At 60.0% G+C, this 55,831-nt stretch carries 56 protein-coding genes and 1 pseudogene (1 of these 57 cut by a window edge); 30 read left to right on the forward strand and 27 right to left on the reverse strand.

What is annotated here, in order from left to right; genetic code table 11:
• Positions 1 to 247: 247 nt before the first annotated feature.
• Positions 248 to 1,525: an SGNH/GDSL hydrolase family protein gene (locus AWB69_RS21015; protein ID WP_062088270.1), complete on the reverse strand. Its 1,278-nt coding sequence runs from the start codon at positions 1,523 to 1,525 to the stop codon at positions 248 to 250.
• Positions 1,526 to 1,915: 390 nt separating this feature from the next.
• Between AWB69_RS21015 and AWB69_RS21020 the strand changes: the two genes are divergently transcribed.
• The gene (locus AWB69_RS21020) at positions 1,916 to 3,118 is read left to right on the forward strand and encodes a methyltransferase (RefSeq protein WP_062088272.1); all 1,203 of its coding nucleotides are present in this window, start codon (positions 1,916 to 1,918) and stop codon (positions 3,116 to 3,118) included.
• Between the two features lie 38 nt (positions 3,119 to 3,156).
• On the opposite strand, the gene AWB69_RS21025 is transcribed toward AWB69_RS21020, so the two are convergent.
• Complete coding sequence (locus AWB69_RS21025; protein WP_062088274.1) at positions 3,157 to 4,413, reverse strand: TIGR03862 family flavoprotein; 1,257 nt, start codon at positions 4,411 to 4,413, stop codon at positions 3,157 to 3,159.
• Positions 4,414 to 4,552: 139 nt separating this feature from the next.
• On the opposite strand from AWB69_RS21025, the gene AWB69_RS21030 reads away from it, so the two are divergent.
• The gene (locus tag AWB69_RS21030; protein ID WP_075643962.1) at positions 4,553 to 5,293 is read left to right on the forward strand and encodes a dipeptidase; all 741 of its coding nucleotides are present in this window, start codon (positions 4,553 to 4,555) and stop codon (positions 5,291 to 5,293) included.
• Between the two features lie 43 nt (positions 5,294 to 5,336).
• On the opposite strand, the gene AWB69_RS21035 is transcribed toward AWB69_RS21030, so the two are convergent.
• Together AWB69_RS21035 and AWB69_RS21040 are read right to left on the reverse strand one after the other, a co-directional pair.
• A complete protein-coding gene (locus tag AWB69_RS21035) occupies positions 5,337 to 5,660 on the reverse strand; it encodes a type II toxin-antitoxin system RelE/ParE family toxin (RefSeq protein ID WP_062088276.1) in 324 nt (107 codons plus the stop codon).
• The gene (locus tag AWB69_RS21040) at positions 5,657 to 5,914 is read right to left on the reverse strand and encodes a CopG family ribbon-helix-helix protein (RefSeq protein ID WP_231937184.1); all 258 of its coding nucleotides are present in this window, start codon (positions 5,912 to 5,914) and stop codon (positions 5,657 to 5,659) included. Before AWB69_RS21040 ends, AWB69_RS21035 begins: the two co-directional genes overlap by 4 nt.
• A 189-nt stretch (positions 5,915 to 6,103) precedes the next feature.
• Between AWB69_RS21040 and paaA the strand changes: the two genes are divergently transcribed.
• The 8 genes from paaA to AWB69_RS21080 all read left to right on the forward strand — a co-directional run bounded on the left by paaA (position 6,104) and on the right by AWB69_RS21080 (position 12,355).
• The gene (paaA, locus tag AWB69_RS21045) at positions 6,104 to 7,102 is read left to right on the forward strand and encodes a 1,2-phenylacetyl-CoA epoxidase subunit PaaA (protein ID WP_062088280.1); all 999 of its coding nucleotides are present in this window, start codon (positions 6,104 to 6,106) and stop codon (positions 7,100 to 7,102) included.
• A gap of 15 nt (positions 7,103 to 7,117) precedes the next feature.
• Positions 7,118 to 7,402, forward strand: coding sequence for a 1,2-phenylacetyl-CoA epoxidase subunit PaaB (gene paaB, locus AWB69_RS21050; protein ID WP_062088282.1), 285 nt, complete (start codon positions 7,118 to 7,120; stop codon positions 7,400 to 7,402).
• Between the two features lie 17 nt (positions 7,403 to 7,419).
• On the forward strand, positions 7,420 to 8,220 hold the full coding sequence (gene paaC / locus AWB69_RS21055; protein WP_062088284.1) for a 1,2-phenylacetyl-CoA epoxidase subunit PaaC: 801 nt from the start codon (positions 7,420 to 7,422) through the stop codon (positions 8,218 to 8,220).
• Positions 8,221 to 8,225: 5 nt separating this feature from the next.
• Positions 8,226 to 8,756, forward strand: a complete 531-nt coding sequence (paaD, locus tag AWB69_RS21060) for a 1,2-phenylacetyl-CoA epoxidase subunit PaaD (RefSeq protein WP_062088437.1) — start codon at positions 8,226 to 8,228, stop codon at positions 8,754 to 8,756.
• An 8-nt stretch (positions 8,757 to 8,764) separates the two neighbouring features.
• Positions 8,765 to 9,853, forward strand: a complete 1,089-nt coding sequence (paaE, locus tag AWB69_RS21065; RefSeq protein WP_062088286.1) for a 1,2-phenylacetyl-CoA epoxidase subunit PaaE — start codon at positions 8,765 to 8,767, stop codon at positions 9,851 to 9,853.
• A 136-nt stretch (positions 9,854 to 9,989) separates the two neighbouring features.
• Entirely contained in the window at positions 9,990 to 10,805 is an 816-nt protein-coding gene (locus AWB69_RS21070) for a DUF1835 domain-containing protein (RefSeq protein WP_062088439.1), read from the forward strand.
• Between the two features lie 56 nt (positions 10,806 to 10,861).
• A complete protein-coding gene (locus tag AWB69_RS21075) occupies positions 10,862 to 11,467 on the forward strand; it encodes a TetR/AcrR family transcriptional regulator (protein WP_062088289.1) in 606 nt (201 codons plus the stop codon).
• A gap of 216 nt (positions 11,468 to 11,683) precedes the next feature.
• On the forward strand, positions 11,684 to 12,355 hold the full coding sequence (locus AWB69_RS21080; RefSeq protein ID WP_407923047.1) for a GNAT family N-acetyltransferase: 672 nt from the start codon (positions 11,684 to 11,686) through the stop codon (positions 12,353 to 12,355).
• Positions 12,356 to 12,447: 92 nt separating this feature from the next.
• Here the strand turns inward: AWB69_RS21080 and AWB69_RS21085 are convergent, their stop codons facing one another.
• Positions 12,448 to 12,951: an Lrp/AsnC family transcriptional regulator gene (locus AWB69_RS21085; protein WP_062088291.1), complete on the reverse strand. Its 504-nt coding sequence runs from the start codon at positions 12,949 to 12,951 to the stop codon at positions 12,448 to 12,450.
• Between the two features lie 146 nt (positions 12,952 to 13,097).
• Between AWB69_RS21085 and hppD the strand changes: the two genes are divergently transcribed.
• Positions 13,098 to 14,204: a 4-hydroxyphenylpyruvate dioxygenase gene (gene hppD, locus AWB69_RS21090; protein WP_062088293.1), complete on the forward strand. Its 1,107-nt coding sequence runs from the start codon at positions 13,098 to 13,100 to the stop codon at positions 14,202 to 14,204.
• 82 nt (positions 14,205 to 14,286) lie between these two features.
• Here hppD and AWB69_RS21095 read toward each other — a convergent pair whose 3' ends face one another.
• The gene (locus tag AWB69_RS21095) at positions 14,287 to 14,478 is read right to left on the reverse strand and encodes a hypothetical protein (protein WP_062088294.1); all 192 of its coding nucleotides are present in this window, start codon (positions 14,476 to 14,478) and stop codon (positions 14,287 to 14,289) included.
• A gap of 313 nt (positions 14,479 to 14,791) precedes the next feature.
• On the opposite strand from AWB69_RS21095, the gene AWB69_RS21100 reads away from it, so the two are divergent.
• Complete coding sequence (locus AWB69_RS21100) at positions 14,792 to 18,388, forward strand: indolepyruvate ferredoxin oxidoreductase family protein (protein ID WP_062088295.1); 3,597 nt, start codon at positions 14,792 to 14,794, stop codon at positions 18,386 to 18,388.
• 91 nt (positions 18,389 to 18,479) lie between these two features.
• Here AWB69_RS21100 and AWB69_RS21105 read toward each other — a convergent pair whose 3' ends face one another.
• The 3 genes from AWB69_RS21105 to AWB69_RS21115 all read right to left on the reverse strand — a co-directional run bounded on the left by AWB69_RS21105 (position 18,480) and on the right by AWB69_RS21115 (position 23,139).
• Entirely contained in the window at positions 18,480 to 18,896 is a 417-nt protein-coding gene (locus AWB69_RS21105) for a C40 family peptidase (protein WP_062088296.1), read from the reverse strand.
• A 793-nt stretch (positions 18,897 to 19,689) separates the two neighbouring features.
• Entirely contained in the window at positions 19,690 to 20,517 is an 828-nt protein-coding gene (locus AWB69_RS21110) for an ESPR-type extended signal peptide-containing protein (protein ID WP_062088297.1), read from the reverse strand.
• Between the two features lie 333 nt (positions 20,518 to 20,850).
• Complete coding sequence (locus tag AWB69_RS21115) at positions 20,851 to 23,139, reverse strand: NADP-dependent malic enzyme (protein WP_062088298.1); 2,289 nt, start codon at positions 23,137 to 23,139, stop codon at positions 20,851 to 20,853.
• A 520-nt stretch (positions 23,140 to 23,659) separates the two neighbouring features.
• Between AWB69_RS21115 and AWB69_RS21120 the strand changes: the two genes are divergently transcribed.
• A complete protein-coding gene (locus AWB69_RS21120; RefSeq protein ID WP_062088299.1) occupies positions 23,660 to 24,346 on the forward strand; it encodes an orotate phosphoribosyltransferase in 687 nt (228 codons plus the stop codon).
• Positions 24,347 to 24,433: 87 nt separating this feature from the next.
• Here AWB69_RS21120 and AWB69_RS21125 read toward each other — a convergent pair whose 3' ends face one another.
• The gene (locus AWB69_RS21125; protein ID WP_062088300.1) at positions 24,434 to 25,138 is read right to left on the reverse strand and encodes a response regulator; all 705 of its coding nucleotides are present in this window, start codon (positions 25,136 to 25,138) and stop codon (positions 24,434 to 24,436) included.
• A 397-nt stretch (positions 25,139 to 25,535) separates the two neighbouring features.
• On the opposite strand from AWB69_RS21125, the gene AWB69_RS21130 reads away from it, so the two are divergent.
• The 6 genes from AWB69_RS21130 (at position 25,536) to AWB69_RS21155 (ending at position 32,085) form a co-directional block, all read left to right on the forward strand.
• On the forward strand, positions 25,536 to 26,063 hold the full coding sequence (locus AWB69_RS21130) for a YbhB/YbcL family Raf kinase inhibitor-like protein (protein ID WP_156528922.1): 528 nt from the start codon (positions 25,536 to 25,538) through the stop codon (positions 26,061 to 26,063).
• Positions 26,064 to 26,230: 167 nt separating this feature from the next.
• The gene (locus tag AWB69_RS21135; RefSeq protein ID WP_062088446.1) at positions 26,231 to 26,797 is read left to right on the forward strand and encodes a flavodoxin family protein; all 567 of its coding nucleotides are present in this window, start codon (positions 26,231 to 26,233) and stop codon (positions 26,795 to 26,797) included.
• A gap of 150 nt (positions 26,798 to 26,947) precedes the next feature.
• Complete coding sequence (gene argC / locus AWB69_RS21140) at positions 26,948 to 27,901, forward strand: N-acetyl-gamma-glutamyl-phosphate reductase (RefSeq protein WP_062088448.1); 954 nt, start codon at positions 26,948 to 26,950, stop codon at positions 27,899 to 27,901.
• A 455-nt stretch (positions 27,902 to 28,356) separates the two neighbouring features.
• On the forward strand, positions 28,357 to 29,808 hold the full coding sequence (locus AWB69_RS21145) for a DUF2957 domain-containing protein (protein ID WP_062088302.1): 1,452 nt from the start codon (positions 28,357 to 28,359) through the stop codon (positions 29,806 to 29,808).
• An 88-nt stretch (positions 29,809 to 29,896) separates the two neighbouring features.
• Positions 29,897 to 31,144, forward strand: a complete 1,248-nt coding sequence (locus AWB69_RS21150) for a DUF2957 domain-containing protein (RefSeq protein WP_062088304.1) — start codon at positions 29,897 to 29,899, stop codon at positions 31,142 to 31,144.
• Between the two features lie 104 nt (positions 31,145 to 31,248).
• Positions 31,249 to 32,085 (forward strand): OmpW/AlkL family protein, encoded by an 837-nt coding sequence (locus AWB69_RS21155; protein WP_062088306.1) that lies wholly within the window; start codon positions 31,249 to 31,251, stop codon positions 32,083 to 32,085.
• A gap of 167 nt (positions 32,086 to 32,252) precedes the next feature.
• Here AWB69_RS21155 and AWB69_RS21160 read toward each other — a convergent pair whose 3' ends face one another.
• From AWB69_RS21160 to AWB69_RS21170, 3 genes are all read right to left on the reverse strand, one after another.
• The gene (locus tag AWB69_RS21160; RefSeq protein ID WP_062088307.1) at positions 32,253 to 32,618 is read right to left on the reverse strand and encodes a response regulator; all 366 of its coding nucleotides are present in this window, start codon (positions 32,616 to 32,618) and stop codon (positions 32,253 to 32,255) included.
• A gap of 10 nt (positions 32,619 to 32,628) precedes the next feature.
• Positions 32,629 to 33,090 (reverse strand): hypothetical protein, encoded by a 462-nt coding sequence (locus tag AWB69_RS21165; RefSeq protein ID WP_062088309.1) that lies wholly within the window; start codon positions 33,088 to 33,090, stop codon positions 32,629 to 32,631.
• A gap of 334 nt (positions 33,091 to 33,424) precedes the next feature.
• Complete coding sequence (locus AWB69_RS21170) at positions 33,425 to 34,624, reverse strand: NAD(P)-dependent oxidoreductase (protein WP_331712684.1); 1,200 nt, start codon at positions 34,622 to 34,624, stop codon at positions 33,425 to 33,427.
• Between AWB69_RS21170 and AWB69_RS21175 the strand changes: the two genes are divergently transcribed.
• Both AWB69_RS21175 and AWB69_RS21180 read left to right on the forward strand, forming a co-directional pair.
• A complete protein-coding gene (locus AWB69_RS21175) occupies positions 34,514 to 35,293 on the forward strand; it encodes a Mut7-C RNAse domain-containing protein (RefSeq protein ID WP_062088313.1) in 780 nt (259 codons plus the stop codon). The genes AWB69_RS21170 and AWB69_RS21175 overlap by 111 nt on opposite strands.
• 104 nt (positions 35,294 to 35,397) lie before the next feature.
• Positions 35,398 to 35,682 (forward strand): hypothetical protein, encoded by a 285-nt coding sequence (locus AWB69_RS21180; RefSeq protein ID WP_062088315.1) that lies wholly within the window; start codon positions 35,398 to 35,400, stop codon positions 35,680 to 35,682.
• A gap of 172 nt (positions 35,683 to 35,854) precedes the next feature.
• Here AWB69_RS21180 and AWB69_RS21185 read toward each other — a convergent pair whose 3' ends face one another.
• The 5 genes and pseudogenes from AWB69_RS21185 to AWB69_RS21200 form a co-directional block, all read right to left on the reverse strand.
• On the reverse strand, positions 35,855 to 36,166 hold the full coding sequence (locus AWB69_RS21185) for a cupin domain-containing protein (RefSeq protein WP_062088317.1): 312 nt from the start codon (positions 36,164 to 36,166) through the stop codon (positions 35,855 to 35,857).
• 26 nt (positions 36,167 to 36,192) lie between these two features.
• Positions 36,193 to 36,426, reverse strand: a pseudogene (locus AWB69_RS45940) (MFS transporter); the annotation flags it as partial.
• Between the two features lie 265 nt (positions 36,427 to 36,691).
• Positions 36,692 to 37,006 carry a high-potential iron-sulfur protein gene (locus tag AWB69_RS21190; protein ID WP_062088319.1) on the reverse strand — a complete coding sequence of 105 codons (315 nt, stop codon included), beginning with the start codon at positions 37,004 to 37,006 and terminating at the stop codon, positions 36,692 to 36,694.
• Positions 37,007 to 37,195: 189 nt separating this feature from the next.
• Positions 37,196 to 38,296, reverse strand: coding sequence for an NAD(P)/FAD-dependent oxidoreductase (locus AWB69_RS21195; RefSeq protein WP_062088321.1), 1,101 nt, complete (start codon positions 38,294 to 38,296; stop codon positions 37,196 to 37,198).
• Positions 38,297 to 38,506: 210 nt separating this feature from the next.
• On the reverse strand, positions 38,507 to 39,484 hold the full coding sequence (locus AWB69_RS21200; RefSeq protein ID WP_062088323.1) for an AAA family ATPase: 978 nt from the start codon (positions 39,482 to 39,484) through the stop codon (positions 38,507 to 38,509).
• A gap of 386 nt (positions 39,485 to 39,870) precedes the next feature.
• Here AWB69_RS21200 and AWB69_RS21205 point away from each other — a divergent pair, with 386 nt between their 5' ends.
• Together AWB69_RS21205 and AWB69_RS21210 are read left to right on the forward strand one after the other, a co-directional pair.
• Complete coding sequence (locus AWB69_RS21205; protein WP_062088325.1) at positions 39,871 to 40,374, forward strand: hypothetical protein; 504 nt, start codon at positions 39,871 to 39,873, stop codon at positions 40,372 to 40,374.
• A gap of 90 nt (positions 40,375 to 40,464) precedes the next feature.
• Positions 40,465 to 41,271, forward strand: a complete 807-nt coding sequence (locus AWB69_RS21210) for an endonuclease/exonuclease/phosphatase family protein (protein WP_062088327.1) — start codon at positions 40,465 to 40,467, stop codon at positions 41,269 to 41,271.
• Between the two features lie 21 nt (positions 41,272 to 41,292).
• Here the strand turns inward: AWB69_RS21210 and AWB69_RS21215 are convergent, their stop codons facing one another.
• The 3 genes from AWB69_RS21215 to AWB69_RS21225 all read right to left on the reverse strand — a co-directional run bounded on the left by AWB69_RS21215 (position 41,293) and on the right by AWB69_RS21225 (position 43,155).
• The gene (locus tag AWB69_RS21215) at positions 41,293 to 41,706 is read right to left on the reverse strand and encodes a response regulator (RefSeq protein WP_062088330.1); all 414 of its coding nucleotides are present in this window, start codon (positions 41,704 to 41,706) and stop codon (positions 41,293 to 41,295) included.
• 70 nt (positions 41,707 to 41,776) lie between these two features.
• A complete protein-coding gene (locus tag AWB69_RS21220) occupies positions 41,777 to 42,772 on the reverse strand; it encodes an aldose 1-epimerase (protein ID WP_062088450.1) in 996 nt (331 codons plus the stop codon).
• A gap of 74 nt (positions 42,773 to 42,846) precedes the next feature.
• A complete protein-coding gene (locus tag AWB69_RS21225; protein ID WP_062088333.1) occupies positions 42,847 to 43,155 on the reverse strand; it encodes a hypothetical protein in 309 nt (102 codons plus the stop codon).
• Between the two features lie 231 nt (positions 43,156 to 43,386).
• Between AWB69_RS21225 and AWB69_RS21230 the strand changes: the two genes are divergently transcribed.
• From AWB69_RS21230 to AWB69_RS21255, 6 genes are all read left to right on the forward strand, one after another.
• On the forward strand, positions 43,387 to 44,475 hold the full coding sequence (locus tag AWB69_RS21230) for a LacI family DNA-binding transcriptional regulator (RefSeq protein WP_231937185.1): 1,089 nt from the start codon (positions 43,387 to 43,389) through the stop codon (positions 44,473 to 44,475).
• A gap of 124 nt (positions 44,476 to 44,599) precedes the next feature.
• Complete coding sequence (locus AWB69_RS21235) at positions 44,600 to 45,613, forward strand: ABC transporter substrate-binding protein (RefSeq protein WP_062088335.1); 1,014 nt, start codon at positions 44,600 to 44,602, stop codon at positions 45,611 to 45,613.
• 148 nt (positions 45,614 to 45,761) lie between these two features.
• Positions 45,762 to 47,336, forward strand: coding sequence for a sugar ABC transporter ATP-binding protein (locus tag AWB69_RS21240; RefSeq protein ID WP_062088338.1), 1,575 nt, complete (start codon positions 45,762 to 45,764; stop codon positions 47,334 to 47,336).
• Positions 47,333 to 48,319, forward strand: coding sequence for an ABC transporter permease (locus AWB69_RS21245; RefSeq protein WP_062088340.1), 987 nt, complete (start codon positions 47,333 to 47,335; stop codon positions 48,317 to 48,319). Before AWB69_RS21240 ends, AWB69_RS21245 begins: the two co-directional genes overlap by 4 nt.
• A 12-nt stretch (positions 48,320 to 48,331) precedes the next feature.
• Complete coding sequence (locus tag AWB69_RS21250; RefSeq protein ID WP_062088343.1) at positions 48,332 to 49,288, forward strand: ABC transporter permease; 957 nt, start codon at positions 48,332 to 48,334, stop codon at positions 49,286 to 49,288.
• Between the two features lie 69 nt (positions 49,289 to 49,357).
• The gene (locus AWB69_RS21255; protein WP_062088346.1) at positions 49,358 to 49,963 is read left to right on the forward strand and encodes an alpha-ketoglutarate-dependent dioxygenase AlkB family protein; all 606 of its coding nucleotides are present in this window, start codon (positions 49,358 to 49,360) and stop codon (positions 49,961 to 49,963) included.
• A 9-nt stretch (positions 49,964 to 49,972) separates the two neighbouring features.
• Here AWB69_RS21255 and AWB69_RS21260 read toward each other — a convergent pair whose 3' ends face one another.
• A complete protein-coding gene (locus AWB69_RS21260; protein ID WP_062088348.1) occupies positions 49,973 to 50,365 on the reverse strand; it encodes a RidA family protein in 393 nt (130 codons plus the stop codon).
• 185 nt (positions 50,366 to 50,550) lie between these two features.
• On the opposite strand from AWB69_RS21260, the gene AWB69_RS21265 reads away from it, so the two are divergent.
• Complete coding sequence (locus tag AWB69_RS21265) at positions 50,551 to 51,783, forward strand: DUF2252 domain-containing protein (protein WP_062088351.1); 1,233 nt, start codon at positions 50,551 to 50,553, stop codon at positions 51,781 to 51,783.
• Between the two features lie 108 nt (positions 51,784 to 51,891).
• Here the strand turns inward: AWB69_RS21265 and AWB69_RS21270 are convergent, their stop codons facing one another.
• The 5 genes from AWB69_RS21270 to AWB69_RS21290 form a co-directional block, all read right to left on the reverse strand.
• On the reverse strand, positions 51,892 to 52,182 hold the full coding sequence (locus tag AWB69_RS21270; protein ID WP_062088353.1) for a hypothetical protein: 291 nt from the start codon (positions 52,180 to 52,182) through the stop codon (positions 51,892 to 51,894).
• 116 nt (positions 52,183 to 52,298) lie between these two features.
• Positions 52,299 to 53,936, reverse strand: a complete 1,638-nt coding sequence (ggt, locus tag AWB69_RS21275) for a gamma-glutamyltransferase (protein ID WP_062088355.1) — start codon at positions 53,934 to 53,936, stop codon at positions 52,299 to 52,301.
• Between the two features lie 37 nt (positions 53,937 to 53,973).
• Positions 53,974 to 54,840, reverse strand: coding sequence for an ABC transporter permease (locus tag AWB69_RS21280; RefSeq protein ID WP_062088357.1), 867 nt, complete (start codon positions 54,838 to 54,840; stop codon positions 53,974 to 53,976).
• Entirely contained in the window at positions 54,840 to 55,784 is a 945-nt protein-coding gene (locus AWB69_RS21285) for an ABC transporter permease (RefSeq protein WP_062088359.1), read from the reverse strand. The genes AWB69_RS21280 and AWB69_RS21285 overlap by 1 nt, the downstream gene beginning before the upstream one ends.
• 7 nt (positions 55,785 to 55,791) lie before the next feature.
• Positions 55,792 to 55,831, reverse strand: partial view of an ABC transporter substrate-binding protein gene (locus AWB69_RS21290; RefSeq protein ID WP_062088360.1) — the final stretch only. It continues 1,469 nt past the right edge of the window; only the last 40 of its 1,509 coding nucleotides appear in the window; its start codon lies beyond the right edge, outside the window; its stop codon occupies positions 55,792 to 55,794.

Here is a 55,831-nt window from a genome sequence, read left to right on the forward strand (position 1 = left end):
GCCAACCGCAGCATTCCAACCCTCAGAACCCTGCCGCTTTCGCGTCGCTGCATCTGCAGCACAGAAACGAGATTATGAAGAATCTTTTTCTCCTTGTCAACAAGTTTGTTAGCGTTTGCTTTCAAACTTACCGATTTTGGAGACCGCCTGTTTCTTTAGCGGTCCTCGTTGCGAAACGAGGAGACGAATAGTAGGCGATGGCGCCAACTAAGGCAAGGGCATCTTCAAACTATTTTCGGGGAAACCCTTAATGGCCCTTCGTCAGCCCCATTTCGTCGATGGGAACGGCTTCCGACATGGCCGCATAGCCCGCGTCGCTGGGATGGATATGGTCGCCGCTGTCATAACGCCGCTGGAGACGGTCGGGATGAGCCGGGTCCCGGAGCGCCCGGTCGAAGTCGATCACGCCATCGAATGCGCGGCTTGAACGGATCGAGTCATTCACTGCCGTCCTGATCGCCTCGCGTTCCGGCGGCAGCGAGGCCGGCGTCAAGGTTGCGCCGTAGATCCGGACACCCCGCTGGTGGGCCTGCGCAATCAGCCGTTGATATCCGCGCAACAGCAAATCGGCGGTGACAGGCGTATGGGGATCGTCGCAATCGAGACCGGCGTGCGGAGGCATCGCGGGGAAATTGATGTCGTTTATACCGATCAGGAGGATCACGGTGCGCACCCCTGGTTGGCGCAGCGCGTCGCGGTCGAACCGGCTCAGAAGCGCATCGCCGTAGCACGGCGACCCGCTCAGCAAGCGATTGCCGCTGATTCCCGCATTCACGACCGCAGTGCCGTCGAAGCCCTTTTGCGTCAGCCGACGCGCCAATGCGTCCGGCCAGCGACGGTTCGCGTTCGGCGTGGAGCGCATGCCGTCGGTGATGGAGTCCCCGATCGTCACAATCGCGCGGGCCGGCGCGGTATCGACGGAAACACTTGTCAGCCACACAAATTGCGTAAAGCGGGTGCGAAACGCGACGGCGTCGGTATCGGAGGAATGGTTGCCTGGCGCCGATACGTAATTCGTCTGGTTCGCCACCCTATGCCATCCGGTCATTCTTTGGCCTGCCCCCATATAAGTGCTGACGGCGAGCGGTTGGTGGGCAACAACGTCGAAGGCGATCGGGTCGCTGTCCAGCTGGCCGCCCGGCGCGACGGTCACGCCCGCCTTGCCGCCGAACGTCACGGCACGGCTCGTTCCTGTACGGGTCGCCGCCGCCGTGCCGGATACGGCGCGCGCCACTTGCACGCTCTCGATCACCAGCGGCGCAGTGCCATACACATTGCTGAAGCGCAGCCGAACGTGCTGGCCGTCGATGGTGGGATACACAATCTGCCGAACCGTCCGGCCGCCAATCTCAGGCGCGCGATACAGCGCCGGCAAATCCGCCCGCTGCGGAATCGCCTGTAACGCCGTCCCCCACGCGCTGACCCAGTGTTCGGCCGGCGCGTCGTCGGCGAGAGCGCTGGCGGATGGCAGCAGGAAAGCAAACAGTGTCGTGGCGGCAACGGCGGAAATGGCGCGAAGGTTCATCGGGGAACGGGGGGTTTTTTGGGGAAAAAACGATTGTGCCTGAATGGGCAAACCAGGCGCTTACAGTTCGGCGGATGATTCACGGCTACGTATGGACCGCTTGATCCGGGCTCGCGGCATGGCTAACGGGCACGCCGCCGGGGCGTTACCCGTGGACAAGGGTACGCACGATGCATCGTGATGGCATCGGATCAGCGCCTGCGTCCACTGTCCACCAACGGTAAATGTCCAAACGGACGTGCTTTCGGGGCGGTCGAAATCCCTCCGGCCCACTCCGAAGCGGATCCATCGGATGCCTTTTGTCGTCGAAAATCGGACCATTTTGTGAAAAGCCCTCAGAATGTCGGCATTCCGCCTCGCGGTTCTCACTTTGTCCGGTACTTATTCAGCATGCATTCCAAAACTTCTCCCAGCACCAGCGCCGCACCCTCCCAGATCCAATGGGAGGAAAAAGGCGAGAACCTTTCGGCGCTCTGGCACTCGGAAAGCGGCATCGCGCCGCCCAAGCGGGTCGTGATCGGCGATGACCAGATGACCGCCGATTCAGCGTATCGGCTGGCTTGTGAAGGCACGGCCATTCTCTGGCGCGGCGATTTTCAGAACGCACGCCAGTTGTTGCAGGCAGTTGCGCGACGCATCGAAACGCGGCCGAAAAAGTCCGCCAAAGCGAAAGCAAAGGAACGCAGCACCGCCCCCGATGCACCGCCGGCCGCGCCGCCCGCCCCCGCCGAGGCGTTCAACTTGCATCGGCTCGCCCAGTCGCAGCGGGCGCGCACGCTCGGCATGCTGCTCTTGCCGCTGGACGCGGAGTACGCCATTCCGCTGCGGCGCGCGCCCGTTGTGAAGGAGGCGTGTGAAGAGGCGTATGGCGCGGCCATCGGTGAGTCGGTTGTTTCGCTGCGGGAGGTGCTTGGGCTCGTCGGCGCACATGAGTGGCGCAAAAAGGGCGTCGACGTCGAGGCGCTCAGCGCGCGGATTCATCCTTACTACGGCGTGTTTTCACCGGTTCGCGGCGAGTACATCAAGCTGGTGGCGGATCAGCCGCTGCCATCGAAGGAACTGGCTTTCGATATTGGCACCGGAACGGGCGTGCTCGCCGCCTTGCTGGCCCAGCGCGGTGTGAAGCGCGTGATCGCGACGGAAATCGATCCCCGTGCGCTGGCCTGCGCACGCGAAAACATCGAATTATTGGGGTACGAGCAGCAAGTGAAGGTGCTCGACGCCGATCTGTTCCCCGAAGGCCGCGCGCCGTTGATCGTCTGCAATCCGCCGTGGCTGCCGGCCCGGCCCAGTTCGGCTATTGAACACGCAATCTACGACCCGGAAAGCCGCATGCTGCGCGGATTTCTCGATGGCCTCGCCGCGCATCTGACGCCGGGCGGCGAAGGCTGGCTGATTCTTTCCGATATAGCTGAACATCTTGGCTTGCGAACGCGCGCGGAATTCCAGGAGTGGGTCGACCGCGCCGGTCTGAAGACGGACGGCCGCATGGATATTCGTCCGCATCACCCCCGCGCCGCCGATAAAACCGATCCGCTCTATCACGCGCGTTCAGCCGAAGTCACGTCGTTGTGGCGGCTTGTGCCGGCTTGAGTTTCGCTTCGGCGCCGTCCGTCCAGGCCAGGCGAGCTTTACGCCTGCGTTAGATAAGCCAGCGCCGCTTCTCCCGCGACCAAACCGCTCGCGAAACACGCTGTGAGCAGGTAACCGCCGGTCGGCGCTTCCCAATCCAGCATCTCTCCCGCGCAGAAAACGCCGGGCAGCGCGTCGAGCATCAAGTGCGAATCGAGCGATTCGAAGGTCACACCTCCCGCACTGCTGATTACCTCGGCGATGGGCCTTGGGCGCGCCACGGTCAGTGGCAACGCCTTGATACGTTGAGCGAGGCGCGCGGTATCGACGAAATCTTCCCGGCTCAGCACCTCTCGCAGCAAACCCGCCTTTGCGCCCGTCAGGTGCAAGCGGCTTTGCAGATGGCTCGACATGGAACGCGCACCGCGCGGATGCGTCACTTCAACGTGAACCCGCTGCGGCGTCAGAGCCGGCAGGAGATCAAGGAAGAACGTGCCATCACCCCCGGCTAAACGATCGCGAATGCGGGCGGACATCGCGTAAATCAGGCTGCCTTCAATACCTGTTGATGTCAGCAAACATTCACCCGCGCGCCAGTCGATGTCACCGTCTTCACGCGGCAAGCCGATGGCCACCGCTTTCAGCGGCTCGCCCGCAAAACGGCTGCTGAAGTGCTCGCTCCAGTCAATATCGAAACCGCAGTTGGACGGCACGAAGGGCGACACGCCCACGTTGCGCGCTTCCAGGTACGGAATCCACGCGGCGTCCGAGCCAAGTCGCGGCCAACTCGCGCCACCTAGCGCGAGCACGACGGCATCGGCTTCGACCGCGCGCTCTCCTTCCGGCGAGGCAAATCGCAGAATCCGCAAAGCTTCGTCGTCCCAGCCAATCCACTTATGCCGCATATGCAACCGAACGCCCGAGCCGCGCAGGCGATGCAACCAGGCACGCAGCATGGGCGCGGCTTTCATATCGGTGGGAAACACGCGACCCGAACTGCCGACGAAGGTGTTCACGCCCAATCCGTGAACCCACGCGCGTAACGCGGTGGCATCGAAACGGCGCAGCAGCGGTTCGATATACGGCCGGCGCTCCGCATAACGCGAGAGGAATGGCTCGGTGGGCTCGGAATGCGTGAGATTCATGCCGCCCTTGCCGGCCATCAGGAATTTGCGGCCGACCGACGGCATGGCGTCGTAGAGATCCACTTCCGCGCCGCCCGCCGCCAGCGCTTCAGCAGCCATCAAGCCAGCAGGGCCGCCGCCGATAACGGCAACGCGTACGCGACGAGTTTCTGAGGAGGACGGGGACGGCATGCGGGAACACGATTGGAAGCGAAGCCGCATTGTCGCATTGGGCGTCGGCGAACCGTGAACGGCTCATGCCAGGCCCGACCTGAGTGGGCCACATCGCCCGCTGCATAATCTGGCGGCAACGCTCAACAGGGAGATGTCGATGCGAATCGAGTTCGGGCGAGTGCACGCGTTGATCGCACGGGAGCAATTGACTGTCATCACCAGCAGCGCTTCGCTGAAAGCAAATGAGAGTGCCGGGCCGAGCGCGATTATCGCGTCAGAAGGGGGCGATTTCCTGGAGGGCCAACTGGATCGGGTAAATGAGGCGTACACGCAGCACCAGTTACGACACTTGCAACTGGTGCACTACCGTATCAACGAACTCGGCGATATCCAGACCGAGCCACCGCAGCACGGAGGTTTGACGGATTTCGGCGCGCAGGTGGTCAGACGGTGCAATGACCTTGGGATCGTTGTCGATGTTGCGCACGGCACGTTCGATCTCGTTAAACGTGCGGCGCCGGTATCGTCGAAACCGTTGGTGTTGTCACACACGGCGCTATCCGCGCATCCCGGCGCCCGGAGCCGGCTGATCAGCCCCGATCACGCCCGCGCCGTCGTAGATACGGGTGGCGTGATCGGCATCTGGCCAAGCTCGGGGACGTTCCGCGATCTGCAGGGGATGGCCGAAGGCGTCAAGCGGATGGCCGATCTCGTTGGGGTCGACCATGTAGGCATGGGCACGGACATGCTGGGCTTTATTTCTCCGCCGGTTTTCACCCACTACGGCCAGTTGCCCGATTTCGCGAACCAGCTCCTTGCAGCGGGGTTCTCGAACGAAGAGACCGGGAAGATTCTTGCGGGAAATTACAGGCGAGTGTTCGAAGCGAGTGTTGGGTAGACGGTGGCGGGATGGGGAAACGGGTGTTTTCACCTGCCTTGATCTAGCGGTCCTGCCTTGTGTCCCACACTCGCAAGATCACGATCCTGTCGGGCTTCGCTGCGTACGCTGGAATAATTTCGTAATAGTGCTCGTAGGCCCCGCCCAGAACTACATTCTTATGAACCTCGCGCGCGGGCGGTCCATCGTAGCCGTCGAGCGCCTCTCCAATTCGATGTTCACCGGGTGTATCCAATTTTTTCGCAGTATCGAGCAGTGCTTTTATCACGCGCGTAGCCTTCTCCGCGTTCGCGAGCGACTTCAGAAAATCTCGGATTGCGCCAACATCAGACGCGGCTCGGTTCGTCAGTTCAACGCGGACACTCATGCCTTAGGTACCGGCCGCTCACTCAATGTGTCAAGGCTATCCAGCCACTGATCCATCGCTTCCATACTCACTGTGCGGCCACCATCCACGTCATCCAAACCCTCGCGGATGGCTTTGCGGCGATCTCGCTGCGACGCCAGATAAAGGGTCAGCGCCTTCTTCATGACCCATTGGCGGGGCCGTTCGAGTTCAGCAGCCAGTGCATCCACCTCCTCAGCCAAGCTGAGCGGTACCTGAGCGGTTAACGTCTTCATTGCGACCGGCATCGCACACCTCATTATTAAAAAATAATAGACATTACTATGAATTATTATTGTAGACGAAGACGCGTTTCTAGTCAGTCAATGGTCGCTGCGAATTGATATCTCAAAAAATAACTATTAACCGACCGGACGGTCGGCTTATAATTGCGGCACAGTGACTTCCTAGAGCGAGCGATCGTCATGTACACCCAATCCCTCGATATCCCCGGCAACGTGCAGTCCATCGATCCGGAGTCGACATCGCCGGAACTCAGCCGTTTTGACGCCGTGATGGCCGCCGACGGCAAGATCGAACCCCAGGACTGGATGCCCGAGGCGTATCGCAAGACCCTGATCCGTCAGATCTCGCAGCACGCGCATTCGGAAATTGTCGGCATGTTGCCCGAGGGCAACTGGATTTCCCGCGCGCCGAGCCTGAAGCGCAAAGCGATCCTGCTCGCGAAAGTGCAGGACGAAGGCGGCCACGGCCTCTATTTATATAGCGCGGCGGAAACCATGGGCGTGTCGCGCGATCAACTCGTCGATGCCCTGCACGCCGGTAAAGCCAAGTATTCGAGCATTTTCAATTACCCGACACCCACCTGGGCGGATGTCGGCGTGATCGGCTGGCTGGTGGACGGCGCTGCGATCATGAACCAGATCCCGCTCTGCCGCTGCACCTATGGCCCGTATGCGCGCGCCATGATCCGCATCTGCAAGGAAGAGTCGTTCCATCAACGGCAAGGTTTCGACGCGCTGCTCTCCATGATGAAGGGCACGGAAGCCCAGAAGGAAATGGTCCAGCAGGCAGTGGACCGCTGGTGGTGGCCGGTGTTGATGATGTTCGGCCCGAGCGACAAGGATTCCATCCACAGCGGGCAGTCGTTCAAATGGGGCATCAAGCGGATATCGAATGATGATTTGCGGCAGAAATTCGTCGATGCCACCGTCGAGCAAGCCAGGATTCTCGGCGTCACGCTACCCGATCCCGATCTCAAATGGAACGAAGAGCGGCAGGCGCACGACTACGGCGAGATCGACTGGGAAGAATTCTGGCGCGTCGTGAACGGCGACGGCCCTTGCAACAAGGAGCGCCTCGCCACGCGAGTCAAGGCACACGACGACGGCCTCTGGGTTCGCGAAGCCGCCCTCGCCTACGCCGCCAAACAAGCCGCGCGTGCGCGAAAGCAAGCTGCATAAACGAAGGAGCGAAAAATGAATAGCGAATGGCCGATCTGGGAAGTGTTCGTGCGCAGCAAGCAGGGTCTTGACCACAAGCATTGCGGCAGCCTGCACGCGCCCGACGCACCCGCGGCACTGCGCATGGCGCGCGATGTCTACACGCGGCGCCAGGAAGGCGTGAGCATTTGGGTGGTGCCGTCGGCGGCGATCACGGCCTCCGATCCCGCCGATAAAGCCGAGTTCTTCGAACCCGCTGGCGACAAGATTTATCGTCACCCGACGTTCTTCGTGCTGCCCGACGAAATCAACCACATGTGACACGAAGGGTCAAGCCCATGACGACGCCCCAACATCTGTCCTACGTACTGCGCCTCGCCGATAACGCCCTGATCCTCGGTCAGCGCAATGGCGAGTGGTGCGGACACGGCCCGGTGCTCGAGGAGGATATCGCGCTGGCCAATATCAGCCTCGATCTGATCGGCCAGGCACGATTGCTTTACTCGCACGCGGCCACGCTCGACGCCGAGCTTCACGGCACCAGGAAAACCGAAGACGACTACGCATATTTCCGCAACGAACGCGATTTCTGCAATTACACGCTGACTGAGCTGCCGCATACAGGTCCGTTATCGGGCACGGCACGTTCGGATCGCGACTACGCGGTGACGGTCGTGCGCAACTTCCTTTATTCGACGCTGATGGCGCATCTGTGGACAGCGCTCACGCAATCCACCGACGCGCAGCTCGCGGCCATCGCGTCGAAGTCGATCAAGGAAACGCGTTATCACCTGAATCACGCGAGCGACTGGCTGCTGCGTTTCGGCGATGGCACCGAGGAATCGCATCGCCGGACTCAAGCCGCGGTGGATTACCTGATGCCGTACACGCGCGAGTTCTTCAGTGCCGATGACGTGGAAACAAGCATCGCCGATGCGGGTATCGGTCCGCTCACCGCCGATCTGGAAACCGCGTGGCGCGAAGACCTGGATGCGACGCTTGCGCAAGCTACGCTGCAAAAACCCGCCGATGCCAAACATGTGACTACGGGCAAACTCGGCGAGCATTCCGAGCACATGGGTTTCCTGCTCGCGGAATTGCAGAGTCTCGCGCGGCAGCATCCGGGCGCCAGTTGGTGACCTCGATGATGACCACTGCCGAAGCCTTGCTCGATCGTGTATGGGAAGTGCTGGACGCCGTGCCGGACCCGGAAATTCCGGTGGTATCCATCCGTGAGCTGGGCATTCTCCGCGACGTCCGCCGCGCCGCCGACGACACGCTGGAAATCGTCATCACGCCCACGTATTCCGGCTGTCCGGCGATGTACCAGATCGCGGAAGACATCGGCGCTGCATTGAGCGACGCGGGCTTCGCGAATCATCGCATCGAGACCGTGTTAGCGCCCGCGTGGACCACCGACTGGATGACCGACGCGGCCCGCGACAAGCTCAGGCAATACGGCATCGCACCGCCCATGGGCAATTGCGGTTCAAACGAGCACGTGGCGCAAGAGCGGCCGATCCGCTTCGTGCCGCGCGTCGTGGACAAACCCGCCTGCCCGCGCTGCGGTTCATCGCATACCGAACGCCTCGCCCAATTCGGCTCGACGGCGTGCAAGGCGCTGTATCGCTGCATGGATTGCCGCGAGCCGTTCGACTACTTCAAACCGTACTGAAAACGACCATGGCGACTCCGCAATTCCACTCGCTGCGCATCCGCGACGTCCGTCCCGAAACCGCCGACGCCGTCACGGTTTCCTTCGATGTCCCCGAGACCCTGCGCGACGCATTCCGCTTCACGCAAGGCCAGTTCGTCACGTTGAAGACGCATATGGACGGCGAGGAAATGCGGCGCTCATATTCCATTTGCGTCGGCGTGACCGATTACGACCGCGATGGCGAATTGCGTATCGGCATCAAGCGTGTGCGGGGCGGCCGCTTCTCGAACTTCGCCTTCGATACGCTCAAGCCCGGCCACGAAATCGAAGTGATGACGCCCGACGGCCGCTTCTTTACGCATCTGAACGCAGACCATGTGAAGCATTACGTGGCGTTCTCTGGCGGCTCGGGCATCACACCGGTGCTCGCGATCATCAAGACGACGCTGGAAACCGAGCCGACCAGCCGTTTCACGCTGATCTACGGCAATCGCAGCGTGGACGCGATCATGTTTGCCGAGGAACTGGAAGACCTGAAGAATCGCTTCATGAGCCGGTTCTCGCTGTACCACGTGTTATCGGACGATTTGCAGGATGTCGAGTTGTTCAACGGCGTGCTGAACCAGGAAAAGTGCGCGGCATTCCTGGAAGCGCTCGTTCCCGCCAATGAGATCGATGAAGCCTTCATTTGCGGCCCCGGCCCGATGATGGACGCCGCCGAAGCCGCGCTGAAAAGCGCGGGCGTGCCGCCGCAGCAGGTCCACGTCGAACGATTCGGCACGCCGTTGCCCCAAGCAGGTGTGCCGCCCATCGAAATAACCGACGACACGCCGGCTGCGGATCTGGAACTCGTCATCGATGGCAAAAAACGCAAGCTGCGCCTGCCGTATCAAGGCGTGAGCGTGCTCGATGTCGGGTTGAAAGCCGGGCTTGCGCTGCCCTATGCCTGCAAGGGAGGCGTGTGCTGCACGTGCCGCGCGAAGGTCCTGGAAGGCGAAGTGCGCATGGAGAAGAACTACACGCTGGAGCAGCACGAGATTGACGCAGGTTTCGTGCTGACCTGCCAGTGCCACCCGATTTCCGACCGCGTGGTTGTGAGTTATGACGAACGTTGAACGGGGGGTTGGCGGATTGCGCTGATTCGATTCGCTTACACTAGGGGTCGCCCGTACCGAATGCGGCGTGCCGCGCCTTGTCGCCGCACTCGCCGTGCGTCGGGCGGCCTACTTACGTTTGCGGTCACCGTTACTGATGAGCACCATTCACGTTACCAACGGCGACCACGCCGCCGAGATCCTGCGCGAAGCCCTGCAAACAGCGGCCCGTGACGAACGCGTCATCCCGCTGAAGGACGACCTTGCGGTCGGCCAGCTAAGGGGCATAGACGACAACCCGGAAACCCGGGCCTTGTTCTGGCAGCAGGTCCTGATAGAACACAAGTTCGACTTCATATCGAAGCTGAAGGAACAGGACGCACTCTTGCGCGAACTCGCGCAGGACAGCGGACAAGTCGTGATCTGGCATGGCCAGAGCGCCAGTGACCAGCTCACGTTGCGGCGCGTGGCTTATACGTTGCGCAACACGCCACAGCGACTGAACGAAGCCAAGCTCACTCATGACGACCTGCCCCTGGTTACCGCCGCCGACGGCACGATGCAGCGCCGCGGCCGGCAAGACGGCGCGACGGCGGTCGGCATGTTCACAGCGGCCGAACTCGGCGCCAAGCTGCCGACAGCCGCGCCCATTTCGGTGTTGCGCATCAGCCGTCTTGCGCTGGAATGGCAGGAAGTGAAGCAGATCAATAGCGACACCCGCCGATGGCGCGACAACACGTTCGTTTCCGGCACCTTTTCTGATATCGATGAAACCATCCTCCAGATAGCCAACGACGGCTGGCAGGAAGCTCGCCGGCTCGCCGGAGAGGTGATGGGCGCAAGCTTTGGCTTCCTGGTCAGCGATTCCATTGCGCTCTGGCGCTGTCGCGAACTGGTTGCGGCGGGCAAATTGGAGATGCGCGGCGATTTCGCCCGGCTATCCGACGCCCAGTTGCGCCGCGCCGCGCACTAGCCGCAAATTCGCTCCACATTAGAATGCCCGATTGACCCGTACTTCTTCGAGACTCAATGGCCCGTACCAGAGCGCCTGACCACGACACACAACGCGAGCAGATCCTCGAACTCGCCGCCGCCAAATTCGCGCAGACCAGTTACCCGAGCACATCGATGGCTGACCTGGCAGCGGCCAGCGGCACCTCCAAAGCGCGGCTTTATCACTACTACGCCAGCAAGGAAGCCATTCTCTTCGACCTGCTCGACCGCTACACGAAGCGGCTGATGCTGATCATCGCGGAAGTGGAAGGAGCAAGCCAGCGGCGCGGCTTGACCGAGCGCGAGGCGTTCGCCGAGCTGGTCCGGGCGTTTCTGACCGAATACGAGACGTCTCATAGCCGGCACGTCGCATTGCTCAACGACGTGAAATACCTCGAAGATACGCAGCGTGAAATCGTGCTCGAACGCCAGCGTGGCATTGTCGCGGCGTTCGCCCGACAACTCTCGCGCGCTTATCCGAAACGCGCGACCAAGGAAAACCAGACAGCGCTCACGATGATGGTGTTCGGCATGATCAACTGGACATTCACGTGGCTGAAGCCGGATGGGAAGCTGGGTTATCGCGAATTTGCGGAGCAGGTGGTCAGCGTGATCGAACACGGGATGAATGGTGATAGCTAAAATGGTGCATTGCGTCATTTAATTGACGCACACATGTGCAATTCACACAACACGGCATAAATCATTGTTTTATATACATTTTTATTCATAAAACCTGAAAATTAGACGCACTCCTCCACAGTCAATTACGGGTTTTCCCTAGTGTCTCAGTCACGGTTCGGCTAAAATTCGTTTTGCGACGCACCATGTCGTATGACGAATCAAGGAGCCACCATCGTGAACAAGTCTTTCAACCGCCCCACGGCATCGATCTTTGCTGCAGCCGATCGCTTGCAAACGGCTGCCGGTCGTTCGCCCGTTCTCGTTCGTGAGTTGTCCTCGACCGATCGCGAACGTCTCCTCAGCCACTTCCTCACCCTCGACGAAGACGACCGCCTGCTGCGCTTCGGCCAGATCGTGCCGGATCGGGTGATCGAGAACTACGTCGCGAATATCGACTTTTCGCGTGACACCGTGTTCGGCGTATTCGACGAGAAGCTGAACCTGGTCGGCGTTGGCCATCTGGCCTATTTACCGGCCGAAGGCGACAAACGCACGGCGGAGTTCGGCGTGTCGGTGCTGGAAAGCGCGCGTGGCAAAGGCGTAGGTAGCCGGCTGTTCGAGCGCGCTGCCATCCGCAGCCGCAACACGCATGTTTCAACGCTCTATATGCATTGTTTGTCACGCAACTCGACCATGATGCACATTGCGAAGAAGTCGGGAATGAAGATCGAGTATGCGTATGGCGAAGCCGACGCTTATTTGTCGCTCACGCCCGCCGACCAGAGCAGCATCATTGCGGAGATGTTGCAGGAGCAAGCGGCGGTCTTCGACTACGCGGTGAAGCGCCAGGCGCGCCGGACATCGCAAATGTTTCAGGCGTTCATACCTACTGCCGACGCAGCCTGAAGTCGGGGCACAAGTTAGCAAGCATGCGCAAAAGCACGAAAGGCGGCGAAAGCCGCCTTTTTTGCGTCCTGTAGTTTTGGAACGAAGCAAGCCTAGCGAATGGGCAATGCCGTCGTTTCCTTTAAGCGGTCCAGCGAGAAGCTGCTTTTGACGTCGATTACCGACGGATGGTGCAGCAACTCATCCTGCACAAAGCGTGAAAAGTGCTCCATGTCTTCCACCTGGACGCGCAGCAAATAGTCCGTGTCGCCGGTCATCGCATCGCAAGCCACGACTTCCGGCCACGCGCGCACGGCATCGCGAAACCGGTCGGCGTGCGTCGGCGGATTTTTCATCCCCGCCGTTACCGCCGTCCCACCCCGTTTTTCCAGCCGCACGTTCACGTACGCAAGCAAGCCGAGCCCGAGCAGACGAGGCTCCAGCAGCGCCACATAACCACGAATCACACCCGCCTCCTCCAGCCGCCGGATTCGCCGCAAGCATGGACTGGGCGAGAGGTTCACCTGATCGGCAATGTCCTGATTCGACAGCCGACCATTTACCTGAAGAATGGCGAGAATTTTCCGATCGATGGCATCGAGTTCTATCTGAGCCATTTTCTGTCTCCTACACGTATGATGACGGCATGAACGTGCGCCATCGTAGTCAGGCACGATTTAATTCGCAAGCATCCGTCGCACGTCCATCGATAAACTTTGTCCCAATAATCACCGATCTATCCTCACGGTCCAGGAGACGAAAAATGCAGGCGACGACTTGGGACAACCCCGTTGGCACCGACGGTTTTGAATTCATCGAATACACGGCGCCCGATCCGGTGGCGCTCGGGCAGTTGTTTGAGCAAATGGGGTTCACGGCGATTGCCCGTCATCGTCACAAGAAGGTGACGCTGTACAGGCAAGGCGAGATCAACTTTCTGGTCAATGCCGAGCCCGATTCCTTTGCGCAGCGGTTCGCGCGACTGCACGGCCCGTCGATTTGCGCGATCGCATTTCGTGTCGCCGACGCGGGCAAGGCGTACAAGCGCGCACTCGATCTTGGCGCGTGGGGTTTCGACAATAAAACCGGCCCGATGGAACTGAACATTCCGGCAATCAAGGGCATTGGCGATTCGCTGATTTACTTTGTGGACCGCTGGCGCGGCAAGAATGGCGTGGAGCCGGGCAGCATCGGCGACATCAGCATCTACGACGTCGACTTCGAACCCATTCCCGGCGCCGAGCAGAATCCGGTTGGACACGGACTGACCTACATCGACCATTTAACGCACAACGTTCATCGCGGCCGGATGATCGAATGGGCCGAGTTCTACGAACGTTTATTCAATTTCCGCGAAGCGCGTTATTTCGATATTGAAGGCAAGGTGACGGCGGTCAAGTCGAAAGCGATGAGTTCGCCGTGCGGCAAGATCCGCATTCCGATCAACGAAGAAGGCTCGGAGACCTCGGGGCAAATCCAGGAATATCTCGACGCGTATCACGGCGAAGGCATCCAGCACATTGCGCTGGGCAGCGACGATATCTACAGCACCGTCGACAATCTGCGCGGCGCGAAAATCGCATTGCTGGATACCATCGATACGTATTACGAACTCGTCGACCGGCGTGTGCCGAATCATGGCGAATCGGTGGCGGAACTGCGCAAACGCAAGATCCTGATCGATGGCGTGCGGGACGAAATCCTGCTGCAGATCTTTACCGAAAACCAGATCGGTCCGATCTTCTTCGAGATCATTCAGCGCAAGGGCAATCAGGGATTCGGCGAAGGCAACTTCAAGGCGCTGTTTGAATCGATTGAACTCGACCAGATTCGGCGCGGCGTGGTGAAGGACGCCACAACGCCAGGCTGAACGCGCGTGGTTAGAGTCGTAAAAAAACGGGGATCGAATCGATCCCCGTTTTTTATTGCATTAAAAATCCCCAAGCAAATCCTCAAGCGTCGGAGTCGTCCTTGTCATTCGGCGCTTGCTTGTTAGAAACCTGTTCGACCCGAACCTGCGAAATTCGCGGTATGCCGGAGATCGTTGCCTCCGACCCGGCCAGGCCGCCCACGCGAACCGGCGCGTTCATCGCAAAAAATGCTGCGGAAACCATCAAAAAGCTTTGGATGTATCGTTGTTTCACTACTTCCTCCTTCAACTGCGTGCATCGGTATGGCCAGCTATCGCGCTCGTCCTGCCGGCAAAGCCGACACGAACGTGCATCGATCGCGGGTTTGAATGCGCTCGGCACGAGCGGTTCCCCGATGACATCGAAATCCGGCCGTTTTTACACGTCGTAACACCTGTGCAATGTTGAAATTTCTTTTCAGCGGGTTATTACCAGTGCTGAAAAAATGTCAAAACGGGCACACTCAAAATCCCGGCCGACGCGTCCACAAGACGCGAACGCCTTAAAGTGCTTTGGTGATCCCAAACGTTGGCGGAGAGACCCCACAATGAATGCCCCCCTTGACGCGGAACAAAAAGCTTCCCTAGAAGCCGCGCTTAATTCCGTCACCCTCGACGACAAATACACCCTGGAACGCGGTCGCGCGTACATGAGCGGCATACAGGCGCTGGTTCGGCTGTCGATGCTGCAACAAGAACGCGATCATGCCGCTGGACTCAACACCGCCGGTTTCATTTCCGGCTATCGCGGTTCCCCGCTTGGTGCACTCGATCAACATCTGTGGAAAGCGAAGAAACATCTCGCTTCGCATCAGGTCGTATTTCAGCCCGGCGTGAATGAAGACCTCGCGGCCACGGCCGTGTGGGGCTCGCAGCAGGTCAATCTTTATCCCAGCGCCAAATACGACGGCGTGTTCTCGATGTGGTACGGCAAAGGGCCTGGCGTCGACAGAACCGGCGACGTGTTCAAGCATGGCAATTCAGCGGGTTCGTCGCAGCATGGCGGCGTACTCGTGCTCGCCGGCGACGATCACGCCGCTAAATCCTCCACGCTCGCGCACCAGTCCGAACACATCTTCAAGGCGTGCGGATTGCCGGTGCTGTTTCCATCGAATGTGCAGGAATATCTGGACTTCGGCCTGCACGGCTGGGCCATGAGCCGTTACTCCGGCCTCTGGGTCGCAATGAAGTGCGTGACGGACGTGGTGGAATCGTCGGCTTCAGTTGATATCGATCCGCATCGTACGCAAATAGTTTTGCCGACCGATTTCGCCATGCCCGATGGCGGCTTGAATATCCGCTGGCCCGATCCGCCGCTGGTTCAGGAAGCGCGGCTGCTCGACTACAAGTGGTACGCCGCGCTCGCTTATGTCCGCGCGAACAAGCTGGATCGGATCGAGATTGAATCGCCGCATGCGCGCTTCGGGATCATGACGGCAGGCAAGGCTTATCTGGATGTGCGTCAGGCTTTATCAGACCTCGGTCTCGACGATGAAACCTGCGCGCGCATCGGCATTCGTTTGTACAAGGTCGGTTGCGTGTGGCCGCTCGAAGCGCAAGGTGCGCATGCGTTCGCGCACGGGCTTCAGGAAATTCTGGTCGTTGAAGAGAAGCGCCAGATCCTCGAATACGCGATCAAGGAAGAGCTTTATAACTGGCCCGATGCTCAGCGTCCGCGCGTGTTCGGCAAGTTCGACGAGAAGGACGGCGCGGGCGGCGAATGGTCCGTTCCGATGGGCAACTGGCTGCTACCGGCGCACTACGAGTTGTCGCCGGCGATTATCGCTAAGGCGATCGCCACGCGCCTCGACAAATTCGATCTCCCCGCCGATGTCCGTGCACGCATCGCCACGCGTATCGCCGTGATTGAAGCCAAGGAAAGAGCGCTGGCGCGGCCACGCGTTGAAGCCGAGCGCAAGCCGTGGTTCTGCTCCGGCTGTCCGCACAATACATCGACGAACGTGCCTGAAGGTTCGCGTGCGCTTGCCGGCATCGGCTGCCACTACATGACCGTGTGGATGGACCGCAGCACGAGCACGTTCAGCCAGATGGGCGGCGAAGGCGTGGCCTGGATAGGCCAGGCACCGTTCACCAACGACAAACACGTGTTCGCCAATCTCGGCGATGGCACGTACTTCCACTCCGGGCTGCTGGCGATCCGCGCGGCGATCGCGTCGAAGACGAACATCACGTACAAGATCCTCTACAACGACGCGGTGGCCATGACCGGTGGTCAGCCCGTCGATGGCGTGCTCACCGTGCCGCAGATCACGCATCAACTGGCGGCTGAAGGCGCCACGAAGATCGTGATCGTCACCGATGAACCCGAGAAATATCAGGCGAACGTGGGGCTGGCGCCGGGTATCGATGTATTTCATCGCGAGAAGCTCGATGAAGTCCAGCGCGTTTTGCGTGAGATTGCCGGCACGACGATCCTGATCTACGACCAGACGTGCGCGACGGAAAAACGCCGGCGCAGGAAACGCGGCGCGTATCCCGATCCGGCAAAGCGTGTGGTCATCAATGAAGCGGTGTGCGAAGGCTGCGGCGATTGCTCGGTGAAATCGAATTGCCTGTCGGTGGAACCGCTCGACACCGAGTACGGCACGAAACGCCAGATCAACCAGTCGACCTGCAACAAGGACTACTCGTGCGTGAATGGCTTCTGCCCGAGCTTCGTCACGGTTGAAGGCGGACAATTGCGTAAGCCGAAGGTATCGAGTATTTCCGGCGACGCGATGCCCCCCGTTCCCACGCCCGAGTTGCCGTCGATCGACCGGCCGTATGGTGTCCTGGTCACGGGTGTGGGCGGCACGGGTGTTGTCACGATCGGCGCGTTGCTTGGCATGGCGTCGCATCTCGAGCAAAAAGGCGTGACCGTGCTCGACGTCACCGGTCTGGCGCAAAAAGGTGGCGCCGTGATGAGCCATGTGCAGATCGCGACGCATCCCGGCGATATCCACGCGACGCGCATCGCAATGGGTGAAGCGGATCTGGTGATCGGTTGCGACCCGATTGTCACCGCCAGTGACGAATGCGGCTCGCGGATGCAACCCGGCCACACGCGCGTGGTCGTGAACAGTGCCGAGACGCCGACAGCCGAGTTCATCAAGAATCCGAACTGGCGCTTTCCGGGCGCGAGCGCGGAAGCCGATATCCGCACGGCCGCGGGCGAGCATGTTGCACTCGTCGATGCGAATCGCTTTGCGGTGGCTTTGCTCGGCGATGCGATCTATACGAACCCGTTCGTGTTGGGTTTTGCGTGGCAACGCGGCTGGGTGCCGTTGCGGCATGAGTCGCTGGTTCGTGCCATCGAATTGAATGCCGTGCAGGTCGAGAAAAACCTGGCGGCGTTCGAATGGGGCCGTCATGCGGCACATGATCTGGAGGGCCTCGAGCGGCTGGTGAAGGCACAGAATCGCGGGGTTTCTTCAGATGCTCAGGGCGCCAGCAAGATCATCACGCTGCACACGCCGAAGGCGCTGGACTCGTTGATCGAAAAGCGTATTGCTTATCTCGCCGACTACCAGAACGAAGCGTACGCGGCGCGTTACGCCCGGCTCGTGGCGGAAGTGCGCAAGGCGGAAGCTTCAATCGGTCTCGGCGATGGCCAGTACGCATTGACCGAAGCTGTCGCGAGAAATCTGCATAAGCTGATGGCTTACAAGGACGAGTACGAAGTCGCGCGCCTTTATGCCGATCCGGCGTTTGTCGAGCGGCTGAAAGGCAGCTTCGAAGGCGACTGGAAAGTGAAATTCCATCTCGCACCGCCGATGTTCTCGAAGAAAGACTCACACGGTCATCTGATCAAGAAACAGTATGGTCCGTGGGTCTTGTCCGCAATGAAAGTGCTGGCGAAGATGAAGTTCCTGCGCGGTACTTCGTTCGATGTCTTCGGCAAGACGGAAGAGCGGAAAATGGAGCGCGCGCTGATCGCCGATTATGAAGCGCTGGTGAAGGAAGTGATCGGTGGATTGACGGCCGAGAAACTACCGCTGGCAATCGAGCTGGCAAATCTGCCTGACTCAATGCGCGGTTATGGTCACGTGAAGGACAACAACGTGAACGCGGCGCGTATCAAGTGGAAAACGCTGCTGGCTAAGTGGCGTGCACCAAAGGACGGCGAGACGCGGCAAGTGGCTTAGATTTTTAATGCAAGGAATGGCACGATAAAATGCCCGATGAAACTCATCGGGCATTTTTTATCCTGCTGCCGTGTATCTCCATTCAACGAAATCAAGCCATGACTCGCCGCGCGCCGTAGTATCGCGATGTCCAGTACGCGCTTTTCATCGACTCAATGCGAACGAACGCACCCTTCTTCGGCGCGTGAATAAACTGATTCTCACCGACGTAAATACCTACATGCGTCGCTTGTCCGCGGGGCGTATTAAAGAACACCAGGTCACCCGGATGTAAATCGGTTTGCGCGATTGCCAGGCCTTTCCGGCTGATTTGCGCCGATAGCCGCGGCAACAGTATGCCCGCCGCTTTCTCATACACATAGCGCACGAAACCGCTGCAATCGAGTCCTGTTTCCGGCGTATTGCCGCCCCACAGGTAAGGCGTTCCGATCATTGTTTCGGCCTTCTCCAATACGTCGGCAAGTGTGGTTTTGGCAATCAGCGCCGAAACAAGGGGGGTTATCCGCAAGCAGTTCCTGCGAGGAAAACATGACGTCCGACGCAGCGCCACCCTCTTCTGCACCCGGTTCACCAAATTCGACGGCACCCGTTGCAATATGGTTCTGCTCCAGATCCAGTCCTGTTGCGTGAGCCGATGCCGCGGCAATTGCAAGTCCACTGAACGCCGTTGCGAACATACGCACAGCTCTGACCTTGACTGAAAGACGCCTGACGTTTCCAATCAGGATGTGCTTTTGCACAGCAGAAGACGGGGCGATATTGATCTCAACCCCTTTCATGTCAGCGCCCACATTCGCAAAGGCGTCGCACGAACTGCCCCAGACATGGGCGACGCTAGCCGAATAGTCCGTTTGCGCTCGAACAACGTATAACCACTCAGATTGCGTTTGCCATCCATGTCCGCTTTTATTGCGACATTATTGAGTATCGATTTATATTTCCTTTTCATGATTGATATGCATTCCTAATGTACCTGCCGGATTTTAGTTGGGAAGAGATTCAACACTTCCGGAATGGGTACCCGCTTCAGGCTACCGTATGTGTCCGTAGGGGACGGCGGAATGTGAACCCACTTGCTGTGCGGAACCGACACCGGACGAATACCACCGCAGGTGAGCCATGAGACGCCGGAGATGAACCGTTTGTATCGATTTCGCTTCAGCGCTTAGTTTATTAGGAGCGAGGGCGTTTAATCATAGGCGCACTCTTAAAGAACGCGTGTGCAGCGGGATGGGACACACCAATTAAAAAGGGCGATCCGAACATCCGGATCGCCCTTGCTTCACATCGGTATTAGCCGATTAGAACTCGTAGCCCACCTGAGCCCGCGCGCCAGTGTCTCCATGGGGCGTTACCGACAACGCTCCATTGACCAGCCAGGCACCATCACGCGAACGATAGGTTGCGCCCGCACCCACGGCGCCGTAGCCCTTGTAGTTGGCTACACCGACGGCCACCACCGTCTTGCCCGGTTCGCGCGGCGAGAGACTGGGCATGGCCATGGCCGACGCCACGCCGCCAAACGCGCTACGTTGCAACGCCGTCATGTTCTGGCCAACTTCGTTGCGTAACGCATTGACCTGATTCATGTTGGCTGCATCCGTCCCGCCTTGCCCCGGAGCGACGTTCGTCACGCGGCGCTCGTTGCCTGCTGAACCCACCGATGCCGTGTTGTCCTCGTTCGCAACCGAATTGGCGCCCAACGCGACCGAGCCGCCATTGGGAGCGAAAAAGACGGTATTGCTTGATGGAGCGTCCATCGTCACAGCGTTAGTTCCACCGTTTCCCATCACGATTGACGAAGCTGCGCCGTTTGTAATAATCGAACCGATCGAAAAGGCGTTGCCACCATTCGTCTTGACGTTATGCCCGATCGCTGTCGAGTCTGCACCAGCAGCACCGTTCGCGTACGATCCGTCTCCTAACGCATTGTCGTTAGGACCAACGGTCGTGGCCCCATTGCCAGTGGCAGTCGACGCCATCACACTGCCTGCTGCGAGAATCAGCGCCGCAGCAGCAGCGCTGCGCGCCACTTTCCCGCCACCCTTCCCACGCCCACGACACAATTCCGATGCCGCGACCCAAGCGCCCAGAGCTTCGCTCCATACCGATTTAAAGACCTTGTTCATGCTGATTACCTGCCAAAATTTGCGGAAAGTATCTGAACGCGAAACGACCGATCGAAACGATTCGTGAGCGCATACAGGAAAGTGAAACGATCCGCGACTCTACTCAGCACAACTTGGCATTCGAATCAGATTTATCCGAATAACAAAAGCGTCGCTATACGCGCCACACCTTTGTTCATCCCAATAAAAAATCACTAAGCTTTTTTAGCCCATCCGGGTTACGTGCGACGCGCGAGCATAAAAAAACGGCGACCGGATCACCCCAGTCGCCGCTTCATCACCATCTCAATTTATCGATATCAACTCGTCAGGATATCGTAATAAATAAAAAGGTCACGCTACGTTGCTCGTTGCATTGACCCGCGCGTTCGCCGACGCCACCGCAGTCATGTTGATGATCCGCCGCACGGTCGCGGCCGGCGTGAGAATGTGCACAGGTTTATCTGCGCCCAGCAGGAACGGCCCAACGGTCACGCCTTCGCCGCTCACCATCTTGAGCAGGTTGTACGTGATGTTGGCCGCTTCCACGTTCGGCATGATCAGCAGATTCGCTTCACCAGTCAGCGTCGATGCCGGGAACGCAGCCTTGCGAACCACTTCCGACAACGCCGCGTCACCATGCATTTCGCCATCCACTTCCAGATCCGGCGCACGCTCCGCGATCAACTTGCGAGCCTCGGCCATCCGCTTCGATGAAGCCGTTGGCACGCTGCCGAAGTTCGAGTTCGACAGCAACGCGACCTTCGGCGCAATCCCGAACTTCTCGATTTCGCGCGCCGCCAGGATCGTCATATCGGCGAGTTGCGTGGGCGTTGGGATCTCGTTGACGTAGGTATCGCTGATGAAGAGATTGCGCCCCTGCAACATCAGCAAATTCATGGCGGCGAAGTTCTGAACACCCTCAGCCTTGCCCAACACCTGCTCAATGAATTTGAGATGGTCGTGGTACGTATCGATCATCCCGCAGATCATGCCGTCGGCATCGCCCAGACGCACCAGGATTGCACCGATCAACGTATTGAACTTGCGCAGCGCGGCCTTCGCGTTGTCCGGCGTCACGCCTTCACGCGCAGCAATGTGGTGATATTCCTGCCAGCACTTCTGATAACGCGGATCGTCTTCCGGATTCACTATCTCGAAATCGGTACCGGGTTTCAGCTTCGAGCCCATCTTCTGGAGACGCATTTCCACCACCGCCGGCCGCCCGATGATGATCGGCTTCGCGATCTTCTCCAGCAGCACAAATTGCGCGGCGCGCAGCACGCGCTCGTCTTCACCTTCGGCAAACACAATACGCGCCGGCGCCGACTTGGCCGCCGCGAACACCGGCCGCATCACCATGCCCGTGCGATACACCGTCGTGCCCAGTTCCTCGCGATACGCATCCATGTCGTGAATCGGGCGCGTCGCCACGCCCGAATCCATCGCGGCTTGCGCGACGGCCGGCGCGATCTTGATGATCAGGCGCGGATCGAACGGCTTCGGAATCAGGTAGTCCGGACCGAACTCGAGCGAATGGCCTTCATAGGCTTTCGCGACTTCATCGCCCTGATCGGTCTCTTCGGCCAGTTCCGCGATCGCGCGCACGCACGCAAGTTTCATCTCTTCGGTGATCGTGGTCGCGCCCACATCCAGCGCGCCGCGGAAGATGAACGGGAAGCACAGCACGTTGTTGACCTGGTTCGGATAGTCCGAACGGCCAGTCGCAATGATCGCGTCGGGACGCACCTTCTTCGCTTCTTCCGGACGGATTTCCGGCTCGGGGTTGGCCAGCGCGAGGATCAGCGGCTGCGTGCCCATGACCTTGACCATTTCCGGCTTGAGCACGCCGGCGCTCGAGCAGCCGAGGAACACGTCGGCGTTGTGGATCGCATCGGCGAGCGTGCGGTCCGACGTGTTGGCCGCATAACGTTCCTTCGATGGATCCAGGTTGCCGCGTCCCTCGTAGATCACGCCTTTTGAATCGCAGACCAGAACGTTGGCCTTGTTCAGCCCAAGGTGAACAAGCAAATCGAGACACGCAATCGCCGCCGCGCCCGCGCCCGAACACACGAGTTTCACTTCGTCGAGCTTCTTGCCGACCACTTTCAGGCCGTTGAGAATAGCCGCCGACGCAATGATCGCGGTGCCGTGCTGGTCATCGTGGAAGACGGGGATCTTCATGCGCTCGCGCAGCTTCTTTTCGATATAGAAGCACTCCGGCGCCTTGATGTCTTCCAGGTTGATGCCGCCGAGCGTGGGCTCGAGCATCGCGATGGCATCGACGAGCTTGTCCGGATCGGTCTCCGCGAGTTCGATATCGAACACGTCGATACCCGCAAACTTCTTGAAGAGGCAGCCCTTGCCTTCCATCACCGGTTTAGCGGCGAGCGGCCCGATATTGCCGAGACCGAGCACGGCCGTGCCGTTCGTCACAACGCCGACAAGATTGCCGCGCGAGGTGTACTTCTGGGCGTCGAGCGGGTCGTCGAAGATCGCCATGCAGGCAGCGGCAACGCCCGGCGAGTAAGCCAGCGACAAATCCAGCTGGTTCGACAGGGGCTTGGTCGGCGTGACCGAGATCTTGCCGGGCTTCGGATACTGGTGATACGCGAGGGCGCTGAGCTTCAGTTGTTCGTCCATGATTGGCCTGAGAAGTTTAGGAAAAGAGTTGGAAAATGAATGACTTGGAGGGCTCGGAAACTGCGTGCAGGACGATCAATTCTCGTGATGAATCAAATGAACTTTGCCCGCCAGGCTGGTCATGAAGACGCTGCGCAACGGCGGACGTGTTGAAGACCACGCGCATGAGCGCGACAGTGAAACAATGGGCCGTAGCATTTTTCGGGGATAAATAGTGTACACCGCGCCAGAAAATTGACGCATAGCACCATTTTCAACAGAAACAGCGTCTAACCGTGCGAAACTCGTTGCATCGATTGCTCGACAACCCGTGGATTAACAAGACAATTCCGTCAAGGAAGCAGGGTTTCACGCTACGTCCGCGTCTTGTCTGTCGGGTAAAATTCCGGCCTACGCGCGCATCGAACGCCGTCGAACTTTGCTCGACCGGCGCCCCCGCAGCGCCAGGCGCCATTGGCCGCCGCTTGATCGCCGCTCAAAACGGGCGTCAGGCGCCACCTCAAAATCCAAGGATTCGCCCATGACAGGCTTCGACCGCCAGACGATCTCCGACACCACCGCCAAGATGCTGCTCGAAGTGCAGGCTGTGCATTTCAACGCGGACAAACCGTACATTTTCACGTCGGGATGGGCGAGCCCGGTTTATATCGACTGCCGCAAGCTGATCTCTTATCCGCGCGTACGGCGCGCGCTCATGGAAATGGCCGAGACCACGATCCTGCGCGATATCGGCTACGAGCAGATCGACGCTGTCGCTGGCGGCGAGACCGCGGGTATCCCGTTTGCCGCGTGGCTGTCGGACCGGCTGATGGTGCCCATGCAATACGTGCGAAAAAAACCGAAGGGGTTTGGCCGGAATGCGCAAATTGAAGGGTTGCTGACCGAAGGCCAGCGCGTGCTGCTGGTGGAAGACCTGACCACCGACAGCCGCAGCAAGATCAATTTCATCAACGCGCTGCGCACGGCCGGCGCAAGGGTGAACCACTGCTTCGTGCTGTTTCACTACAACATCTTCAAGGAAAGCGTCTCGGTATTGAAAGATATCGACGTGGAGTTGCACGCGCTCGCGACGTGGTGGGATGTGTTGCGCGTCGCGAAGGAGGCAGGCTATTTCGAAGCCAGGACGCTGGATGAAGTCGAGAAATTCCTACACGCGCCGGCCCAATGGTCGGCTGCGCACGGCGGTATAACGGCATCGCCGCAATGATTGCCTGGCATTGAATTTTTCTGTAATTAAAAAAGCCGTTCGTTTCAATAAACGAGCGGCTTTTTTATGCAACGATAATAACGATTATTACGTATTCACGGGAATGGCATCGTCAAGATTTCCATCGCCCACATAAGCCGACAGATTCAATAACCCGTTGCTCTGGGCATATTGAAACAATTCAGAATCCCGTTCAATTCCCAGCTTGCGCATGGCGGTATTCTTTTGCGTGCTGATCGTTTTAATACTGCGCTTCAATTGTGCGGCAATTTCGGTAATCGTCATGCCGGAGACGAATAAACGTACCACTTCCAGTTCCCGTTTCGACAACACCACGTCACGTTGCTGGCCACTCGCCGACAAGCCCATGCTGTCGAGCGCCAGACGCACCGACGGCCCGATATATTCCTGCCCCCGCATGACATGGACGATGGCCAGTCCAATGTGGCTCAAATCGTCTGACTTATTGATCACGGCCGTCACACCCACTTCACGCAAGCGTTTCAGGAGCGCGGGATTTTCCAGCATGGTCAACACGACGATGCGCACCGTCGTAAACTGACGCCCGATATAACCCAGCAGCGGCATGCCGTCGCCATATTGGCCACCCGGCATGGCGAGGTCGGAGACAACCACGTCACAGGGCGATTTTTGCAAAAGCTGAATCAATTCCGTCGATTGTCGCGCCTGCCCAATCACTTCGATTTCGGGAAACTTCAATAGCGCCTGCGCGGCGCCAAACAGAATGACAGGACGGTCATCGGCAATAATGACTTTTATCCGTTGACCCATTATTTACCCCTCGCTCGTAAATGGACTAATCCTTCGCGCATTATAGGCGATGTGCAATTATTCATTACATTGTCCCTTCAGCCGGGAGAGCGAAACTGCGGCTAAACCCGAAGTCGCGGTGTTGACCCTTGCCGAGTCTCGTTTTGAACGTTTGAAAAATTTTGTCCTTTCCCGCAATGTTAAACTTGAATCCAGCTCTAAGCCTATTTCTGAGACAAAATACATCGTTACACTGGGTGAAACGCCAGATTTGGCCGCGCCCGTGACAGGGAGAATTCGCACCATGCGCTTGGGGATCGGGCTTGTGGTTTGTGCTGTGTACCGCGCTGTTGAGTGGCGTGTCGTCAGGTTCCGAGTTTTCAGCCGTGCAGTGCTGCTGCCGCTTTTCTGCGCCGCGATGGTATCAAATGCGCCGCGTGCGGTCGCTGAAGTTATCGACGCAGCGCCTTTCACGTTGACAAGTACCGACATCTCCCCTAACCAGCCAGTGCCGCTCGCCCTCGTCTACGACCAGAACGACTGCAAAGGCGGCAACCGGTCGCCGCAACTGTCATGGCATGGCGCACCGGCAGCCACGCAAAGTTTCGCGATCACCGTCTTCGACCCCGACGCGCCCGGCCGCGGCTGGTGGCACTGGTCCGTCGCGGGCATTCCCCCGAACGTCTCGAAGTTGCCGTCGAACGCGAGCGCCGCGGGGGTCCTGCGCAAAATGGGCGCGGTGGAAGCGCGCAATGACTTTGATGTCGACGGCTATGCGGGGCCGTGCCCTCCGCCGGGCAAACCGCACCACTACGTCATCACCGTCTACGCGCTCAACACCAGCGACTTGCGCCTGCGTCAAAGCAGTCCGGCGCTCATGTTCGAACACGAAATCCGCACCACGACCATCGCCAGCGCGCAACTCGTCGTTACCTACGGGCGCTGAACGGCCTCATGGTGCGTCGGCAGGTCGAATTTGGCTTTGCTAGACTCGCGGGTGAACTATCGCCAGCGGCATGTGCTGCCGGTCAAATTCTCGCGAAGACGCACGGTCATGGTTGTTCTCGCGCAACTCGCACCTTTGACGTCTTCGTATCGCAGACGGGGAATGAAATGCCGAAAATCGTTATCGTTTATCACAGCGGCTACGGTCATACGAAAAAAGTCGCCGAAGCCGTGCTCACCGGCGCTATTGACGCCGGCGCGGACGCGAAGCTGCTGGCGGTCGGCGACCTGGACGACGCCGGCTGGGCCGAGCTCGACGCCGCCGACGGCATCATCTTCGGCACGCCCACCTACATGGGCGGTCCGTCAGCGGACTTCAAGAAATTCGCCGACGCCAGCTCCAAACCGTGGTTCGCGCAATCGTGGAAAGACAAGATCGCGGCCGGGTTCACCAACTCGGCGACCATGAACGGCGACAAGCACTCGACCATTGCCTACCTCATCACGCTGGCGATGCAGCACAGCATGATCTGGGCCGGCACGGGCATGATGCCGTCGAACACGAAGGCGGCCACGCGCAACGACCTGAATTTCGTCGGCGGTTTTTCGGGCTTGCTGACGCAATCGCCGGCCGATGCGTCGCCTGACGAAGCCCCGCCGCCCGGCGATCTGGAGACAGCAAAAGTGTTCGGTGCGAGGGTCACGGCCGTGGCGGCGCGGTGGAACGCGAAGTAGTTTTTTTGATGGCATTGCAACGTTTTTCAGGCCGATCGGCCAATGTCGCCGGCGATGCCATCGCGTTGTCGCGGAAGCGCATTAAAATGGCGTTTTGACCGCGCCCTGGCCGCAAGACGTCCGGGCGCGACCGAACCCAGCGAGATCGAGATGACCACGAAAGTATTTGTCGACGGACAGGAAGGCACCACTGGCCTGAAGATTTTCGAATATCTGTCCGAGCGGCGTGACGTCGAGATGTTGCGTATCGAGGAAGCACGGCGCAAGGACGTGGAGGAGCGCCGTCGGCTGATCAATGCCTCGGACGTTACGTTCCTTTGTCTGCCGGACGTTGCCTCGCGCGAATCGGTTTCGCTGGTGGACGCGGACAATCACCGCACCGTGGTGATTGACGCCAGCACGGCGTTCCGCACGCACGACGACTGGGCGTACGGCCTGCCCGAACTCATGCCGGCGCAGCGCGAGCGCTTGCGTACCGCGAAGCGCATTGCGGTGCCGGGCTGCCATGCGTCGGCGTTCCTGCTGGCAATGAAACCCCTGGTGGCAGGCGGCCTTGTCTCCGCGAATTTCGCCGCGCACGCTTATTCCATCACCGGCTACAGCGGTGGCGGCAAGAAGATGATCGCGGACTATGAAGCAGGCGGAAATCCGAAGCTCGACAGCCCGCGGCCTTACGCGTTGGGCCTGACCCACAAGCATCTGCCGGAAATGGCGGTGCGCTCGGGACTGAAGCACGCGCCGGTGTTCACGCCTATTGTCGGCAACTTCCTGAAGGGCCTGGCCGTCACCACGTACTTCTCGCCCGATCAACTGTCGCGCGCCGCCAAGCCGCAAGACGTGCAGGCGTTGTTTGCCGAGTATTACGCGAACGAGCCGTTCGTGCGTGTGTTGCCGTTCAACGCAGACAGCAATCTCGACGACGGCTTCTTTGACGTCCAGGCCTGCAACGACACCAACCGGGTCGAGCTGTTTGTCTTCGGCAACGACGAGCGGTTTGTCACCGTCGCACGCCTGGATAACCTGGGCAAGGGCGCATCGGGTGCGGCCATCCAGTGCATGAACCTTGCGATTGGCGCTGACGAAGAATCGGGCCTCACACGCTAAGCCGAGTATCGATTCAAAGAAAAGCTGAGCGCACCACGCGCTCGACATTGTTGAAAGCCGGTTTCCGCCATCAAGCGAAACCGGCTTTTTTACGCCTTCAATCCGCGCTCTGACATTCGTTTCAACTCTCTGTCCTGCCAATCCCCCGCAGATCAAACGAAAGCTCAATTGCGTCTTTCATAGGGATTCCACCAATTTATTTACGAACGTTCGTTCGTCGATGATTACGCGCTTTCGCACTTAAACCTTCTTCGTTTTACGTCTTATTGAAACAGATTTTCTCTAATCAACCTTACAGAAAAACTTTTGTTTCAATACGCCGTCTGCGCCTTATCAGTCAAGGCACCGCCGGAAGACCGCTGTTTGAATCGGTGATTTAGATGTTTCAGTCGGTTGACATACGAAAAAGTGACAGCGAAATTACACGCGCAAAAATAGATAAGGGAGACAGCGGTATGCCGTATGCCATTTCGAAAGGACTCGCGCTCGCACTTGCGACCGCGCCGTTGTTTGTTGCGTGCGGTGGCGGTAACGCCGACAACCCGGGTCCGATCAACACGCCGCAATGTTCCGGCGCGAGTTGCGGCACGCAGGGTGCGCCGGCCGTCGGTCCAGGTGCAGGGCCGCTGTGTCCGGCCAACGCGGACATTGTCTCGAGCACGTATCTGGGCGGCGCGGGCAGCGGCGAGATCGTGAGCCTGAACATTGACGCCGTGAACATGAAATACACGCTGAAGTGGCTCGAGTCCCCCATTCCCCTCGTCACCGGTACCGTCAATCCCACCCGCAAGGGCACGACGATTGTCGGCGCCGTGGTTCACCCGCCTGCGGGCACGCTGCCCACCGCGGAGCAGACACGATGCGCGTTCGTGTTAACGCCGGGCGGTGGCCAGGCATCGGATGGCTCGATCTACACCACGGCCGCCGCGTTCAACCAGGCGAATCCGCCGACCATCTTTATCGGCCAGGGCGTGGCCGGCGGCGGCATTCCGGGTGCGACCGTGCAGTACAGCGGGGCGACGCTGACCGCCGACGGCGTCCACGCTGTTCCCGGTTTTCCGCCTTTGTTCCCCGTGCCGAACCGTCATTTCGACTTCTATCCGTTCATCGGTTTCTCGACGGTGAGCACGAACGTCGCGGATCTCAAGGGCACGTATAACGCGCTGCTTTACCACCTGGTTCCATCGAACAACTACTCGACCACGACCACGCAGGCGCAAGAATCCTTCGATGCCGCCGGCAATTGCACGGTACCCGTACCGGCATCGAATACCGCCTGCCAGACGACAGGCGGCGCGTGGACAGCGAACGCCGGCGGCTCGTACTTCACCAGCGCGATTGCGCCGCAAGTCCAGGGCAAACGCTCGTCACCGGCGTTGACGAGCCTCGGCTTCCCCGCGTTCCCGGCTGTTGCGAACGCGAACATGGTGATCGGCAAGATCAACGGCGCCGTCGTGCCGATTGTCGTGCGCGCCGGTCAGGTCTCCGTGCCGTCGCCGCTCACGCCGCTGAACGCCACCGCATCGCAAGTCGACGATGAATCCGGCATCGCCATGCTCGCTCCGAATACGGCGCTCACGTCGGGCGCATTCGACGGTGGTTATGTCGGCGCGGATTCGAACTTCAAGTACACGGCGACGCTGCTGCAAGGCCCGGTCGGCTCGTTCATCAATCCATCGACGCAAGCTTCCGAGACCGGCTTCGGCATGAGTTACGCGCAGCAGTTGCCCGGCTTGATCGGCGTGCAGGACCAGAACGGCGGCCAGGGCGCGCTGATCTCGGCGGGGGGTCTCTACGGGATTTTCATCGCCGGCAGCACGGTGAACGGCGGGCTGACATCCACGTCCGCTAACACCGATACGCCCGCGAGCCCGTACTTCGGCATCGGTGCGCTACTCAGCAAATAAGCACTGCCGAGCACTCAAGACCAGGGCAACCGGCACGCGCCGGTTGCCGACGAAAGACGAACGAACAAATGTGGATGGAGACAGCAGCATGAAATGGAGAACTTTTGCGTTGGGTGCGATGGGTGCGGCCGTCGCCGGCGTCACGCCGCTTCTCGGCGGCTGCGGTGGCGGCAGCGATGCGCCTCAGGCGCCGGTCGTCCGGCTGTGCCCGGCATCGCTCGACTACACAACCACCTTCACAGGCGGTGGCGGCAGCGGTGAACTGATCAAGCTGCAACTCGACACGACAAAACTCACGTGGCAGGTGACCTATGTGGAATCTCCGATTCCCGCCGTCACCGGCACGGTCTCCCCCACTCGCGCCGGCACATCGCAGAACGGCACGTTGACGATGGAAACCGGCCTGCCCACGCAAAAGCTCAATCAGTGCGCGTACCAGTTGAACGGTGCAACGCTCGATCCGACGCGTCCCGCGCGTATCTTCGTGGGCGAAGGGGTAGCGGGCGGCTCCATTCCCGGCAAGGAACTGCAGTTCGGCGGGATTCTTGGCCAGGGTGTCGTACCTGACCGGACCTTCCCGTATTACCCGTTCATCGGTTTCTCGACGCTCGAGACGAATCTCGCCAATGTCGCAGGGACCTATAACCAACTGGGCTATCACGAGATTCCGTCGCAGAACTATGCACGACTCTCCGTCGATTCGAAGATCACGATCAACGCCGACGGCACCTGGCAAGAGTGCGACAACACCGGTGTGAACGCCGGCAAGTGCCAACAGGCGGGATCGAACTTCACGCAATCGCCGGATGGCAGCGGCGCGTTCGTGACCAACAACTTCCTCGGGCAAGGCAACCCGACGCTCGCAGCTGGTCCGCTGGGCAAGGGCTACATGATCGTGGGCAAGCTGCGTGGCCAGAACGTGCCAATCCTCGTGCGTACCGGCACGGCAAACGCCACGATCACCACGGGCATTCCGCCGTTCGCCGACGACGAATCCGGCATTTCGATGATGTCGCCGCAAATCAGCGTGGTGTCGGGATCGGTGGATGGGGAATACGTCGGCGTGGATAACGCCTTCGACTACCGCACGACCGCGCTCAGCGGCACGCAGGCCACCTTGATCGATCCGTTCCAGCCGTCGCAGGTCGCGTTGTCGCGCGCGCTGAATCTGAGTTACACGGAAACCGTTCCGGGCGTGGTGACATCGACGGTCGTGGCGGCGTCGACCGGCACTACACCAACCGGCAAGTTCATCTTCTCCGGCGGCGTGTTCGGCTATCTCGACCAGAGCGACCCGGCGACACCGTATTACACCATCGGCTCATTTGTGCAGTAACCCCGTGACCGTCTGGCAGCCCATCAAGAACGGCTGCATGCGAACAACGCCCGGGTGTCCACGTGCCGCGTTCGCATGACGGCCTGTAACCGAAGAGAGACGAAATGAAAAAGCTTTTGGCTGCGGGAAAACCGTTGGCGTTTGCGATAGCTGCGTGTGCATCGCTGTCGGCCCACGCGCAAAGTGCCGGCGACAACGTCGTGGGACTCGGCTGGTTCCACGTCATGCCGCAGGATTCAAGCGATGAGCTGACCACGCATGTAGCGCCCACGCCGATCAATACGCCGCTGCGTTTGCCGTCGCAATTCACGTCGGCGGGGACGAGTTTATCGACGAAGAGCGCCGATACGTTCGGCCTCGTCTTCACGCACTTTTTCACCGATCACATTGCGACCACGTTCGTGGGCGGCGTGCCGCCCGAGTTCGAACTTGATGGTCACGGCACGATCCAGCCACCGGGGCCGGCGGGCACGCTTGGCAACCAGAATCTCGACCAGACCAATCCGATCGTGAAAAGCGTGCGGCAGTGGAGCCCGGCGCTGATTTTCCAGTATTACTTCAATGCGCCGACTGCTGCGTTCCGGCCGTTTGCGGGCATTGGCGTGTCGTATAACTTCTTTACGAACATCAAGCTCACCAACGGTTTCGTGACATCGACGCAGAATAATCTTGGCGCTGTGCTGGCGGCGGGCGCGGGCAAACCGGGGCTGACGTCAGTGGAGGCGAAGGCTTCATCGTCGTGGCAGCCGGTGTTCAATCTTGGTGCCACTTATAACTTCGACAAGCACTGGGGTTTGATTGCTTCGCTGACCTACATTCCGCTGAAGACGACGTCGTCGTTGATTATCAAGGCGGCCGACGGGACCGAACTGGCTACGACGAAGTCAAAACTCAGTGCCAATCCGCTGATTACGTTCCTGGCGGTTTCGTACAGGTTCTGAGGGAGCGTAGGGACCCCAAGCGCGGATAAAAAAAAGCCCGCCTAAGATGGGCGGGCTGAATCCATATCAGTGGAGACATGGAGGAGACAACTCCACTGTACCAAAACCATTGGTGCAGCGCAACATCTCCCTGCCGATCCACGTGAGTTTGTTGCACTCGTACAACATCAAGGCTGCGTCATCGACAAAATAAAACCCAACTGGTCAATGGAAACAGGCTTCACCAGATGGATATCGAAACCGGCTTCCTGCGTCATCGCGTGATGCTGCGGCTGTCCCCAGCCAGTGAGCGCCACCAGCAGCATGGCCGGACCCTCAGGCAAGGCGCGCAAGGCACGCGCGGCGGAAAGACCGTCCATGGGGGACATGCCCAGATCCAGAATCACCACATCGGGCGCGAATTGCCGCGCCACGTCGAGCGCCTGAGCCCCGCACGCCGCCTGCGCCACTTGATGCCCCAGCCCCGTCAGCAGGTTGGCCAGGCCGCTCAACGCGTCGTCGTCATCATCGGCTATGAGTACACGCTTGGTCACGACTGCCCCCTCATTTGCCCGACACCGCGAGCGTCAACTTTCCAGCACCGTCGGTCATCGCGGTGATCTGCGTGCGCTGCCCGCGCGCGCCGAGATAAAAATGCTGCCGCCCCGGCGAGTTTTGATCGTGCGTAGCGTCCGGCAAGCACGCGGCAATATCCGCTGCCACACCCTGCAAGGCGTCAGCCGCCGATCCCGCATTCGCGCCTTCATTCGTCCCGTTCGTCCACGTGCAGCTATAAGTGCCGGTTTTCACCGCGCAGTGCGCATCGTGGCCATAAGGCCGTGCGACGGCTTTGCCATCGTCGGGTCGCAAGGAGGTGAAACCATCGGGCGCGGCCGCCACAATGCGCTTGAGTGCATCGCAGGGATTGGGGGTGTCGTCGGCGAGAGCAATCGCTGGCGTACTCAGGCAAGCCGCGAGGCTCGCCGATGCCGCCACGAACATGAGGCCCCGAAGAGTGCTTTTCATAGTGGGCGCTGTCCTGTCTCCGCTTCGTCTTCTTATAAACCGGCTCGAAAGCTCACCCGGATGCTCACGCAAAAGCTGGCTTCCAGGTCGTTGCCAAACCAGCTTCCAAGCCGGTTTCGCCACCGGCGAGGCCTTTTAAAAAGCCTGCGCCAGCGACGCGTGTCCGTATGTGCGCCACCGAATGCTGTCCGATTCGAAACAATCTCGAACCTGAGGCAAATGGCGCGACAAGTATAGGGAACGTTCCCGTCCATTGCCGCTATTTATTGTCGATACAACGCCGTCGCGTCCCGGGCTTTACTTTTATCGGCGAGCAAGAATCAGACCTCATTGATCACACTTTCTTCCCCGCACGCCGTGCCGCAACCTTGCCCAGCACGGCCAGATCCTTGTCGCCGTCGCCCTGGGCGAGGACGTCGATCAGGTTGTCGCGCACCAGGCTCGCCACCGGTAGCGCCACGTTCACGGCGTCGCCGGCAGCGAGCGCGAGCCGCACGTCCTTCAGGCCAAGCCGGGCCTTGAACAGCGCGGGTTCATAGCGGTGGTCGGCGATCATCCGGCCATAACCCTGGTAGACCGGCCCTGGAAACAGCGTGTTCGTGATCACGTCGAGGAATGCGTGTGGGTCGATACCATGCCCCGTCATCAGCGACGCTGCCTCTGCAGTTGTTTCGATCGCCGTTGCCAGCATGAAGTTCGCCGCCAGCTTGAACACATTCGCATGCTGCGGCGCAGTACCGACGCGCCAGGTCTTTTGGCCGATGACATCGAAGATGGGCTGAACTCGGGCAATGGCGTCATCGGCGCCCGCCGCCACAATATTCAGCTTGCCCGCCGCCGCTACGTCCGGCCGGCCGAGCACGGGCGCCGCGACATACGCCACGCCGTGCCGCTCGTGCAAGCTGACCAGTTCCTCGCAGAGCGCGACCGAGATCGTGGCCATGTTCACGTGCACCAGGCCCTTTGGCGCGCGTTCGAGCACGCCGCTGTCGAGCAGGACGGCGCGTAACGCGGAGTCGTCGGCGAGCATGGAGAACACTGCGTCTCCCGCGAACGCTTCATCCGCCGATGCAACCACGCGCGCGCCTTGCCCGGCGAGCGCTTTCGCGGCGTCGGGCGAGCGGTTCCAGACGCGCACCGTGTGGCCCGCCTTCAATGCATTCAGCGCCATCGCGCCGCCCATGCTGCCGAGTCCAATGAATCCAATGTCCATGCTGTTCTCCTTTGTCGACCAGAGTTCCCGCTTCAGCGGGTTACTCTGGTCCCATGCTATTTCAAAGCGGTCGACCCAGAGTTCCCGCTTCAGCGGGTTACTCTGGTCCCATGCAACTTTCGTTGCGTAGACAAATACAAATAAGCCCGCGTCACGCCCGTTTCGACGCGACTCAAAGCAGGCGCGTCGAAGCGATGCGATACTCGATCCATGACGACTGCCACGTTCCGTTTTCATCGGGAGTTGAATGAGTTCCTGGCGCGGCCGCAGCGCGAACAGGCGTTTGCGTGCGTGTGTCCGGTGGCGTCGACGACCAAGCATACGATCGAAGCACTCGGCGTGCCGCACACGGAAGTGGGGCTAATTCTACGCAACGGCCTGCCCGACGGCTTCGATACACCCGTCGAAGAATCTGATTTTATCGATGTTTATCCGCCTGGCGTCATGCCCCGCGCGCTTGAAACGGCCCATCCGCTGCGCGCCCCGTTGCGGCTGGAGACCCTGCGTTTTATCGCCGATGCGCATCTTGGCGGCCTGGCTCAACTGCTTCGGCTAGCCGGTTTCGATACCCGCTACGACAATCATTTCCCCGACGATGAAATCGAGCAGCTTGCGCTCGCCGAACATCGCGTAGTGCTCACGCGCGACCGCGAATTACTGAAGCGCCGGTCGCTGGTCCACGGATGCTACGTGCGCACGCTGCAACCTGATGCCCAATGGCGCGAAGTCGCCAAGCGGCTCGGGCTTGCGCAGCATGTCCGCCCATTCAGGCTGTGCCTGATGTGCAACGCGCCGCTGCGTCGCGCGAGCGCGGACGAGGTGAGTGACCGCGTGCCGGAAGGGGTGCTGGAACGGCACGCGCGCTTTGTCACGTGCGATGTGTGCAGGCGGGTCTTTTGGGAAGGGTCGCACTGGAAGCGGATGTGTGCGCGAATCGAAGATTTGATGGATGGCGCGCCGGGTAATTCACCGGTTCCGGCGTCCGGCTGATGGCTCAGCAATGACTGAGTAACGGGGCTCGATACTAGCTCACGCCCGGAGGTGCGTACAATACGCGCCTCGGCCCTGTGCCTCTATAGCTTTTGGAGCTTCGCGTGAAAAAATTCGACCTGGAAAAAAACAAGGCGCTCAAGCTTACCAACGGCCTGAAGCAAAACAGCTCGTCGAGCTTCGGCCCGCAAACGGCGCAGCCGAAACTCGACAAGCGCGAACAGCGCCGTCTGGACCAGGAAAAAGGCCTCGTGCCCTTCGCCTGCAAGCTGGACAGCGATCTCGTCAGACAATTGCAGGAACTTGCGGCCAAGCATGAAGGCGGAATGTCGGAAGCGCTGGCGGACTTGCTGGTGAAAGCCGGCCTGGAACGCAAGGCTGCGGTTTAAGCCGGCCAGCGTTGCGGGTGAACGCGGTTAGCTCTGCACGCTTTCAGCACTAACAAAAGAATATTGTCTGCAGAATGGAAAGCCGTTCCGGCACGCTGCGGAGCGGCTTTTTATCGCGTGCCTTAAACGACGCTTGTTCGCTGGATGCGAAGCCCGCGCGAAACCGGCTTCCTCAAACACTCCCTTCCTTCTCGATCACCAGGATTCGCGCGATACCCAGCGGCTCGGCAACATGTTCATCGCCGGGTTGAGCGTGGAAGATATCGCCGGCGTCGAGCAATACTTCTTCCTCAACACCCTCCCGCCGCACGCGCATTCGCACCTGGCCTTGCATGACGGCGAAGACTTCTTCGCCATCGTTCACGTGCCATTTATACGGCGCGTCAGTCCAGTGCAGGCGGCATGAGACGCCGTTCATCGTGGTGATATCGAGTGCGCCCCACGCGCGTTCCGCAGTAAATTCGCGGCTTTTGACAACTTTCATTAGTAATCCGGCAAAAGATCAGGACATCAGGACAGGACCCGCGCTTTGTCGACATCGACATGACGCGCAGAAGGAATGAAGGCCACGGCGATGATCGACAGCACGATACCCGCCATCACGTAGAACGTCGGTGCGAGCGGCAAACCGGTTGTCTTGATCAGCCACGTCACCGCGGACTGACCGAAGCCGCCGAACAGCATGACCGCGACGTTGTACGCAATCGATAACCGCGTCGAACGGATGTGCGCGGAGAATAACTCCTGCGGATAACACCAGAACAGCCGGAACCTTTGGAGCGTGATCTCACCGTTGCCATGTCGTTTCCGCCCGCGAGGGCGTTTCGGTTGCGCCGGGTTCTGTCGCGTGCGCCGGAGGTGCGACGTTTTGACACGCCGGCTCAGATGCCTTGGCGAGTGTAAAGAGCGCTGAGATCGTTTTCAAGCGGCAATGAAAAACGCGCCCGGCCTGTGTGGCGGGGCGCGTTTCGAGGATCACCGGCTACGTTGCCGGTCTGTTCCCGACTGCTCAGGCTTTCTTGTTATAAGCGTTGCACCAGCCCTTCGATGCGACCTGCTTGCCGGCGAACATCGGGCAGCCTGCGTACGCGTCCGTGGCTTTGCCTTGATAGAACGAGCAATTGCCGCAATCCTCGCCGGCGACATAGCGCGGGAATTTGGCTTTATCGACGGTTGTGGCGTCGAGCTTGTAGCCGAGGCTTTGTGCCATTGGATCCGACTCCGCCAGTTTGACGGGATCGGCGGCGAATGCGGTGCGCGATACCGCCAGCGCCGATGCCACGCCAATGCTGGAAATGAGGAATGTGCGTCGTGAGGACTTCATGAGAATGTACTCCGTTGTATTGGGGGTGTGCGCCGTTCTTATCGACGACGATCTCCAAAGCATATCAACGCGAAGCACGACAATCTAAGCCAAATCTTATAGATAACCGATGACGAAAGGTCGCAGCGGGTTTCCCCTGCCTTACGTTACGTTACGTCACCTCGCCTCACCTCGCGTCACCTCACGCCCTCAACCCAGCATTTTCGCGACCTTCTCGGCAATCGCCAGCGAAGCCGTCAATCCCGGCGATTCAATCCCGAACAAATTCACCAGCCCCGCCCTGCCGTGCGCGGCGCGTCCCTGAATGACGAAGTCCGCCGCCGGCTGCCCCGGCCCGGAAAGTTTCGGCCGAATGCCTGCGTAAGCGGGTTGAAGCGCGTCGTCGGGAAGATTCGGCCAATACGCGCGAATGGCGGCATAAAAGCTGGCGGCGCGCTGCGGATCGACGGTGTAATCGATCTTCTGGATCCACTCCACGTCCGGACCGAACTTGGCCTGCCCGCCCATATCGAGGGTGAGATGCACACCGAGCCCGGCTTCGTTCGGCATCGGGTAGATCAGGCGGTCGAATGGCGTACGCCCGCTCACGGTGAAGTAATTGCCCTTCGCGAAATACAACGGCGGCACATGACGCGCGTCCAGCCCGCGGATAGTGCGCGCGATCTGGTTCGCCCACAGCCCCGCGCTGTTGATCACGCAGTCGGCCTGGAAGCGCATGGGCGCCTCGCCCCCGGTTTCCACAATAAACGAGCCGTCGCGCGCATCAATATCCGTCACCGGCGTGTGAAACGCCACGCTCGCGCCGTCGCGTTCCGCATCGCCCTGCAATGCGAGCATGAATTGATGGCTATCGATAATGCCGGTCTGAGGAGACAACACCGCTTCCACGCACTGGAGTTGCGGCTCCATCTCCATGGCTTCGGCGCCGCTCACGCGCACCAGGTCGGTAACGCCGTTTTCGACCGCTTTTTGCTGAATGGCCGCGAGTTGCGGCAATTGATTACGCGCCGTGGCGACGAGTAATTTGCCGCAGCGGTTGTACGGGACGCCGCGGGCGTCGCAATACTCGTAGAGCATCGCCCGGCCGCGCACGCAGAGGTCGGCCTTCAGCGAGCCGCGCGCGTAATAGAGGCCCGCGTGGATCACCTCGCTATTGCGCGAACTCGTGCCGGTCCCGACCGCTTCGCCCGCCTCGAGCACGATCACCTCGCGGCCACGCGCGGCCATCGCCCGCGCGACGGCGAGTCCAACCACACCAGCGCCAATCACCACACATTCGATTCTGTCCATCTCACTATTCTAGGCCAGCCTGCATGACCGTCCCGCGCGCTTTATTGTGCTTTATTGCGCTTTTTGTGCGGTTGGTCATACCGACGCCTGCAAGGCATCATTTTCCGAAATAATCCGGGCCAAATCGAGAAATATGGCCTTTTTGCCCGAAAAAAGTCAGTTTCAGGCCATATTTCGACAGGTTTTTGCAGATTTCTCCAAAGCACCCGCTCAGAACCCGATCGGTTTCTTCCGGCTGTCATTGCCAAATTCGATGTCCCGAGCCTGCACTTCGTGTCGGTTATCAATACGCGCATTGCCAAAAGCATTGAGCATTGCGCGCCGCATGGCTCGCGGGGAAGCCTTGGTCAACGCGTCGAGCGGCGCGTCGCCCAAGGTTTCCGGGAAGCGTGCGCCCCACGCATGCGCGCTGCGGATATCGTTATAAATCGACTGCGCGATACGGCGCGCGCCATCGCGATCCGGCGGCGCGATCTCGTACACGTTCATCCGGTTCAGCAACGGCTCGGGAATCGTGTTTGCCTGATTCGCCGTCGCAACCCAGACCACATTGCCCGCGTTGATCGGTATTTCAGCGAACTCATCGATGAAATTTTGCGCCGTATCGTGTTCCAGCAACGCGTAAAGCGCGCCGAGCGGGTCGTATTGGGCGTCGCCGGTGGCTTTGTCGATTTCGTCGACCGTCATCACCGGATTGGCATAACTGCCGTTTACGAGCGCATCGAACACTTTCCCCGGCTTCGCGTTGCGCCATTGCGACGACGCGCCCGACAGGATCCAGCCCGCCGTCAGCGAACTCATGGCGAGGTAATGGCTGGACGTGCCGAGCAAGCGCGCAAGCTGTTTCGCGAAATGAGTCTTGCCGATGCCCGGATCGCCCAGCAGCAGCATCGGCATCAATTCGAGCCGGTCCTCGGTTTCAAGGCACAGCGCGATCTGCTTGCGGATGTCGTTGAGCGGTTCCTGGAAATTGGGCAAATCCGCCACCAGATCGTCTATGGAAGGCATGCGGTTCGGCTTGACGCAAAAGCGCAGATTGCCCGCTTTGAGCATCTTTTCGTACGTCGCGCGCAGCGCTTCGCTGCCCCCTTCGCTCAGCTCGTTCAATGCGGTTTCGACGTCGTCCAGGTCGTAGACCTTGCTGAACGACGCCACGGCGAGTTCTTGTTTGACTACAGCGGTGCTCATGGCTTTCCCCGGTTGTCTTGATCGATAAATTCAGTTTATCGACCACAAAATTGCGCGCAAGCGAGCAGTCCCGGGCGTCTGCTGCTAATCGCATAAAAATGCGATGGCTTCGGCAGGCGGGCCGAAGCGCTTGTATTATCGACAAGTTGCGCTGCGGAAAAAGCGGCTGCGAGCGGGTTCGAAAAGTGCGTTGAACCGGCATGAGCGGATTTGGCGGAACACAAAAGATTGCTGCCGTTTTTGCATTCGCACGGTAGCTTTTGGAAACACTTCGCGCCGAACGCCTGCACCGGATCAGTGTCAGTTCCAGTGTCACCAAGCAAGCTACCCGGATCGAACGGGCCATGCATGGCCCAGACGCAACAGGGATCAGGAGAAAAGCACACATGTTGAAACACCACACGGCGGCGTTGCTGTTCTGCGCCGCGATCGCCGCTCCTTTCAGCGCCCTTGCGCAAGGAACTCCGCCTCAGCCAGTCAAATGGGAACTGCAGGTTTTGCAGGACGGTCAGCAAGTCGACAGCTTCACCGGCACGACCAGCGTTGGACAGGCCCGCACCGATACCCATCACCACGTGGTAAAAAACAACGTAGGCTGCGCCGACAAACCCGCCGGCGACATCGACCTGCAGCGCACCCTGACCATTTCCCCCATCCACGCCAATAGCGACGACATCACGTTGCAGATCGACGCGCAGGAAACCTTGCAGAGCAACACCGCGCCCGTGACCGCGGAGGGTTGCAAGCTGCCGCCCCAGCCGCGTCAGGTCAGCGCCACGCACCCCGGGCTGGTTCTGAAGCCGGGCGAATGGTCAACGTGGCAGATCGTCGATAAAAACCCGTCGCTCACCTACAAGGTTCGTGCGACGCTGGCAACGGCTGCGCAGTAACGCGCCGCGCGTCGATCACACTCGACGCCGCCGCGTCCCACACCGCGCCGCTCAACTTCGCGGTCAACTCGCGGGCAACTTATTCATCGCATGCGAAATCCAGAACATTTCACCTCCGGCATTCCCTCGGCTCACGACACCCCCGACTTCGTGGCCGTGAGCTGGAACCTGCACAAGGGGCGCTCACCGCTTGGACTCCAGGCGTGGAGTGCGATGCAGCGCTGGGTTCAGTCGACCAAGGCGGACGCTTATTTCCTGCAGGAAGCCATGGCGCGCCGGATGCCGCAGCCGGTGCTGGCCGCGAGCTTCGGCAATCCGCTCGAGGGCCCGGTCGATGACATCTGGCATTGCCAGGCGACAGAAATCGCGACCTCGCTCGATTTGCAGATCGCACTCGGGCAAAACGTGTTCAAACCATCATGGCGGCATGGCAACGCGATTCTTTCGCCCCATCCGCTCGACCTGGGCGGACGGTGGGACATCTCGGCGCATCGGTTTGAGCGGCGTGGCTTGCTGGTCGCACGCGCCACGTTTGCCGGGCGCTCGGTCACGTTGCTGTGCGCGCATCTCGCGTTGACACGGGCGGCGCGGCTACGGCAGATGAACTGGATCGCGCTGTGGATTTCGAAGGAGGCGCCTGAAGGGCCGCTCGTTTTGGCTGGCGACTTCAACGACTGGCGCAATGATTCGGTGGGCGTCTTCGGCGAACTTGGCATGACCGAAGTGGCGACCATGCTTGGCGAGTCCGGTCGCACCTATCCGGCGTTTTCACCCGCGCTCGCGCTCGACAAGATGTTCGTGCGCGGGATGAAACCGGTTGAATGGATCACGCCGACACAGGACACCGCATGGCTGTCCGATCACCTGCCGTATATGGCGAAGTTGCGGGTGGAGTAAACGCGGTTTTGACTTCGCGTTTTACTTCGAACCGCCCGCAAATGACGCCGCGATCACGGTTTCTATCGCGGTGAAAGAGACGGGTTTGACCAAGTGATGGTCGAAGCCGGCGTCCCGTGCCTTTTGCTTGTCGCTTTCCGCGCCGTAACCCGTCAACGCAATCAGCAACGCCGTTTTGGTAACCGCGCGCGTGCGCATCTCCCGCGCAACCTCGAAGCCGTCCATGCCCGGCAAGCCGATATCCAGGATCACGACCTCAGGCGCGAAGTCATCGACCATGGCGAGAGCGCTCGGCCCGTCATGCATCACACGAACTTCGTGACCCAGCGTTTCGAGCAGCATCGACATGGCTTCGGCTGCATCGACGCTGTCGTCGACAAGCAAGACCCGGCGCGGTTGGGTGGATTCGCCCGGCACGCCGTCGATCGTCGTCATGATGCTTTCCTGGATTTTTGAGAATGCTGAAAGTGCTCGCACGCCTGGGGAATCAGGCGCGCGGAGAATTTCAGGATGATACCGGGAAAGTGGATCCGTTCAGTCCGGCGGCAAATCGAGAGAGATCCCGAGGCATCCAGCCGAAGCGCGCTTGCATCGTTTCGCCGGGCATCAACACCCCGCCGCCTATGTCCTCTCGCGGCGCATCAAGGTTCAGGAAATCCACCGTATTCGTTACAGGCTCCAAGCACAGCAGGTCCGGGTGCGCGGCTGGCGCGTATAGGACCATGTGATCGAAAGGCGCATCGGCGTGCAGGGTGACGCTGCGGCGTTCATCAGGCCAGTCGATGGTCGCCGACCTCGACCAGCCCGCGAAGTTGTTGTCCAGATGGTAAGCATCGGCCGGCAAGCCTGCCGGCGACGCCAGCGCATCGATGCACGGATGCGCGTCAAGCAAGGTCGGCAGAAGATCCTGCGTGGCGTGCCACATGGCGCGGACGTTGGTGTGAATGCGTGTAGCCGGCGTTCGGGGGTAATAAGGATGATGACCCATGCCGAACGGCATAGGCTGATCGGCGAGATTGCGTATCGACATCGTGACGAACAAGCCTGAATCATCGAGCTCGAAACGCTGTGTCGCTTCATATCGATACGGCCAATGGTGCGCCGGTTCGCTGCCGGGTTCATGGTTCAGATGCAATTCCACCATGGTCGGCGACACCGGACCCACGCGCCACGGGCGCCGCCACGCGTGCCCATGCAACGCGTGATCGAACGCGTTGCCATCGGCGGATAGATCGACCTCGCGGCCGTCGAAAACGAAACGTGCGTCGCGCAGCCGGTTGCAGTACGGCAGCAACGGAAAGCTCGCCATGCCCAGCGGATTGCACGCGGCAAGCGCCTCGGCCGATGCAGGGCGCAGCCAATGCAGCGCGCCGCGACCGCTCCCGCCGCCGTCATCCGGCAGATCGTAGAACGCCGCGATCGCGCCACCGACGTGCGGCGCCAGCAACACTCGCCGATCCTCGAAGCGGAGTTCGATCAGCGCAGCGTCATTCAACGCAATGCGGACCGCGTCGTCAGAAGCCGGCGCAGGCTGAGCGGCGGCGCTTTGATCCACGCCTTCTTGTCGATCGGCGTTCAATATGCGAACCGCTGATAACGTTCGTCGAAAGTCCGCGGCGTCTTCTCGACTCGCGTGCCATAGCGCAGCAGCCGTTTAGCGCGCGCGGGCAGCGCGGCGAACACATCGCGCGGCACCTGCACCTGCACCTGCACCTGCACCTGCACTTCCGGCCTGAAATACCACGAACGGCTATAACCGATCACGACCATCGGACGCGAGGTATCGGCGAGATTCGGTGTTCCGCGATGCAAACTGCGCACGTCGCGGATCATCACGTCGCCTGGTTCAAGCGCATCACGAGCACGCTCGTCGTAGCGGGCCATCGTCTTCTCCTTGGGTTGCGCCGCATGCGCCCCGAGAATCGCATGATCGCCACGAAATAGTCAATATTATTAGTAATAACACTTAGCGACTCGTATTGCCGATAGAGGCAATACAGACGATGGTTTGGGAGCGTTGTCGGTAGAAAATATTAGTGGTACCGTCAACGGCATCCGCAGAATGTTTTAGCGCAACGCAACGACAACGCCGCCGCCTTTTCGCGGCCACAGACAATGAAAAAATCCACGCAACGCCGTCCGACGATGACCGACATCGCGAAGCTGACCGGCGTCTCGCAATCCACCGTGTCGCTGGTGCTGAACAACGCGACCAGCGCGAAATTCTCCGACGCTACGCGCAACAAGGTACTGAAGGCAGCACAGGATCTGGGCTACCGGATGACAGCCCGCGAGCCGCTGGACGCGGCGATCGCGGCGAATGAGAAGAACCTGATCGTGTATCTGGCGGACGAGATATCGACGAGTCCGCATCCGGTGGTGAACATCGACGGAGCACGCGATACCGCGTTCGCAAACGGCCGAATGCTGGCGGTTTACTCGACCCACGGCAACGCGGAAATCGAACAGCAGGTGCTCGACGCCACGCTGACGAACCCCAACGTGCTCGGCGTGATTTACGCGACGGTTTATACGCGCAAGGTTACTTTGCCCGCGGCACTTTCCAAGGTCCCGACGGTCCTGCTGAACTGTTACACGGGCGATTCCGAGCTTTCTTCGGTGGTGCCGGCGGAAGTCACGGGAGGCCATACCGCGACGGAATATTTGCTGAACGCGGGGCATCGAAGAATTGGATATGTGAACGGTGAACCCTGGCAGGACGCGTCGCGCGACCGCCTGAAGGGGTATCGGATGGCGCTCTCAACTGCGGACTTACCGTTCGCCGCCGATCTGGTGCGTGAAGGCGACTGGAGCTCCGGTTCGGGCTTCGAACAAACGCTTTCGCTGATGCGTCAACCCAACCCGCCAACCGCCATTTTCTGCGCGAACGACTTGATGGCGCTCGGCGCAATTGAGGCGCTGAAGCAGCTAGGCCTACGCGTACCCGAAGACGTATCCGTACTTGGCTACGACGATCAGGAAATCGCCCGGCATACGCATCCGCCGCTGTCCACCGTCGTTCTGCCCAACTATGAACTGGGCCGATGGGCCGTCGAAACGCTGCTGCAGGAAGAACACAACCGTGCCGCCGGCGCACCGGTGCGCCGGCGCACGGTGAAGCTCGACGGACCGCTGGTGGAACGCGCATCGGTAAGGGTAATTACCGTGGCAAAACAACCCGTAATTAATAATATTAGCGATTGACCAATAATAAAACACGGTGGAATAATCATCGCACCCCGACTTATTGAGATGAAGCGAACAGGACGGAAAACCCAGCTGGACCGAAGCACTTAAAAAAGCAGGACCATCCATACCGGAGGAAGACATGCTGTCGCTTGAAAACTTCAACAAACGCAAATTCCCGTTGCGCGTGCTGGCCACGTCGGTGCTCGCGCTCTCGATGGCGGCGGGCGTAAGCATTGCCCACGCCGATGACTCCGGCCTGCCCAAGCTCGCGAACAAGAAACCCTTGCGCGTCGGCTTCGCCCAGACCGAAAGCAACAATCCGTGGCGTCTTGCCGAAACCAAGAGCTTCAAGGACGTGGCTGCCAAGTGCGGCTGGCAGATGGTGATGACCGACGCGAACAGCTCGGCATCGAAACAAGTCGCCGATATCCAGAGCATGATCGCGCAGCACGTCGACCTGATCGTGTTCCCGCCGCGTGAAGAAAAGCCGCTCGCGCCAATCGTGCTGCAAGCGAAGAAAGCGGGCATTCCGGTGATCCTGGTGGACCGTAACGTGGATCAATCGGTGGCGAAAGCGGGCCAGGACTACATTACGTTTATCGGCTCGGACTTCATCAACCAGGGGCAGCGCGCGGCCGACTGGCTGGTCAAGGCGACTGGCGGCAAGGCCAAGATCATCGAACTGGAAGGATCGACGGGCGCGTCCGCGGCGAACGATCGCAAGAAAGGTTTCGACGACGTGATCGCGAAGAATCCGGGCATGCAGATCGTTGCGTCGCAAAGCGGCGACTTTGCGCGTGACACGGGTCGCAAGGTCATGGAAACGCTGCTTCAGGCGCATCCCGACGTAACCGCCGTCTACGCGCACAACGACGAAATGGCGCTCGGCGCGATTGCCGCGATCAAGGCGGCCGGCAAGCAGCCGGGCAAGGACATCACCATTGTGACTATCGACGGAACGAAGGGCGGCCTGGACGCCATTGCCGCCGGTGAACTCGGCGCGAGCGTGCAGTCGAGCCCGTTCTTCGGCCCGCTTGCGTGCGACGTGGCGCAGAAGTTCGCGAAGGGTGAAACGGTCCCGCCGTGGGTGAAAGTCTCCGACCGCTTCTACGATAAAAGCAACGTTAAAGAGAGCATGCAGTACGGCTATTGAGCGGACGCGTTCTGCATGACGCTTGAGGACTGAGCAACGAAGGTGTTCGAAGCGGCGCGCCCGGTCTTTTTGCGGGCCGTCGCTTCTTTTGTATCCGGCGGACTGAAACGCTTTTCGCGTGAAACCAGCCGCCAGGGAGACGCATTAGATGAACACGCCGAATTCCGGTTTCCCCCTGCTAGAGATGCAGGACATCGACATCAGCTTTGGCGGTGTGGCCGCGTTGCGGCATGCGCGGCTGTCGGTGTCTGCGGGAGAAGTGCACGCGCTGATCGGGCAGAACGGCGCGGGTAAATCGACGCTGATCAAGATCCTGACGGGCGCTTACCGGCGCACCGCGGGCACGATCCGTTTCGATGGCCGCGAAGCCGATTTCCGCAGCCCGAAAGAAGCGCGCGAAGCCGGTATCAGCACGATCTACCAGGAGATCAATCTCGTCCCGTTCCGCTCGATTGCCGAGAACATTTTTCTCGGCCGCGAGCCGCGCCGGTTCGGCTTGATCGACTGGAAGACGATTCATCGGCGCGCTCAGGAACTGCTCGACTCCTTCGGCTTGCAGATCGATGTCAGCAAACCCGTGCGTGAGTTTTCAACCGCCATCCAGCAGATGGTGGCGTTGGCGCGGGCGGTGTCGTCGGACGCGAAGATGGTCATCATGGACGAGTCCACCTCTTCGCTCGATGAACGCGAAGTGGAGTTGCTCTTCAGCGTGGTGCGACGTTTAAGGAACGACGGCCGCGCGGTGATTTTCGTGTCGCATCGGCTGGATGAATTGTATGCACTCTGCGATCGCGTCACGGTCATGCGCGACGGGCAGACCGTTGCGGAAAGCCCGATGGCCGCGCTCGACAAGCTGCAACTCGTCACCACCATGCTTGGCCGCACGCTGGCGGCCGTCGTGCACGAGGACAGCGCGGTCAAGGAAGCGAACCTCGCCAAACGCGGCGCGACGGCGATCAGCGCGACGAACATTGGCGCGGGCGCGAAGGTTTCGGACGTATCGCTCGATGTCCACGCGGGCGAGGCCGTGGGGTTGGCCGGCTTGCTCGGCTCGGGCCGCACGGAAACCATGCGGCTTATGTTCGGCGCGGATTCGACCGAGCACGGGTCGCTTTCCATCGATGGCAAGCCGGTCACGCTCAAGTCGCCGCAAGATGCCATTGCTCGAGGGATTGCGTATCTCACCGAGGACCGCAAGGGCGAAGGGATCGTGCCGGAGCTATCGGTGCGCGATAACCTCACGCTCGTGTGTCTGCGCACGCTCACCAAACGCGGCGTGGTCGATGTCGCGAAGCAGCGCGAGATCGTGGACAGGTTTATCGAATCGCTGGGGATCAAGCTGCGTTCGCCGGATCAGCCGATCCGCGAGTTATCGGGCGGCAATCAGCAGAAGGTCTTGCTTGCGCGCTGGCTTGCGACGAACCCCAGTTTGCTGCTGCTCGATGAACCCACGCGAGGAATCGATGTCGGCGCTAAAGCCGATGTTGCGAAGATCATCCGCGAACTGCGCGACTCGGGGCTGGCGGTGTTGCTGTCGGCATCCGAGCTGGAAGAGCTGACCGCCGTGGCCGATCGCGCTGTCGTGATCCGCGATGGCAAGACCGTCGCCGAACTCGACGGTGCGCGCATGAGCGAGGGATCGATCATGGATGCGATTGCGTATGGGTCGGGAGAAGAATCAGCGCTGGCGGAAGCGGTCGATGCCAAAGAAGGGCAGCCATGAATCAGGAAACGCAACCGGCAACCGCCGCACCGCTCGTGCAGGCCACGCCGAAGAAAAAACATCGGATCACGGTTCAGCGCGAGATCGCCGTGCTGCTTGCGATGATCGTTTTCAACCTGCTATTCACACAGCACTTCTGGTCGCTGCAGACCTTCAACGTCAACCTGACGCAAGTGGTGACGATCGTGATCGTCGGCATTGGAATGACGCTGGTCGTGGCGACGGGCGGTATCGATTTATCGGTGGGCGCTTCAATGGCGATTGCCGGTTCGCTCGCGCCAATGATCTTCATGAATGTCGCCGGCCCGGTTGGCATTGCATTGGCCTTTGTCTTGCCCGTGCTTGCGGCAGCCTTATGCGGCGTGTTCAATGGCTTCCTCGTCACAAGGCTCTCTGTGCAGCCCATTGTCGCGACGCTCGTGCTGTTCATCGCCGGACGCGGCATTGCGCAGGTGTTCACCGACGGCAGCCTGCAAGCGTTCGATAACCCCGCGTTCCAGTGGATAGCGCTGGGCCGCGTTGCGGGCGTGCCGGCGCAAGTGTTCCTGATGCTCGCGCTCGTGGCATTGTTCGCGTGGATCGTGCGCAAGACCTTGTTCGGCCAGTACCTGCTTGTCACCGGCGGCAACGAACAGGCCGCATACCTGAGCGGCATTCCAACGGCGCGCGTGAAGATGATCGCGTACACCTTGTGCGCAGCGTTGGCGGGGCTGGCAGGATTGATATCGATATCGGTGAATTCTTCGTCGGACGCCAACGTGATCGGCCTGGGCTCCGAGCTCGATGCGATTGCCGCAGTGGCGGTGGGCGGCACGGCGTTGACCGGCGGTAGAGCCTACATAGTGGGCACGCTGATTGGCGCGCTGATCATCCAGTTACTGCGATACACGCTGCTCGCCCACGGCATTCCCGATGCAGCCGCGCTCGTGGTGAAGGCCGGCATCATCATCGCCGCGGTATATGTCCAGCGGCGCCAGCGATAGGGAGACATCGACATGAAAAAGAACCTTCCGATCCTGCTGGCGCTGGTGGCGTTGCTCGTACTCGGCGTGCTTCGATACGACCACTTTGCATCGGCCTACAACATCAACTCGTTCTGGCGATACAACTCGATGTTCGCGTTGATATCGGTGGGCATGGCGTTTGTGATCATCACGGGCGGGATAGACCTGTCCGTGGGGACGGTGGCGGCGCTGGCGAGCGTGGTCGCTGCGCTGATGAGCCCTCATGGCGGTCTGGTGGCGGTGCTTGCCGGCGCGGGCGCGGGACTCGCGATCGGCGTATTGAATGGCCTGGTCATCACGCACATGCGCATCCTGCCGTTTATCGTCACGTTGGCAACCAGCCTTGGAGCGCATGGTCTTGCGTTGCTGCTGGGACATAACGACGCCGTATCGATTGCACCCACCTCCAGCTTCGGCAACTTTGGGCAAGGCGATGTATGGGGTTTGCCGATCCCGGGAATCGTGGCGGCAGTGGCAGCTGTATTGGGCTGGCTGGCTTTGAGAAGCACACGCTTCGGACGACATGCGCTTGCGATAGGCGGCAGTGAGGAAGCATCGCGGTTGATGGGCTTGAATGTAGACCGGACGCTCGTGATGGTCTATGCGTTGAGCGGCTTGCTGGCCGGCATAGCGGGCGCGATCCTGGCAGCGCAATTTGGCGCAGGGCAACCGAATGAAGGCGTGGGCTGGGAATTGTTCGCGATATCGGCGGTGGTGCTCGGCGGGACACTGTTGACGGGCGGACAGGGATCCATTGCCATGACGATAGCCGGCGTCGCGCTACTGGGTTTGGTGTTCAACCTCTTGAACTTCGAGAACGGACTGGGCTTTATAAGTTTGTCGGCGTACTGGCAATCGGTGATACGCGGCGTGTTCTTGCTGCTGGTGATCGTGCTGCAAGCGCGCGTGCTGAAGAAGCGGGTGACGGTGACGAAGCTGGCTCGTTGAGAGGGTGAGCAAGTTTCAGGAAAAAGAATCTGCTAAGTTATTGATACCTACGCAGCAGAAATCACCGCCATGTTCGACCTCTTCGACGACATCCCGAAGCCTGACATCGTATGGCTGCCTGACTGGCTCGACCCGCCGACGGCGTCGGACACGCTGGCGGCCTTGATCGATGAAATCACCTGGCAGCAGGACTCGATGACTACACCCGCCGGCAAGATCCCGTTTCCGCGCCTGACCGCGTGGCAGGGTGACCCCGACGCGGTGTACGTGTACTCAGGCATTCGCAACGTTCCCAAGCCATGGACGCCGACGGTTTTACTGTTGAAAACAAAAGCCGAAGACGCCGCTCAAACTTCGTTCAACAGCGTGTTGATCAACCGCTACCGCACGGGCATGGACAGCATGGGCTGGCATGCCGACAAGGAGCGTGAACTCGGGCCACAACCGGTCATTGCCTCAGTGAGTCTGGGCACGACGCGGACCTTCGACTTCCGGCATACGAAGACCCGCCAAACGCATACGCTTCAACTCACCCACGGCAGTTTGCTCATCATGCAGGGTCGCACTCAGCTCGAGTGGGCGCACAGAGTGCCGAAGGAACCGGAAGCCCGCGGCGAACGGATCAACCTGACCTTCCGATACGTGGACTCATCAGCGCCGCTTAAACGCCCGTAGTTGATCAACTCAGCGCCTGGCGACGAAATCAATCTCGACCAGCGCGTCACGCGCCAACCCCGTCACGCCAATACACGTCCTCGCCGGCAACGGCTTGGGCAAAAAGTAGCTCTTATAAACCTCGTTCATCGCGGTGTAATCGCGTTTGAATTCGGTCAGGAAAATCCGCGCGCTGACCACGTTATCCAGCGATAGTCCAATCCCCTCCAGCACGAGAATCAGGTTGTCCATTACGCGGCGCGTCTGTGCTTGCACGCCCTCGGGCAAGGGCTTGGTGTCATCGGAGGGATCGGTCGGCATTTGTCCGGTAAGGAACACCCAGCCATCCGCTTCGGCCGCGTGAGAGAAAGGACCGACCGGCGTGGGCGCGGTATCGATCATGGAAAAGATGGGCAGCGTCATTGTGTCTCCTTGGAAAGATCAGGCCGATACCCTACCGGATCAAAAATCCAGCCGCCTGCGCGGACGATCAGGCTACGCGACGGCTTTGCTGCATTATCGAAACAACCGTCCGCAAACACCCTTCATTTTCATTACATCGCAGCGGCATGCGCCTTGCTCCAGTCGAGCACCACAGGACGATCCCCATGCCCAAGAAAAAGAAATTCAAGCTTCCCGGTCCCAATGATCGTCAGGCGCTCCTATTCGAGCGCCGCAACATGAAAATGGCCGAATCCGCGCACGCCTACGTGCGTGGCAGCACGACCAAATTCTATGAATGGCTCGATGGTATTGAAGGCCACACGCTGCCCGAAGGGCCGGCCATCTGGATCTGCGGAGACTGCCACACAGGCAATCTCGGTCCCATTGCGAATGCCGACGGCCGCGTGGAGATCCAGATCCGTGACCTCGACCAGACGGTGATTGGCAATCCGGCGCACGACATCATCCGGCTGGGGTTATCGCTGGCAACGGCCGCACGCGGCTCCGACCTGCCGGGAGTCACGACGGCACGCATGATGGAAGCAGTCGCGCAGGGTTACGAGCATGCCTTTGACCGTTCCAGTCGTCGCTCCGTCAAGGACACGAAACCCGAAGAGGTGCGGGTGATGATGAAGGAAGCGGTGCGCCGCACGTGGCAGCAACTGGCGATCGAACGCATTGAGGATATTGAACCGAGCATTCCTCTCGGCAAGCGTTTCTGGCCGCTCGACAACGCCGAGCGCGCCGAGATAGAGGCGTTGTTCAAGCAGCGCGAGATTGCGAATATCGCAACCGCTTTGCGCAAGAACGCCGACGAAGAGAACGTCACTGTGATCGACGCCGCCTATTGGGTGAAGGGCTGCAGTTCGCTCGGCCGGTTGCGATATGCGGTGTTGCTGGACATCGACGGCGGCGCGATAGACGGGGATGATCTCTGCCTGATCGATATCAAGGAAGGTCTGAAGGCCGCAGCCCCGCGTTATACGACTCCCGACGTGACGAAGCGCATGCCGCGCGATAACGCCGAACGGATCGTCGAAGGCGCGCGACATCTGACGCCGTGGCTGGGTGAACGAATGCGCTCGGCGCGGATGAACGACCGGTCCGTGGTCATTCGCGAATTGTTGCCACAGGACATGAAGCTGACGGTTGAACAATTGACGCAGGACGAAGCAGTGAAGGCAGCGCGCTACCTAGCCATGGTGGTTGGTAAAGCGCACGCCCGGCAAATGGATGCGGCACAGCGGCGCGCGTGGTTATCCGAGTTGCGGCGGGCGAAGTCGAAGTCGCTGGATGCGCCTTCGTGGTTATGGAAAAGTATCGTCGAACTGGTGAGCAGCCACGAAGGCGGTTATCTCGAACATTGCCGGCGGTATGCGTTGGCGGGGGCTTTATAACGCACATGTTCGCGCGCCAATGAAAAGGGCCGTTCACCAACACCGGTTGGATGAACGGCCCTTCTTCGTACATACAGACTGCTTTGATCCTTAGCGACCGGTCAACACTCAATCACGGTCACCGTGATGGTCGCCGTGCCAGCGATGATCCCGCCCTTCGTCATGGCGCCATTCGCGGTGATGCCATTCGCGTTCGCGCCAGCCCTCGTCGCGATAACCACCATAACCGCCGTATCCATAACCCACGACAACAGGCGGAGGGGGCGCAACGTACACCGGCGCTGGCGCGTAATAACCCGGTACACCAATCCCCACGGCGACATCCACATGCGCTGACGCTGCCGCCGACACCATCAACGCGCTCAAGCCCAGTACAGCACCCAGGATCTTCTTATTCATTACGTCTCTCCGTGCACATGGTGTGCAAACGTGTTGTTTACGTAACCTAGTGTAGGGAGAGCGGGCTGATACAGGTGCTACCGGAATGCGATAAAGGTAACCAGGCGTATCTTTTCTTAAAACCCCGCCGCCAACCCATCCCTGCGGCTATCGCTCGCCGCCACATACCCGCGCTCAGGATCGTTGCGATCCAGCTTCCAGATATATTGCCCCGACCCAAAGTCCATATAGGGATCGTCGACGGATTTGATCGTGTGGCCCATTGCCTGAAGCGCCTTCACCGTTTCGAGATCGAGTGTCGATTCCACATCGACGGTGAAATCGCGATTCACCTTCCAGCGCGGTGCATCGCACGCAGCCTGCGGTTGCTGGCCGTAGTCCAGCATCCGCACGATGGATTGCAGATGGCCTTGCGGCTGCATGTCGCCGCCCATCACGCCGAAGCTCATCACCGCTTCTTGCGTGCCATTCACGTCCTGCGTGAGGAACGCCGGGATGATGGTGTGGAATGGCCGCTTGCCGCCCTCCACCACGTTCGCCGACTTCGGATCCATCGAGAAACCGCACCCGCGGTTCTGCATCGCGATACCCGAATCCGGCACGACCACGCCTGAACCAAAGCCCATGTAGTTCGACTGGATGAAACTCACCATCATGCCGCGCTCGTCCGCCACCGACATATAGATGGTCCCGCCCGCCGGCGGCATGCCAAAGTCGAAGTGCTTCGCCTTGCCCGGATCGATCAGCTTCGCGCGTTCGGTGAGATAGGCGTCGTCGAGCATCTGCTCAGGCGTGACGTCCATGGAACGCGGATCGGCGACGTACTGATAGACATCGGCGAAAGCGAGCTTCATGGCCTCGATCTGCAAATGCTGTGACTCGATCCTGTCGACGGTCAGCGACTTCACATCGAATTTATCGAGGATGCCAAGCGCAATCAGCGCAGCAATGCCCTGCCCGTTCGGCGGAATCTCATGGACCGTATATCCGCGATAATTTTTCGAGATCGGCTCGACCCAGTCGGCCTTGTAGTTACGCAGATCGGCAGCGGTCATCGCGCCGCCGCCCTGCTTTGAAAACGCCGCGATCTTCTCCGCAATCTCGCCTTCGTAGTACGCGCGCGGTCCGTGTTCAGCAAGCGCGCGCAAGGTCTTTGCATGACCGGGATAACGCATCAACTCGCTGATCTCCGGCGCGCGGCCGCGCGGCATGAAGGTATCGGCGAAACCGGGCTGGTCTTTCAGCTCGGGAATAGCCGCCGCCCATTTGTACGCCACGATGCTCGCCACCGCATGACCACGCTCGGCAATTTCAATGGCTGGCTCCATAAGATCGCCGAACGGCAGCGAGCCGAACTTCGCGTGCAGCGCTTCCCACCCCGCGATCACGCCGGGCACGGTGACCGCGTCCCAGCCGCGCTTCGGCTGGTTCGCCAGGCCGTTTTGCTCGCCGTACTTGTTCTTGAAGTAATCGACGTTCCACGCAGCAGGCGACACGCCCGATGCATTCAAACCATGCAGCTTGGCGCCGTCCCAGACGAGCGCGAACGCGTCGCCGCCAAGGCCGCACGACACGGGCTCGACCAGCGTGATGGCTGCTGCTGCCGCGATAGCCGCGTCGACGGCGTTACCGCCTTTCCATAAAATCCGTAGGCCGGCTTGCGCGGCGAGCGGATGCGACGTCGAGACAATATTGCGCGCGAACACGGGCAAGCGCGGCGTGGGATAGGGGTTCTGCCAGTTGAAGCGGGTCATGGGAAACTCGTCTCTTGTGTGATGAAGGTTGTTAAGGTCAAAGCTCGCGCGGATCGAGCGCGTCGCGCAGTCCGTCGCCGAGCAGGTTGAAGCCGAGCACGGCCAGGAAGATGGCAATGCCCGGGAAGATCGACATCCACGGCGCCTGGCTCACGAAGTCCTTCGCGGTGTTCAGCATCGAACCCCACGATGGCGCGGGCGGCAATTGCCCCAGGCCGAGGAACGACAGGCTGGCTTCCGCGATGATCGCCATGGCGACCGTGAGACTCGCCTGCACGATGATGGGCGGCAGCACGTTCGGAAAAATATAACGGACGATGATGCGAAAGTGCCCAAGGCCGATAGCGCGTGCACCTTCCACATAATCCTCGGCCTTGACGCTGATCGCCTGGCCGCGCGTGAGGCGCACAAAACGCGGCATGGCCGAGACGCCGATAGCAATCATCGCGTTGGTGAGGCTGGGCCCGAGGAACGCGGCCAGCGCAATCGCGAGGATCAGGAACGGGATGGACAGCAAGGCGTCGGTGAAGCGCGAGATCACGCCATCGACAAGCTTGCCGAAGTAGCCTGCCAATAGCCCCAGCGGCACGCCAATCACCACTGCAATACCCACCGACACCACGCCCGCCAGCAACGAAGCGCGTGCGCCCCACAGCAAACGTGTGAAGACGTCGCGGCCGAGTTCATCGGTTCCAAACCAGTGGCTAGCCGATGGCGCTTGCCGCACCGTCATGAAGCTCGCCTGAATGGGGTCGTACGGTGAGAGCCACGGGGCAAAGATGGCCACGAGAATGACCAGCAGCACGATCACAGCACCCGCCACAGCGGCACGATTGCGCATGAAGCGACCCAACGCGCGATTGCGTTTGCGCGGCAGAGCGGCTGTTTCCACAATAGTCGCCATCAGCTTTTCCTCAGCCGCGGATTGAGCAGAACGTACAAGACATCGGCAAACAGATTCACCACGATAAACCATACCGCCGTGACCAGCACGACACCTTGAACGACGGCGTAATCCCGATTGAAAACGGCATCGACAACCAGCTTGCCGAAGCCCGGAATGGTGAACACCTGCTCCGTCAGCACCGCGCCCGCAAGCAGTTCGCCGAACAGCAGCGCGAGCACCGTGACGATCGGAATCAACGCATTGCGAAAGCCGTGCTTGACCACCACCGTGCCGCGTAACAGCCCTTTGGCGCGCGCCGTCCGGATGTAGTCACTGCGCAGGACGCTTAGCATCGCACTACGGGTATGTCGCATCAACTGTGCACCGAGCGCTGCGCCAAGCACAAACGCGGGCATCAACATGGTCTTGATGCTCAGCCAGAAGTCCTCGGTCGGCGACACGTATCCCGACGACGGCAACAACTGCCATTTCACCGATACTAAAAAGATCAGGATGATCCCGAGCCAGAAGTTCGGTATGGACATGCCGGTCAGCGCGAGAACATTGGCGCCGTAATCAAGCGCTTTTCCCTTGTTCGCCGCCGATAAAACCCCCAGCGGCAAACCGATGCCAATCGCGAAGATCATCGCCATGACGGCGAGTTGCAACGTCACCGGCAACTTCTGCGCGATGAGTTTGGTCACCGGCACATCGGTCCTCAGCGACGCACCCAGATCACCATGAAGGATGTCCTTCACCCAAAGCGCGTATTGCACGGGCACGGGTTCGTCGAGGTGATACTTCAGCCGCAACGTGGCAATGACCTGCGGGTTCTGGTCTTCGCCGGCCATCGCCATGACCGGATCGCCGGGTAGCATTTTCTGCAGGCCGAAGATCATCATCGACACCAGGATCAGTGTCGGGATTGCGACAAGCGCGCGGTTGGCGATGATTCGCAGCATGGACGCATTACCCCTTGATGCTCACGCCACGCAGACGGATCAACCCG

It is taken from the genome of Caballeronia udeis, assembly GCF_001544555.2.
Classification (GTDB): domain Bacteria; phylum Pseudomonadota; class Gammaproteobacteria; order Burkholderiales; family Burkholderiaceae; genus Caballeronia; species Caballeronia udeis.

Excerpts from the sequence above, each read along its gene's own strand:
- AWB69_RS21250 (WP_062088343.1), top strand. The coding sequence starts at position 48,332 with ATGAAAAAGAACCTTCCGATCCTGCTGGCGCTGGTGGCGTTGCTCGTA.
- AWB69_RS21240 (WP_062088338.1), top strand. The coding sequence starts at position 45,762 with ATGAACACGCCGAATTCCGGTTTCCCCCTGCTAGAGATGCAGGACATC.
- paaA (WP_062088280.1), top strand. The coding sequence starts at position 6,104 with ATGTACACCCAATCCCTCGATATCCCCGGCAACGTGCAGTCCATCGAT.
- AWB69_RS21260 (WP_062088348.1), bottom strand. The coding sequence starts at position 50,365 with ATGACGCTGCCCATCTTTTCCATGATCGATACCGCGCCCACGCCGGTC.
- AWB69_RS21040 (WP_231937184.1), bottom strand. The coding sequence starts at position 5,914 with ATGAAGACGTTAACCGCTCAGGTACCGCTCAGCTTGGCTGAGGAGGTG.
- AWB69_RS21135 (WP_062088446.1), top strand. The coding sequence starts at position 26,231 with ATGCCGAAAATCGTTATCGTTTATCACAGCGGCTACGGTCATACGAAA.
- AWB69_RS21015 (WP_062088270.1), bottom strand. The coding sequence starts at position 1,525 with ATGAACCTTCGCGCCATTTCCGCCGTTGCCGCCACGACACTGTTTGCT.
- AWB69_RS21190 (WP_062088319.1), bottom strand. The coding sequence starts at position 37,006 with ATGAAGTCCTCACGACGCACATTCCTCATTTCCAGCATTGGCGTGGCA.
- AWB69_RS21115 (WP_062088298.1), bottom strand. The coding sequence starts at position 23,139 with ATGGACGAACAACTGAAGCTCAGCGCCCTCGCGTATCACCAGTATCCG.
- AWB69_RS21195 (WP_062088321.1), bottom strand. The coding sequence starts at position 38,296 with ATGGACAGAATCGAATGTGTGGTGATTGGCGCTGGTGTGGTTGGACTC.
- AWB69_RS21110 (WP_062088297.1), bottom strand. The coding sequence starts at position 20,517 with ATGAACAAGGTCTTTAAATCGGTATGGAGCGAAGCTCTGGGCGCTTGG.
- AWB69_RS21155 (WP_062088306.1), top strand. The coding sequence starts at position 31,249 with ATGAAAAAGCTTTTGGCTGCGGGAAAACCGTTGGCGTTTGCGATAGCT.
- AWB69_RS21210 (WP_062088327.1), top strand. The coding sequence starts at position 40,465 with ATGCGAAATCCAGAACATTTCACCTCCGGCATTCCCTCGGCTCACGAC.
- AWB69_RS21170 (WP_331712684.1), bottom strand. The coding sequence starts at position 34,624 with ATGCTTGGTCGTCGACGCCACCGGACACACGCACGCAAACGCCTGTTC.
- AWB69_RS21075 (WP_062088289.1), top strand. The coding sequence starts at position 10,862 with ATGGCCCGTACCAGAGCGCCTGACCACGACACACAACGCGAGCAGATC.
- argC (WP_062088448.1), top strand. The coding sequence starts at position 26,948 with ATGACCACGAAAGTATTTGTCGACGGACAGGAAGGCACCACTGGCCTG.
- paaE (WP_062088286.1), top strand. The coding sequence starts at position 8,765 with ATGGCGACTCCGCAATTCCACTCGCTGCGCATCCGCGACGTCCGTCCC.
- AWB69_RS21255 (WP_062088346.1), top strand. The coding sequence starts at position 49,358 with ATGTTCGACCTCTTCGACGACATCCCGAAGCCTGACATCGTATGGCTG.
- AWB69_RS21165 (WP_062088309.1), bottom strand. The coding sequence starts at position 33,090 with ATGAAAAGCACTCTTCGGGGCCTCATGTTCGTGGCGGCATCGGCGAGC.
- AWB69_RS21245 (WP_062088340.1), top strand. The coding sequence starts at position 47,333 with ATGAATCAGGAAACGCAACCGGCAACCGCCGCACCGCTCGTGCAGGCC.
- AWB69_RS21020 (WP_062088272.1), top strand. The coding sequence starts at position 1,916 with ATGCATTCCAAAACTTCTCCCAGCACCAGCGCCGCACCCTCCCAGATC.
- AWB69_RS21030 (WP_075643962.1), top strand. The coding sequence starts at position 4,553 with ATGCGAATCGAGTTCGGGCGAGTGCACGCGTTGATCGCACGGGAGCAA.
- paaC (WP_062088284.1), top strand. The coding sequence starts at position 7,420 with ATGACGACGCCCCAACATCTGTCCTACGTACTGCGCCTCGCCGATAAC.
- AWB69_RS21185 (WP_062088317.1), bottom strand. The coding sequence starts at position 36,166 with ATGAAAGTTGTCAAAAGCCGCGAATTTACTGCGGAACGCGCGTGGGGC.
- AWB69_RS21100 (WP_062088295.1), top strand. The coding sequence starts at position 14,792 with ATGAATGCCCCCCTTGACGCGGAACAAAAAGCTTCCCTAGAAGCCGCG.
- AWB69_RS21130 (WP_156528922.1), top strand. The coding sequence starts at position 25,536 with ATGGTATCAAATGCGCCGCGTGCGGTCGCTGAAGTTATCGACGCAGCG.
- AWB69_RS21035 (WP_062088276.1), bottom strand. The coding sequence starts at position 5,660 with ATGAGTGTCCGCGTTGAACTGACGAACCGAGCCGCGTCTGATGTTGGC.
- AWB69_RS21285 (WP_062088359.1), bottom strand. The coding sequence starts at position 55,784 with ATGCTGCGAATCATCGCCAACCGCGCGCTTGTCGCAATCCCGACACTG.
- AWB69_RS21265 (WP_062088351.1), top strand. The coding sequence starts at position 50,551 with ATGCCCAAGAAAAAGAAATTCAAGCTTCCCGGTCCCAATGATCGTCAG.
- AWB69_RS21235 (WP_062088335.1), top strand. The coding sequence starts at position 44,600 with ATGCTGTCGCTTGAAAACTTCAACAAACGCAAATTCCCGTTGCGCGTG.
- AWB69_RS21230 (WP_231937185.1), top strand. The coding sequence starts at position 43,387 with ATGAAAAAATCCACGCAACGCCGTCCGACGATGACCGACATCGCGAAG.
- paaD (WP_062088437.1), top strand. The coding sequence starts at position 8,226 with ATGATGACCACTGCCGAAGCCTTGCTCGATCGTGTATGGGAAGTGCTG.
- AWB69_RS21175 (WP_062088313.1), top strand. The coding sequence starts at position 34,514 with ATGACGACTGCCACGTTCCGTTTTCATCGGGAGTTGAATGAGTTCCTG.
- AWB69_RS21205 (WP_062088325.1), top strand. The coding sequence starts at position 39,871 with ATGTTGAAACACCACACGGCGGCGTTGCTGTTCTGCGCCGCGATCGCC.
- AWB69_RS21120 (WP_062088299.1), top strand. The coding sequence starts at position 23,660 with ATGACAGGCTTCGACCGCCAGACGATCTCCGACACCACCGCCAAGATG.
- AWB69_RS21150 (WP_062088304.1), top strand. The coding sequence starts at position 29,897 with ATGAAATGGAGAACTTTTGCGTTGGGTGCGATGGGTGCGGCCGTCGCC.
- ggt (WP_062088355.1), bottom strand. The coding sequence starts at position 53,936 with ATGACCCGCTTCAACTGGCAGAACCCCTATCCCACGCCGCGCTTGCCC.
- AWB69_RS21200 (WP_062088323.1), bottom strand. The coding sequence starts at position 39,484 with ATGAGCACCGCTGTAGTCAAACAAGAACTCGCCGTGGCGTCGTTCAGC.
- hppD (WP_062088293.1), top strand. The coding sequence starts at position 13,098 with ATGCAGGCGACGACTTGGGACAACCCCGTTGGCACCGACGGTTTTGAA.
- paaB (WP_062088282.1), top strand. The coding sequence starts at position 7,118 with ATGAATAGCGAATGGCCGATCTGGGAAGTGTTCGTGCGCAGCAAGCAG.
- AWB69_RS21280 (WP_062088357.1), bottom strand. The coding sequence starts at position 54,840 with ATGGCGACTATTGTGGAAACAGCCGCTCTGCCGCGCAAACGCAATCGC.
- AWB69_RS21070 (WP_062088439.1), top strand. The coding sequence starts at position 9,990 with ATGAGCACCATTCACGTTACCAACGGCGACCACGCCGCCGAGATCCTG.
- AWB69_RS21025 (WP_062088274.1), bottom strand. The coding sequence starts at position 4,413 with ATGCCGTCCCCGTCCTCCTCAGAAACTCGTCGCGTACGCGTTGCCGTT.
- AWB69_RS21270 (WP_062088353.1), bottom strand. The coding sequence starts at position 52,182 with ATGAATAAGAAGATCCTGGGTGCTGTACTGGGCTTGAGCGCGTTGATG.
- AWB69_RS21125 (WP_062088300.1), bottom strand. The coding sequence starts at position 25,138 with ATGGGTCAACGGATAAAAGTCATTATTGCCGATGACCGTCCTGTCATT.
- AWB69_RS21085 (WP_062088291.1), bottom strand. The coding sequence starts at position 12,951 with ATGGCTCAGATAGAACTCGATGCCATCGATCGGAAAATTCTCGCCATT.
- AWB69_RS21215 (WP_062088330.1), bottom strand. The coding sequence starts at position 41,706 with ATGACGACGATCGACGGCGTGCCGGGCGAATCCACCCAACCGCGCCGG.
- AWB69_RS21225 (WP_062088333.1), bottom strand. The coding sequence starts at position 43,155 with ATGGCCCGCTACGACGAGCGTGCTCGTGATGCGCTTGAACCAGGCGAC.
- AWB69_RS21145 (WP_062088302.1), top strand. The coding sequence starts at position 28,357 with ATGCCGTATGCCATTTCGAAAGGACTCGCGCTCGCACTTGCGACCGCG.